This window comes from Sphingomonas sp. Leaf208 (genome assembly GCF_001421415.1).
Classification (GTDB): Bacteria; Pseudomonadota; Alphaproteobacteria; order Sphingomonadales; family Sphingomonadaceae; genus Sphingomonas.
This window is the reverse complement of sequence record NZ_LMKH01000012.1, coordinates 113,169-170,839: the sequence shown is the minus strand read 5'-3', so window position 1 is coordinate 170,839 and position 57,671 is coordinate 113,169. Positions and strand designations below refer to the sequence as shown.

Annotated in this window: 43 protein-coding genes and 1 pseudogene (2 of these 44 cut by a window edge); 23 read left to right on the top strand and 21 right to left on the bottom strand. The window is 65.9% G+C overall.

The genetic code is table 11. From position 1 onward, the window contains the following. The 3 genes from ASE69_RS06940 to ASE69_RS06930 all read right to left on the bottom strand — a co-directional run. Window positions 1-830, bottom strand: partial view of a glycoside hydrolase family 43 protein gene (locus tag ASE69_RS06940; protein ID WP_082452956.1) — the 5' portion only. The gene continues 307 nt to the left of window position 1, outside the view; only the first 830 of its 1,137 coding nucleotides appear in the window; the start codon lies at window positions 828-830; its stop codon lies beyond the left edge, outside the window. A 159-nt stretch (window positions 831-989) separates the two neighbouring features. After that, entirely contained in the window at window positions 990-2,633 is a 1,644-nt protein-coding gene (locus tag ASE69_RS06935; protein WP_056484680.1) for a glycoside hydrolase family 43 protein, read from the bottom strand. An 8-nt stretch (window positions 2,634-2,641) separates the two neighbouring features. After that, the gene (locus ASE69_RS06930; RefSeq protein ID WP_056484678.1) at window positions 2,642-5,203 is read right to left on the bottom strand and encodes a glycoside hydrolase family 9 protein; all 2,562 of its coding nucleotides are present in this window, start codon (window positions 5,201-5,203) and stop codon (window positions 2,642-2,644) included. Window positions 5,204-5,421: 218 nt separating this feature from the next. On the opposite strand from ASE69_RS06930, the gene ASE69_RS06925 reads away from it, so the two are divergent. From ASE69_RS06925 to ASE69_RS06890, 8 genes are all read left to right on the top strand, one after another. Beyond that, a complete protein-coding gene (locus ASE69_RS06925; protein WP_056484676.1) occupies window positions 5,422-7,077 on the top strand; it encodes a carboxylesterase/lipase family protein in 1,656 nt (551 codons plus the stop codon). Window positions 7,078-7,111: 34 nt separating this feature from the next. After that, window positions 7,112-8,032, top strand: coding sequence for an alpha/beta hydrolase (locus ASE69_RS06920; RefSeq protein ID WP_056484674.1), 921 nt, complete (start codon window positions 7,112-7,114; stop codon window positions 8,030-8,032). Between the two features lie 22 nt (window positions 8,033-8,054). Further along, window positions 8,055-8,774: a hypothetical protein gene (locus ASE69_RS06915; protein ID WP_056485240.1), complete on the top strand. Its 720-nt coding sequence runs from the start codon at window positions 8,055-8,057 to the stop codon at window positions 8,772-8,774. Between the two features lie 13 nt (window positions 8,775-8,787). Further along, complete coding sequence (locus ASE69_RS06910; RefSeq protein ID WP_200924136.1) at window positions 8,788-10,239, top strand: family 43 glycosylhydrolase; 1,452 nt, start codon at window positions 8,788-8,790, stop codon at window positions 10,237-10,239. 94 nt (window positions 10,240-10,333) lie between these two features. Then, window positions 10,334-11,950, top strand: a complete 1,617-nt coding sequence (locus ASE69_RS06905; protein ID WP_056485237.1) for an alpha-N-arabinofuranosidase — start codon at window positions 10,334-10,336, stop codon at window positions 11,948-11,950. Window positions 11,951-11,957: 7 nt separating this feature from the next. Beyond that, complete coding sequence (locus ASE69_RS06900; RefSeq protein ID WP_056484671.1) at window positions 11,958-14,312, top strand: glycosyl hydrolase family 95 catalytic domain-containing protein; 2,355 nt, start codon at window positions 11,958-11,960, stop codon at window positions 14,310-14,312. A gap of 56 nt (window positions 14,313-14,368) precedes the next feature. Beyond that, complete coding sequence (locus ASE69_RS06895) at window positions 14,369-15,391, top strand: alpha/beta hydrolase (protein ID WP_082452994.1); 1,023 nt, start codon at window positions 14,369-14,371, stop codon at window positions 15,389-15,391. Further along, entirely contained in the window at window positions 15,388-16,953 is a 1,566-nt protein-coding gene (locus tag ASE69_RS06890; RefSeq protein ID WP_056484666.1) for a glycoside hydrolase 43 family protein, read from the top strand. Before ASE69_RS06895 ends, ASE69_RS06890 begins: the two co-directional genes overlap by 4 nt. Before the next feature lie 164 nt (window positions 16,954-17,117). Here ASE69_RS06890 and ASE69_RS06885 read toward each other — a convergent pair whose 3' ends face one another. The 5 genes from ASE69_RS06885 to ASE69_RS06865 all read right to left on the bottom strand — a co-directional run bounded on the left by ASE69_RS06885 (window position 17,118) and on the right by ASE69_RS06865 (window position 28,326). Then, window positions 17,118-19,025: an NPCBM/NEW2 domain-containing protein gene (locus tag ASE69_RS06885; protein WP_321163569.1), complete on the bottom strand. Its 1,908-nt coding sequence runs from the start codon at window positions 19,023-19,025 to the stop codon at window positions 17,118-17,120. Beyond that, window positions 19,022-21,682 (bottom strand): glycoside hydrolase family 3 C-terminal domain-containing protein, encoded by a 2,661-nt coding sequence (locus ASE69_RS06880; RefSeq protein ID WP_235518241.1) that lies wholly within the window; start codon window positions 21,680-21,682, stop codon window positions 19,022-19,024. Before ASE69_RS06880 ends, ASE69_RS06885 begins: the two co-directional genes overlap by 4 nt. 76 nt (window positions 21,683-21,758) lie before the next feature. Continuing rightward, window positions 21,759-23,711: a sialate O-acetylesterase gene (locus tag ASE69_RS06875; protein ID WP_056484663.1), complete on the bottom strand. Its 1,953-nt coding sequence runs from the start codon at window positions 23,709-23,711 to the stop codon at window positions 21,759-21,761. A 16-nt stretch (window positions 23,712-23,727) separates the two neighbouring features. Next, window positions 23,728-25,269, bottom strand: coding sequence for a tryptophan halogenase family protein (locus ASE69_RS06870; RefSeq protein ID WP_056484660.1), 1,542 nt, complete (start codon window positions 25,267-25,269; stop codon window positions 23,728-23,730). A gap of 63 nt (window positions 25,270-25,332) precedes the next feature. Beyond that, window positions 25,333-28,326, bottom strand: coding sequence for a TonB-dependent receptor (locus ASE69_RS06865; protein ID WP_200924150.1), 2,994 nt, complete (start codon window positions 28,324-28,326; stop codon window positions 25,333-25,335). A 323-nt stretch (window positions 28,327-28,649) separates the two neighbouring features. On the opposite strand from ASE69_RS06865, the gene ASE69_RS06860 reads away from it, so the two are divergent. From ASE69_RS06860 to ASE69_RS21945, 5 genes are all read left to right on the top strand, one after another. Next, complete coding sequence (locus tag ASE69_RS06860) at window positions 28,650-29,333, top strand: SapC family protein (protein ID WP_056484657.1); 684 nt, start codon at window positions 28,650-28,652, stop codon at window positions 29,331-29,333. Then, the gene (locus ASE69_RS06855; protein WP_056484655.1) at window positions 29,333-30,346 is read left to right on the top strand and encodes a cupin-like domain-containing protein; all 1,014 of its coding nucleotides are present in this window, start codon (window positions 29,333-29,335) and stop codon (window positions 30,344-30,346) included. Before ASE69_RS06860 ends, ASE69_RS06855 begins: the two co-directional genes overlap by 1 nt. Window positions 30,347-30,650: 304 nt before the next feature. Continuing rightward, window positions 30,651-31,055, top strand: a complete 405-nt coding sequence (locus ASE69_RS22875; RefSeq protein ID WP_056484654.1) for a hypothetical protein — start codon at window positions 30,651-30,653, stop codon at window positions 31,053-31,055. Then, window positions 31,056-31,346 (top strand): type II toxin-antitoxin system RelE/ParE family toxin, encoded by a 291-nt coding sequence (locus tag ASE69_RS06845; RefSeq protein WP_056484652.1) that lies wholly within the window; start codon window positions 31,056-31,058, stop codon window positions 31,344-31,346. Next, the gene (locus tag ASE69_RS21945) at window positions 31,330-31,476 is read left to right on the top strand and encodes a hypothetical protein (protein WP_156362216.1); all 147 of its coding nucleotides are present in this window, start codon (window positions 31,330-31,332) and stop codon (window positions 31,474-31,476) included. The genes ASE69_RS06845 and ASE69_RS21945 overlap by 17 nt, the downstream gene beginning before the upstream one ends. A 34-nt stretch (window positions 31,477-31,510) precedes the next feature. Here ASE69_RS21945 and ASE69_RS21940 read toward each other — a convergent pair whose 3' ends face one another. The 5 genes from ASE69_RS21940 to ASE69_RS06830 form a co-directional block, all read right to left on the bottom strand. After that, window positions 31,511-31,651, bottom strand: coding sequence for a hypothetical protein (locus tag ASE69_RS21940; RefSeq protein WP_156362215.1), 141 nt, complete (start codon window positions 31,649-31,651; stop codon window positions 31,511-31,513). After that, on the bottom strand, window positions 31,648-31,776 hold the full coding sequence (locus ASE69_RS23205) for a hypothetical protein (RefSeq protein ID WP_268795484.1): 129 nt from the start codon (window positions 31,774-31,776) through the stop codon (window positions 31,648-31,650). The genes ASE69_RS21940 and ASE69_RS23205 overlap by 4 nt, the downstream gene beginning before the upstream one ends. Beyond that, a complete protein-coding gene (locus ASE69_RS06840; RefSeq protein WP_056484649.1) occupies window positions 31,777-32,601 on the bottom strand; it encodes an HAD family hydrolase in 825 nt (274 codons plus the stop codon). It abuts the gene before it with no gap. Next, window positions 32,598-33,650, bottom strand: coding sequence for a ribonucleotide-diphosphate reductase subunit beta (locus ASE69_RS06835; protein WP_056484648.1), 1,053 nt, complete (start codon window positions 33,648-33,650; stop codon window positions 32,598-32,600). The genes ASE69_RS06840 and ASE69_RS06835 overlap by 4 nt, the downstream gene beginning before the upstream one ends. 62 nt (window positions 33,651-33,712) lie before the next feature. Beyond that, the gene (locus ASE69_RS06830) at window positions 33,713-33,916 is read right to left on the bottom strand and encodes a hypothetical protein (RefSeq protein ID WP_056484646.1); all 204 of its coding nucleotides are present in this window, start codon (window positions 33,914-33,916) and stop codon (window positions 33,713-33,715) included. A 56-nt stretch (window positions 33,917-33,972) separates the two neighbouring features. On the opposite strand from ASE69_RS06830, the gene ASE69_RS06825 reads away from it, so the two are divergent. After that, complete coding sequence (locus ASE69_RS06825; RefSeq protein ID WP_056055125.1) at window positions 33,973-34,233, top strand: DUF2171 domain-containing protein; 261 nt, start codon at window positions 33,973-33,975, stop codon at window positions 34,231-34,233. Window positions 34,234-34,372: 139 nt separating this feature from the next. On the opposite strand, the gene ASE69_RS06820 is transcribed toward ASE69_RS06825, so the two are convergent. The 8 genes and pseudogenes from ASE69_RS06820 to ASE69_RS06790 all read right to left on the bottom strand — a co-directional run bounded on the left by ASE69_RS06820 (window position 34,373) and on the right by ASE69_RS06790 (window position 49,113). Next, window positions 34,373-36,292 (bottom strand): ribonucleoside-diphosphate reductase subunit alpha, encoded by a 1,920-nt coding sequence (locus ASE69_RS06820; protein WP_056484645.1) that lies wholly within the window; start codon window positions 36,290-36,292, stop codon window positions 34,373-34,375. A 715-nt stretch (window positions 36,293-37,007) separates the two neighbouring features. Beyond that, window positions 37,008-38,591, bottom strand: a complete 1,584-nt coding sequence (locus ASE69_RS21260) for an ATP-binding protein (protein WP_414882959.1) — start codon at window positions 38,589-38,591, stop codon at window positions 37,008-37,010. Window positions 38,592-38,648: 57 nt separating this feature from the next. Continuing rightward, window positions 38,649-38,951 (bottom strand): annotated as a pseudogene (locus ASE69_RS23405) (PAS domain-containing protein); the annotation flags it as partial. A gap of 267 nt (window positions 38,952-39,218) precedes the next feature. Then, a complete protein-coding gene (locus ASE69_RS06810; protein ID WP_056484644.1) occupies window positions 39,219-39,944 on the bottom strand; it encodes a haloacid dehalogenase type II in 726 nt (241 codons plus the stop codon). Between the two features lie 238 nt (window positions 39,945-40,182). Then, a complete protein-coding gene (locus ASE69_RS06805) occupies window positions 40,183-42,837 on the bottom strand; it encodes a putative bifunctional diguanylate cyclase/phosphodiesterase (protein ID WP_056484643.1) in 2,655 nt (884 codons plus the stop codon). A 133-nt stretch (window positions 42,838-42,970) separates the two neighbouring features. Then, the gene (locus ASE69_RS06800) at window positions 42,971-44,593 is read right to left on the bottom strand and encodes an efflux transporter outer membrane subunit (RefSeq protein WP_056484641.1); all 1,623 of its coding nucleotides are present in this window, start codon (window positions 44,591-44,593) and stop codon (window positions 42,971-42,973) included. After that, window positions 44,590-47,883 (bottom strand): multidrug efflux RND transporter permease subunit, encoded by a 3,294-nt coding sequence (locus tag ASE69_RS06795; protein ID WP_056484639.1) that lies wholly within the window; start codon window positions 47,881-47,883, stop codon window positions 44,590-44,592. The genes ASE69_RS06800 and ASE69_RS06795 overlap by 4 nt, the downstream gene beginning before the upstream one ends. A 6-nt stretch (window positions 47,884-47,889) precedes the next feature. Next, window positions 47,890-49,113 carry an efflux RND transporter periplasmic adaptor subunit gene (locus tag ASE69_RS06790; protein WP_414882958.1) on the bottom strand — a complete coding sequence of 408 codons (1,224 nt, stop codon included), beginning with the start codon at window positions 49,111-49,113 and terminating at the stop codon, window positions 47,890-47,892. Between the two features lie 513 nt (window positions 49,114-49,626). Between ASE69_RS06790 and rpiA the strand changes: the two genes are divergently transcribed. The 9 genes from rpiA to ASE69_RS06745 all read left to right on the top strand — a co-directional run. Further along, the gene (rpiA, locus tag ASE69_RS06785) at window positions 49,627-50,307 is read left to right on the top strand and encodes a ribose-5-phosphate isomerase RpiA (RefSeq protein WP_056484635.1); all 681 of its coding nucleotides are present in this window, start codon (window positions 49,627-49,629) and stop codon (window positions 50,305-50,307) included. A 69-nt stretch (window positions 50,308-50,376) separates the two neighbouring features. After that, a complete protein-coding gene (gene tkt, locus ASE69_RS06780) occupies window positions 50,377-52,467 on the top strand; it encodes a transketolase (protein ID WP_056484633.1) in 2,091 nt (696 codons plus the stop codon). Next, complete coding sequence (tal, locus tag ASE69_RS06775; RefSeq protein WP_056484631.1) at window positions 52,467-53,591, top strand: transaldolase; 1,125 nt, start codon at window positions 52,467-52,469, stop codon at window positions 53,589-53,591. Before tkt ends, tal begins: the two co-directional genes overlap by 1 nt. Before the next feature lie 126 nt (window positions 53,592-53,717). Further along, entirely contained in the window at window positions 53,718-54,701 is a 984-nt protein-coding gene (gnd, locus tag ASE69_RS06770) for a phosphogluconate dehydrogenase (NAD(+)-dependent, decarboxylating) (protein WP_056060803.1), read from the top strand. An 8-nt stretch (window positions 54,702-54,709) separates the two neighbouring features. After that, complete coding sequence (locus tag ASE69_RS06765) at window positions 54,710-55,522, top strand: Cof-type HAD-IIB family hydrolase (RefSeq protein ID WP_200924134.1); 813 nt, start codon at window positions 54,710-54,712, stop codon at window positions 55,520-55,522. Then, on the top strand, window positions 55,519-56,262 hold the full coding sequence (locus ASE69_RS06760; protein ID WP_056055166.1) for an HAD-IIB family hydrolase: 744 nt from the start codon (window positions 55,519-55,521) through the stop codon (window positions 56,260-56,262). Before ASE69_RS06765 ends, ASE69_RS06760 begins: the two co-directional genes overlap by 4 nt. Window positions 56,263-56,266: 4 nt before the next feature. Beyond that, entirely contained in the window at window positions 56,267-56,734 is a 468-nt protein-coding gene (locus ASE69_RS06755; protein WP_056484627.1) for a GreA/GreB family elongation factor, read from the top strand. Then, window positions 56,734-56,916 (top strand): hypothetical protein, encoded by a 183-nt coding sequence (locus tag ASE69_RS06750; RefSeq protein WP_055881387.1) that lies wholly within the window; start codon window positions 56,734-56,736, stop codon window positions 56,914-56,916. Before ASE69_RS06755 ends, ASE69_RS06750 begins: the two co-directional genes overlap by 1 nt. 518 nt (window positions 56,917-57,434) lie before the next feature. After that, a protein-coding gene (locus ASE69_RS06745) for an NAD(P)/FAD-dependent oxidoreductase (RefSeq protein ID WP_268795483.1) crosses the window boundary here: on the top strand, window positions 57,435-57,671 show its 5' end (the start). Its footprint extends 936 nt past the window's final position; 237 of the gene's 1,173 nt are visible here — the first part of the coding sequence; it begins with the start codon at window positions 57,435-57,437; its stop codon lies beyond the right edge, outside the window.

Sequence of the window (57,671 nt, the reverse complement as noted above, 5' to 3'; positions counted from 1 at the left end):
AAGAAGCGGCGCTCATGGTCGCCGCCGAGCACGGGCTTGCCGGCCTCGTCGAGGATCTGGACGTCGCGCGGGGTCTCGGCGAAGCTCTTCATGTCGGGATTGAGCTTGGCGATCTTGCCCGAGAGCGCGGGCTGGTCATCCTTGCCGAGATCGGTATCCGAGCCGTTGGCGTCGAACTTGCCGTCCTTCCAGCGCTGGAGCTGCCCGCCCCAGATGCCGCCGAAATACATGTAGCTCGCGCCGTTCGCGTCGGTGAACACCGCAGGGTCCATCGAGAAGCTGCCGGCGATCGGCTTGGGATCGGCCTTGAACGGACCGACCGGGCTCTTCGACGTGGCGACGCCGATGCGAAACGTGCCGAGGCCGTTCTTGTCGAGCTGCTTGTCGCGCGCCGGGAAGTACAGGTAATAGGTGCCGTTCTTGTAGGCGGCATCGGGGGCCCACATCTGCTGCGATGCCCAGGGCACGTCCTTCACGTCGAGCGCAACGCCGTTGACCTTCACCGGGCCGCCGATGCGGTCCATGCTCAGGACGCGGTAGTCGCGCATCGCATATTGGTTGCCGAGATCGTCGTCGCTGATCTTCACGTCGATGTCATGGCTCGGATAGACGTAGATCTTGCCGCCGAAGACGTGCGCCGACGGATCGGCAGTGTAGATGCTGGTGACGAGGGGCTGCGACAGATAGCGCTTGCCGTCCGGGCTCCGCGGCTCCTTGCCGGTGGAAGCGGTTTTCGTCTGGGTGTTCGCCCCATTGGTCTGGGCGAGGGCGATCGTCCCCGTTGCGGCGATTGCGGCAATGACGAGCGTGGGCGCGAGGCTGAGACGCATCGGTGCGTGATCCTTCCTAGAGTTCACCATCTGATGTGGTGTCGAGCATAGTTAACCTGCGGTAGCGCTACCGTAGGAAACATGTCAACACTTAGCACGCCGGGTGGACGACTGTCGACAACACCCACGCCGCATACGGCGTCTTTCGCCCCGGATGGCTCATTTCATCCACGCATAGGGGCCGACCAGCGTGCCGACGAAGCCGCCCGCAGTCTTGGTGCTAAGGAAGCGGGCATCGACGTCGCGCGCGAGGGTCTTCTTGCCGCCGGCACCGTCATAGTCGAACGCCATCGTGCCGCCGTTCGCGCGGATCGTCAGCGTGACGGGCCCCGACCCGGTGACGGGTGCGGAGGCGACCAGTTGTTCCTTGCCCTTGTCGGCAGTGTAGAGCGCGACGACGGGCTTGCCCTCAATCCGGGTGATGCCGAAGAACACATAGTTCGCGTCGCTCTGCATCGCGACGAGCCCGGCGCGATCGCCATCGGTGTCGGGGGTGAAGCGGACCGTCGTCGACATCGTCGCGACGGGATGCTGCTGGCGGCGTCCGACGAACGACGACACCTTGGAAAGATCGCCGATGCGTCCGCCGCCGTCGAGGATCAGGTCGCCGTGGTCAAGCCGGTAGAAGGGCGTCTTGGGCGTGCGTACGCCGACCCACTGCATCGCCAGCTTGCTGCCGTCGAAGCTGTCGACATAGCCGAAATCGCCGCTGGTCGGGATGCGGCTCGGCGGGCTCGCGGGCAGCCTGGGCTTGGTGCCGACGAACGGGACCGGCTGGCCCTTGGGCAGGATGATCGGCCAGCCGTCCTTCCATGTTACCGGTAACAAGAACGTCTCGCGGCCGATATTGTAATAGTCGCCCTCGTACGGACGGACGCCGAGGAAGGTCGCGTACCAGTCGCCGTTCTGAGTCTCGACGAGCTTGGCGTGGCCGGTCGAGGTGACCGGGTTGGGCCGCGCTGGATCGAGATCGCGCTGAGTCAGGATCGGATTGCCTGCGAACGGGACATAGGGCCCGCGCAGCGACTTCGAGCGTAGTGCGACCTGCGAGTGGTTGACGCTGGTGCCGCCCTCGGCTGCGGTCAGGTAATAATAGCCGTCCTTGCGGAAGATGTGCGGTCCCTCGATCCACACCGGCTTCTTGGAGATGTCGACGCCGCCGTTGATCAGCTGCGTGCTGTCGCCGACCATTTTACCCGCGCGCCAGTCATATTCCTGGATCCAGATCGCGCGGTGGCCGTCGTAACGCGGTGGCTCGGCGGGGGCGCGGTTGTTGACGATATACGCCTTGTCGCCTTCCCAATAGATCGACGGATCGATGCCTTCGAACGGCAGCCAGATCGGGTTCGACCAAGGTCCCGCCGGGTCCTTCGCGGTGATGACGAAATTGCCTTTGCACTCGACGCACGTGTTGACGATGTAGAACACGCCGTCGTGATACGAGATGTCGGGCGCGAACACCGCCTGCGACGTGCGCATCCCGGTGAAGTCGAGCTGCTCCGGCCGGTCGATCGCATTGCCGATCTGCGTCCAGTTCACCAGATCCGTCGACGTGAAGATCGGCAGGCCGGGGTAGTGCGCGAACGAGGAGAGGACGAGGTAATAGTCGTCGCCGACGCGCGTCACCGACGGGTCGGGATAATAGCCCGACAGGATCGGATTGCGATATTGATTGGGCCCGACGCTGACCTTCTCCTGCGTGTGGCCGTCATAGCTGAAGCTGCTGAACCGCGGTGCGTCGCTGGCGAAGGCGGGTGTTCCGAGCGCGAGACCGGCGAGCAGCGCGAATTTCTGGATTTTCATGGCGGTTCTCACTTGGGTGCGCTGGCTGTCTGGGCTGGTTTCGTTGCAGGCGCTGCGGCAAGTTCCTGCGCGGCTTGTGCGAGTTCGATCCACATCGCGCCTTCGGGGATGACGTATTCGTTCTCGCCCCAGAAGAACGGCCAGTCCTCATGGTTCTCGGGGAAGTCCGGCTTGATGATCAGCACGCCCGGCACGACGCCCCCGGCGATGAACGAGAAGTCGGCGCGGTTGTTGCCGTAGGCGACCTCCTTCGAGACGGTGCCGACCGCGGAGACGAACGACACGTCGGACGCGGGGTGGTTGCCGACCAGGAACTCGAGCCCGCGGAACACGGCGTCGGCTGGCATGATCTCCGGGAACGCCTTGTGCAGCGTGTACGCGTTCATCGCATAGCCGAGCACGGTGCCGCTGCCCGCCCAGCCGCCGGTGGTGATCGGCACGCCGAACGGATTGGCCTTGGCCGCGGTCTCGGCGGCGGCGGCATAGGCGCGCACCGCCGGGATCATGGCTGCGCGGTACGCTGGCGGCATGAAGGGGATCGCCGCCACCGCATCGCGCAGGGTGAAGGTGAACGTCTTTTCCGTCGCCGGCCACATCGACTGGACCGCGGCGGCATAGCGCGGATCGCGCGTCGTGCGGAGCAGCTCGACCGCGGCGGAGAAGCGTTCCGCGTCGACCGGCCCGCCGGTGGTGTTGCCGTGCTGGTACAGATCGGGCGCGTGCGACTGTTCCTCCGCCCAGGTCCGCGTTGCGATCCCGAGCGCCTTCTTCGACAGCGCCGGATCGACCTCGGCGAGCGCGCGCGATGCGGCCGCGAGGCCGGCGATCGAGCCGTAGTTCAGCGCGGAAACCTTGGTCGTGAACGCCCAGCGATCGTCGGGCGTCCCGCTGCGGCCGCTCTTCTCCTCGCCGAGCTTCAGCGCCGGATCGTAGACCAGCCCGTCGGTCTTGGTCGAGGCGTCGCCGAGGTGCGTGTATTGCGCGACGTCGGGCTCGACGATGCCGTGGATCGCGTGGCCGACCGCATCGAACTGCGCGACGAGCTGCAACGTGCCGTGGCGGATCTGCTGGACGAGATCCGGCATGCCGTCGGGAACGTGGATCTCGGTCTTGCGCCGCGTCCAGTCGATCGCGGTGGTATCCCGCATCGGGTGCCAGCGCTCCCAGCTGTCGACCAGCGAGCGGATCACCTGATATTGCGACTGGGTGCGGATGTCATAGTCGCCCGCGTCGAACCATCCGCCGATCGCGAGGCCGGGGATGTGCTCGCCCGACTTGAACTTGGTGTCGGTGGTCGGCCCCTGTGCGTAGAGATCGATATGCTCGTGGCCGGTCGGCGCCTGTCGCGCGTCGTCGCGGTGCGCGTCGCCGTGCCAGACGCGGTAGCCTTCGTTGACGAACATATGGTCCATTGCGACCGGGAAATAGACGTCGAGCGTCGGGTGCCATGCGCCGGCATAGGCGTCGGCGGCGATCCGGAACGGTGCGGTGCGCGTCGTGCCGTAGTCGAGCACATAGGTGCCGGGCTGGCGGACCGCGCTGAAATCGAGTTGCAGATAGCTGTAGCGGAGATACTCACCCCAGTGCTTGGCGGGCGCGGTCGGCACCGGCGTCATGCTGCCGTCCTCACCGACGCGGAGCAGGCGCGCGGGCAGCAGGCGGCGATCGTTGCGATCGAGCTCGATCGTCGCGACCTTCCGCGCGTCGGGCGTGTAGCCGAGTTGCGAATGCGCGATCACCGGGGGCCGGAGCCAGCCCGGCACGCTGTTGGGCTGGATCATCCATTCGAGCACGGTGCCGGTGCGCCCGGCCGGAAGAAGCGAGCGGAGCACGAACCAGCCATTCTGCGCCTGGTTGCGGCCGTCGAACAATTGCACCTCAGCAGTCGATCGGATCGTCACGCGGCGTGCCGGATCCTCGGGCGCGAGCACGAAGCGACTGCCCCTGGCGATCGCTGTCGGTTCCGCGCCGGGACCTTCCGCGCGACCGCTCGCCGCGTTGCGCTGCGGCGTCTGGATCATTGCATCGGCCGGATAGACCGGGAAGGCACCGCTCACCCCGTCGGCCATATAGCTGTGGTGGAAATAGGCGGCGGGGAGGAATTCGAGGTTGAACCCGGCCTTGCCCGCGAGTGCAGCCGGCACAGGCTGGTCGAGGATCACCGAGACCGCGACCGCGCCGCCGCGCTTTTCCGAGCGCACGCGGTAGCGCCACTTATAGTCGGGATATTCGAGCGTGACGGTGATCGCGCCGGTCGCGGCGTCGATCTTGCGGTCGACCAGGCGTCCGATCGCGTCCCATTGGCCGGGCGTGGAAGACAGGCGGACATCGCCGTTGGTGGCGATCCGTTCGCCCTGCTGGATGATCTCGACGCCGCTGATCTTCGAATCGGCGAACAGGCCATCATACCAGTTGGAGAATACGAGGACGTTTGCGGCCGGCGCTTCGTAATAGCCGGCGGCGTTGAGCGTGAGGTCGGTCGACGCGACGCGCGGGCTTGTCTGAGCGATCGCGGGCGCGGCGCTCGCGAGCAGGGTCGCGATCAGGCAGATTGCGGATTTGGCCGCCATGGTTTTTCCTCTCCGGTATCGTCATGCGGCGTTGGATTCGCCTGCTATTCCCAGGACTATAGCGCTAACAATCGCATACGCCACCCGCTGATGCTGTTTCCGTATGGACAGGGTAGCGGTATCACTCTAATACTCATACAAGGTTGCAAAGGGCACGCGACGGTTCCGATTTCGGGACGTCGGAGAACAGCCTGCACGCAACCGATAGGAAGAAGAGGATGACCGGGCCAACCGTCGATCGTCGTCGTGCGATGCTTGCATCGATTGCCACCGGGGCGGGGCTGATGCTGCCCGCAATCGGTCGCGCGCGTGCTGCGCCCGGATCGTCCGCATCGCGCACCGGCACCTGCTCGACGCCGCAATCGGCGATCGCACGGACGCAATACGGTCCGGTCCGCGGCTATGTCTCGGACGGCGTCTACACCTTCAAGGGCGTGCCTTATGGCGCAGATACCGGCGGCGAGAACCGCTGGCTGCCCGCCAAGCCGCCGCAGCGCTGGACCGAAACGCGCGACACGCTGTCCTACGGCGCGAACTGCCCGCAGACGCTCCACGACTTTAGTGCCGTAGAGCACACGTTCCTCCAGCAATGGACCGACGGGTTCATTGGCGAGGACATGCTGAAGCTGAACGTCTGGACGCCGTCGCTGTCGGGCAAGCGGCCGGTGATGGTGTATTTCCACGGCGGCGGGTTCGCGTTCGGATCGTCGTACGAACTCGCCTCGCATGACGGCGCGCAGATGGCGCGGCATCACGACGTGGTGCAGGTATCGATCAACCACCGGCTGAACGTACTCGGGTTCCTCGACCTGACCGAGGTCGGCGGCGGCGCGTACGACACGTCGGTCAACGTCAGCATGACCGATTGCGTTGCTGCGCTGCGCTGGGTGCAGGAGAACATCGCGCGGTTCGGCGGCGATCCCGATACGGTAATGATCTACGGCCAGTCGGGCGGCGGATCGAAGGTGACGACGTTGCTCGGCATGGCGACCGGCAAGGGCCTGATCCACCGTGCCGCGGTGCAGTCGGGTGGCGGCGGGTCGCTGCCGATCGCGGAACAGTCGCGCGATTTCTCGCGGCGCGTGCTGCGTGAACTGAACATCGGACCGAAGGATATCGGCGCGCTTCAGCGGATCGCGTGGAAGCCGCTGTTCGACGCCGGCAACAAGGTCGCGACCGAGATCAATGGTCCACGCGGGCCGATGGGGCCTTCGCTGACACCGCGCGTGGGCTGGAACCCGACGCTCGATGGCAAGGTGATCGACGTCCGCTCATACTCGGACATCGCGCCCGAGGTGTCGCGCGACGTGCCGGTGATGATCGGCAACGTCAGCGAGGAGGGGATGCGCTGGGGCTACAACCCGAGCGAGGCGCAGTGGCGGACCGATCTCACCGCGCAGATGGGCGCCGACAAGGCGGGTCGGCTGATCGCGGCGATGAAGCAGGCGCATCCGGAAAAGGCGGTGCGGACCCTGGCGTACGGCGTGCAGGGCTTGCAGAACCGCAACCGCGTGCAGGACATGGTACGGCTGAAACACGCGCAGCGTGGCGCGCCGGTGTACCAATATCTGTTCCAGTGGCAGTCGCCGCAACTCGGCGGCGTCGCGGGCGCATGGCACACCGCCGACCTCGCCTTCTGCTTCGACAACACCGCGCTCTGTGACCAGGGCACCGGCAATACGCCCGAGGCGCAGCACGTCGCGCGGACCATGTCGACCGCTTGGGCGAACTTCGCGCGGACCGGCAATCCGAGCCAGCCGGGGCTGGCCTGGGCGCCGACCGATCCGCAGCGCTGCCAGACGATGGTGTTCGATACGACGAGCCGCATGGTCGACGATCCCGAGGGCGCCGCGCGGCGTATCCTGTTGTCGTGAGCGTCGTGTGACGGACACTCTGGGGGAGAAGACGATGCGTTGGTCGATCGGATTTGGGCTGTTTGCTAGCGCGCTGGCGCTGGCGTCGCCGGTGCTGGCGCAGGACGCGAAGATGACCGCGACGGCGGCGCCGGCCGAGCCGGCCGCGATTCCGCTCAACACCGGCGGCGTGAAGGGGCAGGCTGCACCCGAAGCGTGGTTCAGCCAGTACGGCGTAGCGATGACGCGCAACGTCACGTCCGCGACGCTGACGCCGTTCCTGCCCGATCCGGCCGAGGCGACCGGATCGGCGGTGATCGTCGCGCCGGGCGGCGGTTTCCTGATGCTGTCGATGGAGAACGAGGGCTGGCGCGTGGCGAAGGCGCTCGCCGACCGGGGCATCGCGGCGTTCGTGCTGAAATACCGCCTGAAGCCGACGCCGGCGGACATGGGCGGGTTCGAGCAATCGGTCACGGCGATGTTCGCGGGCGCCGCGCAACCGCATCGGCGGATGAGTCCGGACGAGGCGATCGCCGGGCTAAGCGACCAGATCGCCGATGCGCGAGCCGCGGTTGCTTTGGTGAGGACGCGCGCGACCGAGTGGAAGGTCGACCCCACCCGCGTCGGCATGGTCGGCTTTTCGGCGGGGGCGATGACGACGATGGCGACCGCGCTGGCCGCGCCCGACACGCATCTGGCCTTCATCGCGCCGATCTATGGATCGATGGAGGCGGTGAAGGTGCCGGCCGACGCCCCGCCGCTGTTCGCGGTGCTCGCCGCCAACGACCCGCTGTTCGCCAACAAGGGATTCGGCCTGATCGAATCCTGGCAGAAGGCGGGGAAGCCGGTCGAGTTCCATCTTTACCAGGCAGGCGGGCACGGCTTCGGGCTGGGCAAGAAAGGCACGACCAGCACCGGCTGGTTCGAGGATTTCATGCACTGGCTCGACGCCAACGGCATGCTCGTACGGCGATGACAAGATGCAGGGGGAGACGGATATGACGCGCTTCACGAAGGTTCGGGCGATCGGGCTGCGTGCCGTTCCGCTGCTGGCGTTGGGTGCGCTGGCCGGGATGTCGTCCGGCGCGAACGGGCAGGATGCGGCGCCGGCACCGGGGCTCGCGCCGTATTTCCAGCCGGTGACGCAAGGGCCCACGACGCCCGACAGCGACGGGTTCCTGCGTCGCTGGCTGTTGCTCGAGCCGATCGACAAGCCCAACCGCAGCAATACGGGCTTCACCGCCACCTATGTCCGGCAGGCGCTGACCACGCCGTATTTCCCCGGCCAGTTCACCGCGATCCCGCGCGACGGCCAAGTCGTGAAAGCGGCCCAACCGCTACGTTGGCACGCACTCGATTCAGGCGCGTTCGACGTCAAGCTTTTCAGTTTCGCCAAGGGCCTCGGCAAGCCGACCTACGGCGTGATCTTCTGGGCGGTGACGATCGTCGACAGCCCGCGCGAGATGCGCGACGTGCGGCTGGCGGTCGGGTCGAACTCGGCGTCGATCTGGTGGTTGAACGGCAAGGAGACGGCCGGGCTGTTCAACGATCGCCGGATGGTGATGGACGACGTGCTGTCGGATCGCGTGACGCTGCGCAAGGGCCGCAACGTCCTGCGCGGCGCGGTGATCAACGGTCCCGGCCTGAGCGACTTCTGCGTCCGCTTCGTCGACGAGACCGGCCGGCCGATCACCGACCTCAAGACCGATGTCCGCTAGCATGGAGACCCTCATGACGCGTCTTGCCGCCGCCGCTCTCGGGCTGTCCGCAATCCTCGCCGCCGGCGCGCCGCCCGCCGCCGCGCAGTTGCAGGGGGAGACGTTCATCCACGATCCGTCGACGGTCACCGAGTCCGACGGCAAATACTACACGTTCGGCACGCGCGGCGGCGGGCTGGTCTCCGACGACGGCTGGACGTGGCGCAGCGGCCCCAAGCGTCCCGGCGGCGGCGTCGCGCCCGACGTGATCAAGATCGGCGACCGCTATTACGTCGCCTATGCGGTCGGTGGCGGCGGCATGTCCGGCGGGCATGCGAGCCAGGTCAAGATCATGTGGACGCTGTCGCTCGATCCGAAATCGCCGCGGTTCGAATATCACGATGTCGGCGTGGTCGCGTCGAGCGACGGGGTGGAGACCGCCGACGCGATCGACCCCGCATTCCTGTACGTCGATGGCCGTCTGTGGCTGACCTACGGCACCTATTTCGGGCCGATCCGCATCATCGAACTTGATCCAAAGACGGGCTTACGCGTCGCAGGCAATCAGCCAGTCGACGTCGCGATCGACATGGAAGCCACCGCGATGATGCACCGCGACGGCTGGTATTATTTGCTCGGGACGCACGGGACGTGCTGCGACGGGCCCAATTCGACCTATCACATCCGCGTCGGCCGATCGCGCAGTCCGCTCGGGCCGTATGTCGATCACATGGGGACGCCGCTGCTGCGCGGCGGCGGCAAGCTGATCGTCAGCGCGCGTGGTCGCAATATCGGCCCCGGTCATTTCGGGCTGATCGAACTCGACGGCGGCGTCGAAAAATTCTCGATGCATTACGAGGCGGACATGGATCGCAGCGGCCGCAGCGTGCTGGGGATCGAACCGCTCCGCTGGACCGACGGCTGGCCGGTCGCGGGGGAGAACGTCGTCCCCGGCACCTATGAAGTCGCGTCCGAACGCAGCGGCTACGCGCTCGGCCTCGCGACCGATGTCGTCAGGATCGCGTTCGACCCGCGCCGCGCCTTCATGGCCAAGCCGACCGATCCGGTCAGCCCTATCCCCGATCAGACATTGGCGCAGGACTCGGCGGGTTGGCCGCAGGGCCGCATCCGCGTCGACCTCGCCGACTATATGAACCGCCCGCACCAATTGTGGACGATCGCGCCGGCGGCGGGTGGCGGGGGGTATTTCGGTGCGCCCTATTACACGATCACGATCGCCGGGACCGCGCGTGTCCTCGCGGCGACCGCGCAGGGCGAGGTAGAGACGGTGCCAGCGTTCACGGGCGCGACCGAGCAATTGTGGCGGATCGACCAGCTGACCGATGGCACCTACCGCATCATGCCGAAGTCCGTACCGGGTGGTCGCGCAAACCTGGCGCTCGTCGCGATCGGCGCCAGCACGCCGACGCTCGCCAAGTTCGATCCGGCCAGCCCCGCCGGGCGCTGGACCTTCAAGCGGCCGTAGTCGATCCCAGCCGACGTTGACGCCGGCCGAGATTGAACTACTCCTACAAGTATCGAAAAGATGGGGCTGCCTCATGGTGGCCGAAAGGGAGAGTATGGACCTGTTGACGCAACGCACTTCACAGTCGGGTTCCGGCCAGACGCGCGGGTTCAAGCGCGCGATCGCCGCACTGTTGCTCGCGGGGGCTGGCTTCGCGACGTCGGCGGTGGCGCAGGACGCCGCGGCACCTACCGTGACGGCGACGTTGCAGGCGGACAAGCCGGGTGCGGTCATCCACCGCGACGTGTTCGGACAGTTCGCCGAGCATCTCGGACACGGCATCTATGGCGGGATCTGGGTGGGCAAGGGCTCGCGTATCCCGAACGACGGCGGCTATCGTCGCGACGTGCTGGACGCGCTGAAGGCGATCAACGTGCCGATGGTGCGCTGGCCCGGCGGGTGTTTTGGCGACGAATATCATTGGCGTGACGGGATCGGTGCGACCAAGTCGCGCCCGACCAAGGTCAACACCAACTGGGGCGGCGTCAACGAGGACAACGCGTTCGGCACGCACGAATATTTCGGGTTGATGGACCGCCTTGGCGCCAGCACCTACGTCTCCGCCAACGTCGGCAGCGCACCGCCGTCCGAGACCGCGCAATGGGTCGAGTACATGACCGCCGCGAAAGGCACGACCGTGCTGGCCAAGGAGCGCGAGCGCAACGGTCATGCGGCACCGTGGAAGATCCAGTATCTCGGCATCGGCAACGAGCTGTGGGGCTGCGGTGGCAACATGCGCGCCGAATATGCCGCCGACCTGACCAACCGCTATGCGCAGTTCGCCAAGTCTGCGAACGGCCCGATGCTCAAGATCGCGAGCGGCCCGAGCGACTCGAACTACGAGTGGACCGAGGCGATGATGCGGATCGCCGGCAAGAACATCGATGGGCTGGGGCTGCATTACTACACGCGGCCGCGCGACAAGGACTGGAAGGACAAGGGCGCCGCGATCGGCTTTCCCGAGCGCGAATGGGCGTCCACCATGTCGCACACGCTGGAGATGGAGGAGTTCATCACCAAGCATTCGGCGATCATGGACAAATACGATCCGGCCAAGCGCGTGATGCTCGCGGTCGACGAATGGGGCACGTGGTACGATCCGACGCCGGGCAGCAATCCCGGGTTCCTCGAGCAGCAGAATTCGTTGCGCGATGCGGTGGTCGCCGGGCTCAACCTCAACATCTTCGCGCATCATGCCGACCGGGTCCGGATGGCGGCGATCGCGCAGATGGTCAACGTGTTGCAGGCGATGCTGCTCACCGACGGCGCGAAGATGGTGAAGACGCCGACCTATTGGGTGTTCGACCTCTACAAGCCGTGGCAGGGCGCGACGTCGCTGCCGATCGAGGTGACCTCGCCCTGGTACCACAAGGATGAGGTGGCGGTACCGGCCGTCAGCGCGTCTGCGGTCCGCGACACGGCGGGGCAGGTGCATGTCGCGCTGGTCAACCTCGATCCGAACCGCGCGATGCCGGTGTCGGTCGCACTCGCCGGATTGCAGGCGACGCAGGCGAGCGGGCGGATCATCACCGGCACCGCGATGGACGCGCATAACAGCTTCGACGCGCCGGATACGGTCGTGCCGCAGCCGTTCACGGGCGCGCAGGTAGCAGGCGGCAATCTGACGCTCACGGCGCCGGCGAAGTCTGTCCTGGTGCTCGACCTGCGCTGATCGGGCGATGACCGTCGAACCCACGCGTCGCGACATGCTGGAAGGCGCAGCGGCGGTCGCCGTCGCTGCGCTTGCCGGACCCGGTGCCGGACCGTGTCAGGCTTGGGCGGCGGCTCCCGCCGATGGTCCGCGGCTCTGGTATCGGCAGCCGGCGGTCGCCTGGACCGAGGCGTTGCCGATCGGCAATGGCCGGCTCGGCGCGATGGTGTTCGGTGGGACCGCCAGCGAGCGGTTGCAGCTGAACGAGGACACGCTGTGGACCGGGGGGCCGTATGATCCGGTCAACCCGGCGGCGCACGCGGCGCTGCCCGAGGTGCGGCGGTTGATCGACGCGGGCAAGTTCGCCGAGGCGCAGGCGCTCGCCAATGCACAGGTCATGGGATTGCCCAAGACGCAGATGGCGTACCAGCCAGTGGGTGATCTGCTGCTGGAGATGCCCGGCGTGGCGGGGGCGGTCGGCGACTATGTCCGGCAGCTCGATCTCGATGCGGCGGTCGCGACCACCAGTTTTACGATGGGCGGCACGCGGTTTCGTCGGGACGTGTTCGCGTCGCCCGGGGATCAGGTGATTGCGGTTCACCTGGTCGGCGATCGGCCGTTCGACCTGCTGGTGGGGCTCCAGTCGCCGCAGCTTGGCGCCAGCGTCTCGATCGACGGTGCGACGGTGACGCTGGCCGGGCATAACGGCGAGCGGGCTGGGATTGCGGGCCGGTTGCGGTTCGCGGCGCGGGCGCGAGTTTCGACGGTGGGCGGTGCCGTCTCGAAGGATGGCGGCCGGGTTCGCATCACGGGAGCGCGTGCGGTCACGGTGCTGGTGGCGATGGCGACCAGCTATCGCCGGTTCGACGATGTGAGCGGAAACCCGGAAGCCGCGACGCTCGCCACGCTCGATCGTGCCAGTCGGCGCGGTATCGAGCGGATCCGGGCCGAGACGAGCGCCGCGCATCGTGCGCTGTTCCATCGCGTGACGCTCGACCTGGGGCGCACGGCGGCGGCGGACAAGCCGACCGACGAGCGCGTGCGCGCCAATCGCGCAGGCGACGATCCGGCACTGGCGACGTTGTATTTCGACTATGGCCGGTATCTGCTGATCGCGTCGTCGCGACCGGGGACGCAGCCGGCGAACTTGCAGGGTATCTGGAACGACACGATCAAGCCGCCGTGGGAGTCCAAATACACCGTCAATATCAACACCGAGATGAACTATTGGCCGGCGGAGGCGACCGCGCTGGCCGAGTGTACCGCGCCACTGGTGCAGATGGTCCGCGAACTGGCCATCACGGGTGAGCGCACCGCGCGGACGATGTACGGTGCGCGCGGGTGGGTGTGTCATCACAACACCGATCTGTGGCGCGCGACGGCGCCGATCGACGGGGCGCAATGGGGGCTGTGGCCGACCGGTGGCGCGTGGTTGTGCACGCATTTGTGGGATCGCTACGATTACGGACGCGACCTAGATTATCTGCGCTCGGTCTATCCGCTGATGCGTGGCGCGGCGTTGTTCTTCCTCGATACGCTGCAGACCGATCCGGCGACCGGCACGCTGGTGACCAATCCGTCGCTGTCGCCCGAGAACATCCATCCGGCGGGCGCATCGATCTGCGCGGGGCCGGCGATGGACATGCAGATCCTGCGCGACCTGTTTGATCAGATCGGACAGGCGGCGGCGTTGCTGAAGATCGATGCACCGTTTGCGGCCGAAGTCGCGGCGGCGCGCGCGCGTTTGGCGCCCGATCATATCGGTGCACAGGGCCAGCTTCAGGAATGGCAGCGCGACTGGGACGCAGCGGCGCCCGAGCCGCACCACCGCCATGTCTCGCATCTCTACGGGCTGTTCCCGAGCGACCAGATCGATCTCGACCGTACGCCTGCACTGGCACAGGCGGCGCGGCGGTCGCTCGAACTGCGCGGCGATGAATCGACCGGATGGGCGACCGCGTGGCGTGCGAACCTGTGGGCGCGGCTGCGCGACGGCGATCACGCGCACCGAATCCTCGCCTTCCTGCTCGGCCCCGAGCGGACCTATCCCAATCTGTTCGACGCGCATCCGCCGTTCCAGATCGACGGCAATTTCGGGGGTACGCGGGCGATTGCCGAGATGCTGATGCAGAGCCGGGGCGACGAGATTTTAGTGTTGCCCGCGCTGCCGAGCGCTTGGCCGACCGGGTCCGTCACAGGGTTGCGCGCGCGCGGACGGTGTTCGGTCGATCTGCGCTGGCGGGAGGGCGAACTGGTCGAGGCGGTGGTCCGTGGCGAGATATCGGGGCGTCGCGTGATCCGCCTCGGCACGCGGCGGGTCGAGGTGACGATGACGCCGGGCAAGGCCGTGCGGCTTCGCGGTAACGGCCTCGTGCGCGCGTGAACAAGCAAAAGGGGATTTCCGTGAAAGCGCTTCTCGTTGCACTCGGCACTGCGTTGATGCTGTCGACCGGCCCCGCTTCGGCGCAGGTCAAGACGCCCGGACCGCCGCTCGTTGCCGGTGCGAAGCCGGTGACGATCGAGCGGATCACCGTCCACTCGCCCGCGATCGAGGGCAATCTGGAAGGCGAGAGCCCCGACCGCGCGGTGCTGGTGGTCCTGCCGCCGAGCTATCGCGCCAACCCGACGCGGCGCTATCCCGTTGTGTACGCACTTCACGGTTATTCGATCGGCGCGGAGCAGTGGATCGGCGAGATCCATGTGCCGCAGACGATCGAGGGTGCGTTCGCCAAGGGCGCGCGCGAGATGATCGTCGTGATCCCCGACAGCAAGACCGCGCATAACGGGTCCTTCTATTCGAGTTCGGTAACAGTCGGCGATTTCGAGACGTTCGTCGCGCGCGACCTGGTCAGCTATGTCGATGGCCATTACCGGACGATCGCGGACCGCCGCAGCCGCGGGCTCGCGGGGCATTCGATGGGTGGCTACGGCACCGCGCGGATCGGCATGAAGCATCCGGAAACGTTCGGCGCGCTCTACATGATGAGCCCGTGTTGCCTGTCGACGCGTGCGCTCGGCACGCCCGATGCGGCGACCGAGACGGCGATCCGCGCGCTGCGGTCGCCCGCGGATAGCGCTACGCTCTCTTGGGGACAGCGCGCGCAACTCGCGACCGCCGCGGCATGGTCGCCCAATCCCAAGGCGCCGCCGCTGTACCTCGACCTGCCGGTCAAGGACGGCGTGGCGCAACCCGACGTGCTGGCGCGCTGGGCCGCCAATGCGCCGCTGGCGATGCTCGACCAATATGTCGGCAATCTGCGGCGTTATGCGGCGATCGGGATCGACGTCGGCGACCGCGACGGACTGAAGGACGATGCCGGCAAGCTCCACGCCGCGCTCGACAGCTACGGGATCGCGAACAGCTTCGAGGTGTATCCGGGCGGTCATACCAGCGGCGTCGCCGGCCGCGTGCAGGACACGATGATGCCGTTCTTCTCGCGCGCGCTGGCGTTCGGCAAATGAGGATTGCGGTGGCGGTCGCGCTGGGGCTGCTGGCGACCGCCGCGTCGGCGCAGGTGTGGCGGTCGGACCAGGGCGACGGGAGTTTCCGCAATCCGGTGCTGTTCGCGGATTATCCCGATCCCGACATCATCCGCGTCGGCAGTGATTATTATTTCGCGACGACGACGTTCGCGAACACGCCCGGCATCACGATCCTGCACAGCCGCGATCTGGTCAACTGGACGCTTGCCTCGCACCTCGTCGATCGGCTGGAGGGCAAGCCCGAATACGACCTGAAGGGAGGCAACGCGTACCGGCACGGGCTCTATGCCTCGTCCTTGCGCTATCACGCCGGCACCTATTATCTCGCCAATACGCCGGTCGGGCAGAAGACGCGGATCTGGTACGCGAAGGACGTGCGCGGGCCGTGGCGTTATCACGAACTGGAGCGCGAGGCGTTCGATCCGGGGCTGTTCATCGAGCCGGACGGGCGCGCGTACCTGGCGACCGCGAGCACCGCGGACGGGACGATCACGCTGCTGACGCTCGACAAGGACCTGGCGCACGTCACCGCGTCGCAGAAAGTCCATTATATCAAGGGCGCGGAGGGGTCGAAGATCATCCGGCGCGGTGCGTATTACTACCTCTTCAACGCGCTGCCGCCGCGGCTGGCGCTGACCGTGTCGCGGTCGCGCAGCCTGTTCGGGCCGTGGGAAACGCGCGACCAGATCGACGACAAGACCGGCGGGCATCAGGGTGCGCTGGTCGACCTGCCAGATGGCCGCTGGTTCGGCTTCGTGATGGAGGATAGCGGCGCGATCGGGCGGATGACGAACCTCAGCCCGGTGTTCTGGCAGGACGACTGGCCGGTATGGGGCACGCGCGAGGCACCCGGTCGCGTGCCGCGGCGTGCCGCCAAACCGATCCTGGGTGGGGCCTTCGCGGAGCCGGCGACGTCGGACGATTTCGGTAAACCGACGCTCGGGTTGCAGTGGCAGTGGAACCACAATCCGGAGCCTTCGCGCTGGTCCTTGTCCGAGCGGCCGGGTTGGTTGCGGCTGAAGCCGACGGTCGCGACCGGGTTCTGGCGCGCGCGCAATACGCTCGTGCAGAAGGGGCAGGGGCCGGCGAGCCGGGCCGAGGTGAAGCTCGACATCCGCCATCTGGCACCGGGCGATCGCTGCGGGTTCGGGACGTTAGGGCAGTTCAGCGGGAATATCACGGTGCAGGGCGCGGCGGGCGGCAAGGTGACGCTGGCGATGGAGGTGACCGAGGACACGGTCGCCGGTGCCCGGACCGAGGTTCGCGCCACCGTGCCGTTGCCGCGGACCGAGGCGCTGTGGTTGCGGACCGACATGGACTTCACGACCGACCGGGCGCGCGTGGCGTATAGCGTGGATGGGCGGCGCTGGACCGGGCTGGGCGGCGACTTCCCGCTCGCGTTCGCGTGGCGGACGGGGACGTTCCAGGGCGAGCAGATTGCGCTGTTCTGCTATGCGCCGACGGGGAGTCGCGGGTGGCTGGACGTCGACCGGTTCACGCTGTCGGCGTTGCCGCCGGGCAAGCCGGAGCGGGTGCGTTAGGACTAAGTGACCAACGTAGCGACCACGCCCAACCTTCCGTCATCCTGACGAAAGTCAGGATCCAGAGTAACGGACGGCGAACTCGTGGCTCTGGATCCTGACTTTCGTCAGGATGACGGGTTCAGCTTGGTTCGGATTCAAGACCTGAACCCGAAGACGGTCGCCTATTTAAGTAACGCAGCGTCCGCCCAAATCGCAGGTTGCGGCGTCCCGGCATTTACCACCGCCCCGCTCCCCCGCGCCACCAGTTCGACGATCCGTACACCCGTCACTTTCGCCTCCAGCGGTATCGCAGCCTCGCCGAACCCAATCGGCCGGGACTTGGCGAGCAGGCGACCATCGCCCCATACCTCGAACACCGTCTTACCCGACCGCGGTTGGCCGGAATCGTTGATGCCGACCTTGGCGGCGAACCGCGCGTAACCCTGGTTGCGGACTTCGAGGCGGGAGTTTGCGAGCACGCCGATCCCCGTGTCGAAGTCAGTGCCGGCAACGCGCAACAGCTTACCGTATGGCGCGCGGTCGGCTTCGGCGCCGCCCCAGCCGCCATATTGCGGGTGCTCGCCACCGCCGCGGGTGCCCGTCCACGGCGTGATCGACTGGTAGATCGTCGGATCGGGCTGCGGCACGACCACGCCATCGGTCGCCGGATTGACGCTGCCGGTCTGCTCCGAAAGGTATAGCCCGCCCGGCAAACGCCGCGTGCCGGTCGCGCGGAAGATCAGCGTCTCGTGCGGCGCCAGCGTCACCGCAATCTCCTTGCGGAAGCTCTGCTCCTTCTTGGTCCAGAGGTCCTTCAGGCGCACGTCGGCGGTCGGCAGCATCTTGAGCTGCTCGGCGGTCAGCACGGCCTTGGCGGGCGAGGCGGTACGGTTGAACAGTGCCACACCCTTGCTACCGTCCGCGAGCGTCTTGACGAAGGTCTGCACCTCCGACGAGTCGTAGGCGAGCACCGCCTGGTTGCCCGCCGAATCCTGGTTCAGCGCGACGATATCCGCGTTGCCGAAGATCGCGAGCAGGTCCGGCGTAAGCTTGCGCAAGTCGTAGCCGATGATCAGCGGCGCGTTGAGCATCGCCCACAATGCGAAGTGCGAGCGTGCCTCCGCGCTGTGCGCCGCGTCGAAATCGCCGGTGCCGACGAACAGCATGTCGGGGTCGTTCCACGATCCCGGATGCGCGTAGAGCGCACGGTGCGTGACGGTGTCGAGGTTGGTCAGCATCCGCGGCCAGACCGGCTGGATGTCATCGCTGGTGCGCGATGTGTTGCCGACGTCCTTGCCCCACGCGCGCACGTCGCCCGCGCCCCACAGGCACAGCGAATAGACGTACGCGCGGTCGCCGGCGTGCGTGTGCAGCGCGGCGTGAACCTGTTCGTAGAGGCGGCGGATACCGGCGATGTCCGTTCCACCAAGCGACTGCATGTCGACGAGTGGCGTGAGTGCGCGGTACAGGCCGGACTTCACGCGCGGTGCGTCCACGGGCAGGCCGCGTGCGCCGCAGCCGTCGACCTTCAGGAAATCGAAGTTCCATTCGGCGAAGAACAACCGGATGTCCTGGTCGACATGGCCGTACAGCCCGACCTCGCGCTCGGCGACATTGCCCTCGGGCTGGTTCTTGAAATCGGGGGTGTAGATCTGGCCGCAGCTGTTGCGGCCAATGTCCGAATAGATGCCGACCTTGAGGCCCATCGCGTGGAGCCGATCGGTGAACGGGCGGAAGCTGGTGTCCGCACCGGTCGCAGCGGACGGGAAGTGGCTGGTGCGGATCAGCAGCCGGCCGTCGGGTTGGCGACGCTTCAGCCACCAGCCATCGTCGATATTGACGTAGCGATAGCCGATGTCGCGCAATTTGGTGTCGATCAGCGCCTGCGCCGAGGCGAGCACCTTCTCCTCGTCGACGTCGCTGTTGAAGGCATTCCACGAACTCCACCCCATCGGCGGCACGGCTGCTGAGCCATCGGTGTTGGCGCTCCATTTGCCAGTCGGGGTCAGCGGATCCGCCAGTGCCGCGATCGGCGTGCAGAGCGCAACCAGCGCGGTGCCGAGCGTCGCGAGTGTCCGGACGCGGCTCACTTAGGCAGCTCCGCCGACTGGCGCGCCGTGAAGCTGGCGGTCTGCCCGGCGACGCCCGTGCCGGGCTGCCCCGCGCCCACCGTCACGCGGTAGGTGCCGGCGGCCACCGAGCGCGCTCCGTCGAGCGCGACCGAGCTGAGATCTCGCGGCGACAGGTCGAAGGTGACGCTGCGTGCTTCGCCGGGGCGGAGTGCGACGCGCTGGAACCCGCGCAACGCGATCCGCGGCGTGCCGGGCCGGTCGGGGAAGTCGAGATAGAGTTGCGCGACCTCCTCGCCGGGTCGATCGCCCTGGTTGGTCAGCCGCGTGGTGACGCGCAGGCCGTTCTCGGCGCCGCCGCGGGCGGGCGTGACGGTCAGCGGCGCATAGCCGAACTTCGTGTAGCTGAGCCCGTGGCCGAACGGATAGACCGGCGTGCCCGCGAAATAGCGATAGGTGCGGCCCTTCATCGCGTAATCGCCGAACGACGGAAGGTCGCCGACGCTGCGATAGAAGGTGAGCGGCAGGCGGCCCGACGGGTTGGTGCGTCCGGTCAGGATGTTGGCCGCAGCGGTGCCGCCGGTCTCGCCCGGATACCACGCCTCCAGCACGGCGGCGGCGTTGTCCTTTGCCCAGGCGAGATTGATCGGGCTGCCGTTCATCGTGACGAGCACGATCGGCTTGCCGGTGGCCTTGGCCTGTTCGAGCATTGCGATCTGGTCTGCTGGCAGGTCGAGCGTGGTCTTGTCGCCGCCCGAGAAGCCCGGCACCGTCACGCCGGTTTCCTCGGCTTCGAGGTCGGAGGTGAGGCCGACCACCGCGACCAGCACGTCGGCGGCAGCGGCCGCGCGACGAAGCTCGGCGGACGGCGCATCCGACACGCGCTTCCACACCAGGTCGATCCCGCTGCCCTCGGCGCGGATCGCATAACGCCTGCCGCCCTCGAGTTTCAGCGTCGTCATGCCGGGCAGGTCGTTCCAGCGCGCCTTGCGCCGGTCCGAAATCATCTTGCCGTCGAGCGTCAACGTACCGCCCGATCCCGACAGGCCAACGCGGTAGGTGCCGCTTTCGGGGGCCACCAGGAAGCCGGTCCATTCGGTGCGGTGGACGTCGGTGACACGCGCGAGATCGAGGTTGCGATCGCCGACGTCCGGCTCGATCCGCGTCACTACCGGCTGCGTCTGGTACTTGGCCGCGGCAACAAGCTTCTCGCGCGTGCCGCGGGCGTATTGCGCGGGCATCGGCGTGGTCGGATTATAGTAGCGCGCGAGCAGGCCGGGCTTGCCGTCGGGCGTGAGCAGCGCGGACGTCGGCACGCGGTCGCCGTCCGTGACGGATTCCCCGAACGGTACGAGCGTGACCTGGCTTGCACCGAGCGCGGTCTTCAGCCCCTCCAGCACCGATACCGGCGCGCCCGAAAGCGGCGACGAATAATTGCCGCGCAGCACGCGCGTGGCATCGCCGAGCGGGCCGATGACGGCTAGCTTCACGCCCGGCTTGAGCGGCAGGATTCCGTCGTTCTTCAGCAGCACCATCGACCGTTCGGCCGCAGCCAGCGCCAGACGGCGATGCTCGGGGGCACCGACCACGCTGGTCGGCAACGCCTTGGGGGCGCCGGCCAATCCGGGCAGGTCACCGTTACGATACCGCGCAGTGAACAGGCGAACGAGGCTTTGATCGACGTCCGCCTCGGTGATCAGGTCGCGGCTGAGCGCCTCGCGGTACCGGGTCTCCAGGCCCGCGGTATCGCCCAGCGTCTCGCCATTGCATTCGTTGTCGACGCCCGCGCGCATCGCGGCGGCGACCGCGGCGGCGCTGTCGGGGGCGTATTTATGGTTGTCGGCGATGTCCTTCACCGCGTCGCAATCGGACACTACATAGCCCTTGAAGCCCCACGCGCCGCGCAAATGCTCCTTGAGCAACAGGTCGCTGGCGCAGGCCGGCTGGCCGTCGATGCGGTTGTACGCGCACATCACCGAGCCTGCGTGCCCGTCGACGAGAGCCGCGCGGAAGGCGGGGAGGTAGGTGTCCTCCAGGTCGTGCGCGGAGATGTAGACGTTGGCTTGATGACGCGTGCCCTCGGGCCCGCTGTGCACCGCGAAATGCTTGGGCGTGGCGATCACCTGCGGGCGATCGGGGTTGGGGCCCTGCATCCCGGTCACGAACGCGACGCCCATCGTCGCGGTCAGGAACGGATCCTCGCCATAGGTCTCCTGCCCGCGGCCCCAGCGCGGATCGCGGAAGATGTTGATGTTGGGCGACCAGGTGTCGAGCCCGGTGCCGATATGCCCGTTCCTGCCGGTCTCGCGACCGAGCGTATGCAGCCCGCGCACCTCCTGGCTGATTGCGCCCGCGACGTCGTGGACGATCGGCGCGTCGAAGCTTGCGGCGAGGCCGATCGGCTCGGGGAAGTTGGTGGTCGCAAGCGGCCCGAGCGCGCCGTGCAGCGATTCCGTCCACCAATTATACGCGGGCACGCCGAGCCGCGGGATGGCAGGCGCGACGTTGAGCAACTGTGGCAGTTTCTCGTCGAGCGTCATCCGCGACACCATCGTCCGCGCCATCTGCTCCGCGGGATCGGCCGCGGTCCGCTGGCTCGGCGCGGCGGCGGGCTCGCGCGCGATCGCCGGGGAGAATGCGAGCGCGAGCCCGGCCGTCGCCAGGGCTTTCGCCCTCATGGTCATGCGCATCGTCAGTCTCTCCCGTTGCGGCGCGCTGTGGCGGCCGTTCTTGTTCTTCGCACTCGTTCGGGGCTTATCGCGCCGGCAGGACCGGCACTTCGAACGTGCCGACGGGCAGCGGTGCGTCGTCGGCTAGGTTGGTCGCCGGGGCGTCGGCCCAGGCGTAGCGGACGCGTGTGACGGGTTGGCCATCGCCGCGCAGCGTCACCTCGGACCCCGCGACCTTGCCCGGAGCGTAGCGGCAGGTACCGACCGCGGCGCCGCACAGTTCGAAGCCGATCGCCTGCGTGGCACTGCGGGCATGCAGCGCGCCCGTCACGCCGCTGAACCGCACCGTGACGCCGCCATCCGCCGTGCGCCGCGCATCGGCGACGGCAGGGCCGGACGGCGCGATTTTCTCGCCGTACACCGCGGCGCGCATCACGCGGGCGAGCCTTTGCCCGACCTCGTGCTTCTCGCCGGGATGGATGTCGAGCGCATCGCCGAGGTCTAGCGCGACGGCGATGCCGGCATGCGGGTCCGCCGCCGCCACGCGCCGCTGCGCATCGCGGACGTCGCCCCAGCCGCTCTCGCTTGGCGCGATCGCCGGGCTGCCGTAATTGGCGAGTTGGACGATGCCGAAGCCGGTCTCGGGTGTGCCGAAGCGGCGGCGCCAGTCGGCGATCAACGCGGTCATCCGGCGGTCGTACCCGGGGATGCCGGTGTCGGACTCGCCCTGGTACCAGGCCATGCCGGCGAACTTCGTAGCACCAAGCGGCGCGATCATCGCGTTGTAGAGCGTGCCCGCGCCGTTGATGTCGTCCCACGGCACGCGCGGTGCCGCGCCTGCGAGGCGCTTGGCGATCGCATAGCGCCAGCCAGTGCCGAGCGGTACGCTGGTCCCGTCGGCAAACGACAACCGCATCGAATCCGCCGGGCCGGTCATCCCGCCATAGGCATAGACGTCGTCGTCGTTGACGGTGATGACGTTGCGCCCGACCTTCAGGCTGCCCGCGGGCAGCGCGTAGACCCGCGATTGCGACGCGAGGCTGCTGCCACCGACACCCACGCCGTTGACCCAGGTACGGTCCGCGTCGTCGACCATGCCCAGCACCAGCGTCGCCGGGCCGCGTGCCTGTTCGGCGGTCAGCTGGACCTCGTGCTGGTACCAGATCATGCCGTTATAGTCCGAGAGTGCGGGCACGCCCCAGGTCTCGAAATTGGTCATCGCGGGCACCGGATTCCAGTCGAGCGCGGCATCCGGCTGCCACGGTTCGCGGCCGGCAGCGTCGCCCGAGCCGTCGCGCCACCAGCTTTCCCAGATCGTCGATGCCTGCCGGTTGGCGGCGGCGGGATCGCGGGCATAGAGCGCGAGCAGGTCGGCGGGGGCGCCGAGCCCGGCCTGCCGCAGCGCAGGATCGCTCATCCACGCGCTGATCCGCGACCCGCCCCAGCTCGAATGCACCGCGCCGATCGGCACGCCCGACGTCCGGCGCAGCGCCTGGACCATGTAGAAACACGCGGCCGAGAAGCTGGGTGCCGTGGTCGGGCCGGACACCGTCCAGCGCGGCTGTTCGGCAAACCGCGCGACCGGTGCGGCGGCGGAGACCTTGGCGATCGTCAGCAGGCGGAGCTTGTCGTCGACTTCCGGGTGCGCGTCCGGAAACAGGCCCTGTCCCTGCTCGACGCGCAGTTCCATGTTGCTCTGGCCCGAACACAGGAACACGTCGCCGACCAGGATATCGCGCAGGACCGCCGCACCGCTGGGAGCGGCGATCGTCAGGTCGTACGGCCCGCCGGCGGGGAGGGCGGGCAGGCTCGCCGAAAAGCTGCCGTCGCGCGCAGCCTTGGCGGTGACGCTGCGCCCGGCCAGCGTGATCATCACGGTTTCGCCGGCTGCGGCCTGTCCGGTCAGGACGATCGGCTGCCCGCGCTGGATCACCGCGTGATCGCCCATCACGCCGTCGAGGCGCGGGGCCGCCGACGCGGCGGTCGCGCCGATGGTTAGGATCGCGCCGATGGCCAGGCACGCTGTGACGGTCCGCATACTATTCCCCTGTCGGCTAGATCGGCTGGAGGCCGTGGCGCTTGATACGGTCGATGAGATCGCGGTGGCCGGGCAGGCTGCTCACCAGCCGCTGCGTCTGCACCTGATTGTCGTGCCGCGCGCGCCGAGCCAGCGCGACATCGTCGTCGATCGACCCCGGCATCACCGCGGTCCGCGCGCCCATGCCGTACAGCACATATTGATAGCTCGCCGACGGGAAGACCTCCTCGGCGCGATCGAATTCGTCATAGACCCAAGGCGACTGGAACCGCCACAGCTCTATCAGGCCCGAAAGCCGATCGGGGATCGACTCCGGCCGGACATTGTCGCGCCAGAACGCGGTGTCGGTCCGCTTGGTCAGCGCATAATGCAGCTTGAGGAAGTCGATGATCCGGCCCCAGCGATAATGCGCCGTGTCGTTGAAGCGGTGCGCGACGACGTCCATCACTTCGCGACAGGCGGGCATCTGCTCGGCGATCATCTTCGCCGACAGCTCGATCAGGACGATCGCGGAGGCCTCCAGCGGTTCGAGGAAGCCCGCGGCGAGCCCGACCGCGACGCAGTTGCGCACCCAGAATTGCTCGCGGTGGCCGGCACGGATCGTCAGCCGGCGCGCGGTCAGGTCGCGCGCGGCGGGGCCGATATAGTCGCGCAATTCCTGCTCGGCGGCGTCCGCGCTGATGTGGCTGCTGGAGAAGACATGGCCGACTCCGCGCCGCGTCGGCAGGCCGATGTCCCAGATCCAGCCGGCCGACTGCGCGGTCGAGATCGTGTGGCTCGCAATCGGCGCGTCGGGCACGTCATAGGGCACCTGCATCGCCAGCGCGGTGTCGCAGAACAATATGTCGGTGCAACTGCGGAACGGCACCTTCATCGCGCCACCGATCAGCAGTGCGGCAAACCCGGTGCAGTCGATGAACAGGTCGCCCGCGATCGAAACGCCCTGTTCGGTATCGAGGCTGGCGATGTCGCCGCTCTCGTCGAGATGCACCTCGGTAACGTCGGCCTTCACATGGCGGACGCCGAGCGTGTCGCAGCAATGCCGCTGGAGGAAATGCGAGAATTTGCCCGCGTCGAGGTGATAGGCGTAGTTCGCGTGGCCGTCATATTCGGGCGTCGCGATCGTCTTAGGGCCGAGCCCTTCGTCGCAGATCCGGCCCTGCGGTGTGACCGTGTCGCAGAACGTCGCGCTGCCCTCGTCCGCTAGCCAATGCGGTGCGAGGTTCACCTGCCCGAAATGCTGCGGCAGCATCAGCGGGTGGTAATAGCCGTCGTCCGGCGCACCGGTGGTCCAGCGATTGAACCGGGCGCCCTGCTTGAACGACGCGTCGCATTGCCGGAACAGCTCGGTCTCCGACACGCCCATCTTCTTGAGCGTCGAACGCAGCGTAGGCCACGTCCCTTCGCCAACACCGATCGTCGGCACGTTGGGCGACTCGACCAAAGTGACGGTGAAGCCGTGCTGGCGCCGCGCCTGGTGCTTGGCCGCGATCACGCCCGCGGTCAGCCACCCTGCGGTGCCGCCGCCGACGATAACGATGTTCTGAATTTCGTGCATGGTGCAGCGTAATCGAAAAAAGGCGGAGCACGAACAGGTCGTGCTCCGCCAGTGGGAGGGGGATCAGAAGTGGAAGCGGACGCCTGCGGTGTAGCGGCGGCCGTAATCGAACACGTCGAGCAACTGATTGTCGAAGCGCCCGTGCGTGCTCTGCTGGTTGTTGTTGACGTTCAACGCTTCGGCAAAGACGCTGAACTGCTTGTTGACGTCGTAGCTCGTCGACAGATCGACCTGGAAGCTCTGGTCGACGAAGGTCGGCTCCGACCCGAAGGCGCCGGTGTTCTGGTTCTGGCCGAACTGAAGCAGATACTTGTCGCGCCAGTTGAGAGCGGTGCGGAACTGGAACCCACCCTTGTCATAGAAGCCGACGAAGTTCGCCGAATTTGCCAGGCCGGTGACCGCGAAGCCGGTCTGCGAGATGTTCTTGTCGTCGTAGGGCCGGTTGGTGTTGACGAAGGTTGCGTTGGCCTGGAACCCGAAGCCCGAGTTGCCGAACACCTGCTGCCACGCCAGTTCGACACCGCGGACGGTCGCGTTGGGTCCGTTGACCTGCTGCGATACGGCGAAGCTCGCCAGAATGCCCGTCGTCGGATCGATCAGCCCGTTGATCGACTGCCGCGTCACGCCGCCGATGATGAAGTTGCTGACGTTCTTCAGGAAGAAGTCGACCGACAAATACGAGTTGCGCTGATAATACCATTCGGCGGCGATGTCGAAATTGTCCGCCAGGTACGGTTTCAAATTCGGGTTGCCGCCGCTGGCCGTCAGGGCGCCGACGCGCTGGCCGTTGCCGACGTTCAGCACCGGGTTGAGCACGCTGAGGCTCGGACGGGTCAGCGTACGTGACGCGTCGAAGCGCACCAGCAGCGTGTTGGTGATTTCCAGCTTCGCATCAAGGCTGGGCAACAGGTAGGAATACGAGCTGTTGGTCGTGTTCGGCACGATCGCGGTGTAGGTCGGGATGCCGAGCAACGACGGATCGGCGGTGCTCGTCGTGATCGAGGTCGGCAGGCGACCTTGGCCAGTCGCGCGCAGGTTCGTCGTTTCGTTGCGGACGCCTGCGTTCATCGTGAACGGCATGCCGCCGACGTCCGCCTTGAAGTTCGCGCTGAAGTAGAGCGACCAGGTCCGCTCGCGCACGTTCAGCACGCTGCCCGGATCGACCGCTTCGTCGAAATTCCCGCGGAAGCCTAGTAGTCCATCGCCGCTCGTCGGGCTCGGATAATTGAAGCCCGGGATGTTCTTCGCGTACGGGTTGCCCAGGCTCGTCAGGTAGTTCTGATATGCGGTCGGGCTGAACACGAACACCGACGGCGGCAGGCTGCCGTTGAAACCGGGAATGAAGTTGTCGAGGCTGACCGAGCCCTGGTAGATGTTCGCGGGCACTGGCGAGATGCCCGTCGCCCGCCCCGATGGGCCGCCATAACCGGCATAGGCCTGCCAGAAGTTGTTGGTGAACGTGCTCTGGTTGCGGAAGTTGAACGTGTCCTGATAATATTGGCCACCGGCCTTGAGCGTCAAATTGTCCTGCTTCCAGGTGGCGTTGCCGCGGAACTGGGCGAGTTCATCGGTATTGTGCTGCGTCTGGTTGACCGTGACGTGCGTACCGATCACCGACTGATCGGCCCAGCGTGCGCCATCGCCCGCAGGACCGAAGTTGCTGATCGTCGGGAAGGCGTCGCTGCTCTTGCCGTCGACCTTGAAGCGCAGAACGTTACCCAGAGCATTGCCGTACCCGATGTCGCCATTCTTGCTACCGATGACGTTGCCGGGATTGAGCCAGCTTTTCGCATACGAGCCGTCAGCTTCGAACGTCAGATGTTCGGTAGCGTCGTACTTGACGTTCAGGCCGGTCTGGTTGGTCTGCAGGATCTGCTTGTTTTCCGCCGCCGTGAAATCGGTCGGGCTGCCGGCCTGCGTGAAGTCGACCGCGGTGCCGTTCTTGTCGACCGTGACGTTGCGCAGATCGCCCTGGCTGAACCACACGCCGAACGCGTAATTGTCCTGGTTGATGGTCTGGCGCGAGAAGTTGTTGTCCAGCGTGACCATCAGGTCGTCGGTCGGATGATATTGGAATGCGACGCGTGCATCGACGCGCTCATCCTTCACGCGCTGTTGCTCGGCGCCATATTGCTGCGGGAACCAGCCGGGCAGGTTCTGGCGGTTGTTGGGATTGGCGTAGTTTGCCGACTTCGGATCGCTGGTTGGCGCACAGTTTGCGGCCCCGGCGTTACCGGTCAGCTGGCACGGCGCGAAATTGCCGCCCGGCCAACCCGATACGTAGACGCGATTGGTCTCGGTATCGCGGCGCGTGTAGATCGCGTCGGCCAGTACGCCGAACGTCTCGTCATTGTTCGTGCTGCTGATGAGCAGGCCGGCGGTCGGCACGATCTTGCCTGCACGGTCCTGGATCGCTCCCGATCCGGTGGCGGCAAGGCGGAAACCGGGATGGTCGAACGGCTTGGGGAACGCGATATCCACAGTCGCGCCGATCGAACTCGATGCGACCGTCACGTCCGGCGTCTTGAAAACGCTCAACTGGCCGATGAAATCGACGCCGACGGTGCTGAAGTCGATCTGGCGGTTGCCGGTTGCGGTCGAGATGCGGCGGCCATCATACAGCGTCGTGTTGAAATCGCCGCCGAAGCCGCGGACCGTGATGCCGGTCGGTTCGCCGCGCGAACCCGAACGTTGGATCGATACGCCTGGCAGGCGCTGCAGCGACGCCGCCACGTTGGAATCCGGGAACTTGCCGATGTCCTCGGCCGAGATGACATCGACGACGCCCGACGACGTGCGCTTCAGGTCGAGGTTGCGCTGGAGCGATCCGCGCAGGCCGGTGACGATGATGTCGTCGCTCTGCGCTGTACCGCCCTGCACCGTGTTACCCTGCGACACGTCTGGCGCGGTCGCTGCGTCCTGCGGCTGTCCGGCTTCCGACGCGGTCGTGGTGTTCGCGGTCGTCGGCACGGCTGGCTGCGGCGCGGCCGGCTGCGTGGTCGTGCTGTTCTGAAGATTGCCCTGATCCTGCGCCATTGCCGGGATCGACCACATCATCGCCAATACGCTGGTCGCGCAGGCGAGTGCGCTCGATGGGTGGGCCAGTCCTCGAAAGCCGAAAGCGCGCGTAGTGGTGGTCACGGTCAAACATCCCCTCATGCGGCGCCGCACCGCCCTTCTTGTGAGAGGCGTTCACGACAAAGTTACTTGGATGATCGAATCATACGCGTTTCCGCACCGTCTCGATCATCTACGGTAGCGCTCACAATAGTCAGGCTAACAATCAATGCAAGCTTTTGTATGAGTGGTCGCGGCGAGGCTTTGCAACCGGGGCGCCATGTGCGATCTCTCGGGCAAGAAGACTGTACGGAGAGAGACGGATGCCGATCTGGGAGATGCTGAGCCATGCGCAGCACGCGGCGTTGCGCGTATCGCGCGCGCATGACGGAGAGCGGCAATTCGCGCAGATCGTCGCAGACGAATTTCTCCAGGCCGCTCCGTATTATGCGATTTTGTTCACGAAACACCCGGAAACCGGCGCCTTCTATGCAGGCGTCGTGATGGGCCTGGAGCCGGGCCGCAACCTGATGGCGGTCAAGGGGGCGTTGCCCGACTACCGACCCGCCGACCTCGAACGCCAGGGCTTCTACATCACCGACGGGCAACTGGTCGTCGACCGCGAACACGGTGTCTTTGCGGCGCCAGACGGCCAGCTTTTGTTCGACATGAACGCTGAGGCAGCGCTACCACTCAAGCGCATCCAGCAGGCGCTGCACGTCCTTCAGTCGGGCATCCCCGAGACCGACGCGCTGATCGAGCGTTTCCTCGCGCATCGCCTGCTCGAGCCGATCGACGTGACGATGAGCTTCGACGACGGCGAACATTTGACGCTCGAAGGGCTCTACACGATCAGCCTCGACGCGCTGCACGCATTGCCCGATGCCGCGGTGCTCGACCTGTTTCGCCGCGGCGACCTGCAACTCGCCTATGCGCAGGCCGGGTCGATCCGCCATCTGCGGACGCTCGGCCGGATCCGCAACAACCGGCTGGCGGACATCGGCTGATGCTGCACGAGCCGCCCGCCGACGCGTTGCGCGACCCGGACACTTTCCAGGCCGAGGTGATGGCGCGCTGCGAGCCCGCGGTGCTGCGCGGTGCGGCGCGGGATTGGCCGATGCTGTCGGGCGCGACGACGCCGGGTGCGGCGCTGGACGGCGTGGTGGCGCAGCTTCGCCGCTTCGATAGCGGCAAGCTCGCGGAGGTGTTCGTCGGCAAGCCCGAGATCGGCGCGCGGTATAATTACGACGCGACGCTCGCCGGGTTCAATTTCGAACGCAGTTCGGTGCCGTTCGGCGAGGCGCTGACGCGAATCCTAGACAGCGCGGCGGACCCCGGCCGGACCAGCATGTACATGGGGTCGATGACCGCGGAGACGTATTTCCCCGGTATCGAGGAGGCCACTCGCCTGCCGTTCGTACCGCCCGCGGTGCGCCCCCGGTTCTGGGTCGGCCACGCCTCGACGGTCGCCTGCCATTACGACACGATGGACAATGTCGCGTGCGTCGCGGCGGGCCGGCGGCGCTTCACGCTGTTCCCGCCCGACGCGATCCGCGACCTGTATGTCGGACCGATCGACCACACGCTCGCCGGCCAGCCGATCAGCCTCGCGGTCGGCAGCGAGCCCGGCGACCCGCGCTTCCCCCGCTTCGAGAACGCCCGCGACCGCGCACTGGTGGTCGAGCTGGAGCCCGGCGACGCGCTCTACGTGCCCAAACTCTGGTGGCATCAGGTCGAGGCTGTCGGCGACGTCAACGTCCTGGTCAATTTCTGGTGGGACGGGTTCAGCGCAGGCCCGGACCAGCCCTACACCGCGATGCTGCTATCGCTGCTGACGATCGCCGAACGCCCGCCGGCCGAGCGCGCAGCGTGGCGCGCGTGGTTCGATCATTACGTGTTCCGCCCCGACGGCCACCCGCTCGCATTCCTCCCGCCCGAACGCCACGGCGTGCTCGGCGCGTCGAAGGAGACTTACGGGCGTATCCGAACGCTGGTGATGCGCCTGCTGCGCGGCGGTTGAGAGTGCGGGCGGATGTGCGGTCGTGTGGAGTTCGTACGTGAGATCGGCGACGAACTGTCAGCCGCGGCAAGTGTTGCCAGTGCGGCGTCCACAGTTGCGACCGCCTCCGCACTGTCGGGCGGCAAGGCGGCCTCCGCACGGTTCACGATCTGCGGCCACGCCAAGCGGATCGACTGCATGGTCGACGGAGACACGGCCCGGATGGCGGGCACCAAGATCCACATCGCCGACATCGACACGCCGGAAACCCACCCACCCCCGCTGCGCTCGCCAAGCCCGCCGGGGGCAGGCGGCGACGCTGAAGATGCAGGCACTGCTCAACGCCGACCCCTTCACACTGACCCCGATCAAGCGCGACTGCAACCGCTACGGCCGCAAACTTCGCATCGTCGAGCGCGACGGGGTGTCACTGGGGGCGGTACTCGTCCGCCACGCCTCGCGCGCCGTTATGGTGGCGGCAAGCGCTCGCCTTGGTGATAGCGGGCACGAGTTGCCACTGGTCGTGATTGCAATCGAGGTGTATCCCTCAAGGATGGCCCGCGATGATGCCCTGTTCGATATGAGCGATCCCGCTGCGGAGGCTGAGGCCGACGCGCGTGCAGATGCAGCCGTGCATAGCGGACGGTTGATCAGTCACGACGCGGTCAAGGGCTGGCTATCGTCATGGGGTTCGACCGAACCTCTACCCCGACCTCGCGTCGGCGATTAGTTGCGCATCGTCTGGACGGACGATGCCGTCGCCAATCTAGAGGCGATCGTTACCTATGTCTCGGCGTTCAATCCCGTCGCTGCCAATGCATTGGGCGCGCGGCTTATCGCGGTGGCAGACAACCTCGCGAGTTTTCCAGATCAAGGTCGCGACGTAGGCGACGGACGGCGTGAGCGGACGACGGTATGGCCGTATATTCTTCGCTATCGCGTGGTCGGCGACTGCGTGATCATTTTGCGGGTCAGGCATGGGGCGCGGGACGAGGAGGCAGAAGATGATCGGACCGAATGAATCAGAGCAACCGGCTCAGTGCGACTATGATGCTTGGAAGCGGGCCAAGATCGAGCGCGGGATGACGCAAGCGCGCGACCGATCGATGATGATCCCGATCGAACAGGTATTGCGCGAACTGACCGTTTGAACATGGCGAAACGCTGCGATTTGCGACGCAGTTTTTACTCCGCTTTTGCGGTTAGTTCGAGGTCGAGATCCTTGAGCTTTTGGATGACCGAGTCGAGCGCGATATCAAGCCGGGGCTTGGGCGGGTCGGCGCTACCGCGGGCCTTCGCTACGTCGGACAGCGGAGCGGTGATCAACGCTGGGTTGCCGTCCTTGAAGCCGCTTCGAGATAGGCGAGGATCGCGGCGTCGCTGTCGAGGTGGTCGGTGGCGTTCCATCCAGTTGTTTCGATGTTCAGCACCTGCGATCCCCGGTAAATCATCTATGGACGATACCCAGCGTTGCGCGCCATGCGGCCCAACACGCCTTTTACAGTAATATCTAGCTGTGACTTATCTCTGTAATCTGCCGGACAAACATGGTCGGCCCTATCTTCCGCGATCAGATTGTAGACCTTATCGGAATCTGGCCCTTGAAAGCGATCTGGATCAAAAACAGCGATCGGCACACCATGTTGGTGGCGGAGCATCTTCATGGCGGGAATATCGGTATCGCCATCACCGATGAAAATCATTCGTTCAAAGGGTATCGGGCGTTCGTTCATTGGTATCCAACGATTGACGGCTTTGTCGTCCGACTGGTTTAGAACTCCCTTATTTATACGGAAAAGATATTGAGTTTTCCCGGTATAATTTACGGCAGCTGCCGGCCAAAGGGGTTTGCCATCCCGATAAGCATATTTCGACGCAAAAATATGCTTGAAGTACTTCCTTATCGTCGTTCCCTCGATAATTTCCTCAAGGCCAGAGCTTATAATGTAATGCTCTACTTCAAGGCCTCTTGTTTTCCCGTACTCGCTAATACGGGGGAACCAGTCGTCTACTCCCGCAAAATACGGCAAACAGGCACCATGAGAAGCAAGGCGCTCCTTTGACATATGGTCACCTTCTTTTTGTTGAAGAAGGTGCATGTATGTCAAAATTTCGTCACCATCGATCTCTCGGTTGAGCGCCTTCACTTCTTGCCAGAAGATGTTCGCGTCGGCGTATCCCATTTCCGGCAACAGGTTGTGTTGCTGCATCGAGCCTGGCGACAGTGTGCCATCAAAATCGTACACGATTGCGGTTCGATGCAGCAGGTCGGTCATTCAGCCGCGACCGAGTCGCTGAACATGTCCCGAACCTCGCTCAGGTCCACGTTCGCGATCGGCCCCTTCTTCGCGGTCTGGCGCTTGTCGAAGGAGTCCCAGACGTCGTTCCACTGGCCCTTGGTCGCGGCCTTCGAATACTCGGTCGCGCGCTGTTCGAAGAAGTTGGCGTGCTCGACGCCGTTGAGCATCGGGGCGAGCCAGGGCAGCGGGTGCTCGTCGATCATGTAGATCGGCTTCAGGCCGAGCTGCGTCATGCGCCAGTCGGCGATGAAGCGGATGTACTTCTTGATCTCCTTGGGGGTCATGCCGTTGACCGGGCCCATCTCGAAGGCGAGGTCGATGAAATTATCCTCGAGGCGGATCGTCGTCTGGCAGACGTCGGCGATGTCGTCCTTCACCGCCTTGGTCAGGCACTGGCGCTCCTGACAGAAGGTGTGGAACATCTTGATGATGCCCTCGCAGTGCAGGCTCTCGTCGCGGATCGACCAGGTGACGATCTGGCCCATGCCCTTCATCTTGTTGAAGCGCGGGAAGTTCATCAGCATCGCGAACGACGCGAACAGCTGGACGCCCTCGGTGAAGCCGCCGAACATGGCCAAAGTGCGCGCAATGTCCTCGTCGTTGTCGACGGTGAACTGCTGCATGTAGTCATGCTTTTCCTTCATCTCGGCATATTCGAGGAAGGCGCCGTACTCGCTCTCGGGCATGCCGATGGTGTCGAGCAGATGGCTGTAGGCGGCGATGTGGACCGTCTCCATGTTGCTGAACGAGGTCAGCATCATCTTGATCTCGGTCGGCTTGAACACGCGGCCGTACTTCTCGTGGTAGCAATCCTGCACCTCGACATCGGCCTGCGTGAAGAAGCGGAAGATCTGCGTGAGCAGGTTGCGCTCGTGATCGCTGAGCTTCTGCGCCCAGTCGCGGCAATCCTCGCCCAGGGGCACTTCCTCGGGGAGCCAGTGGAGCTGCTGCTGGCGCTTCCAGAACTCGAACGCCCAAGGGTATTCGAACGGCTTGTACTGCTTGGAGGCGTGAAGGAGGGACATGGGGTAAGCCTTTCGGAAGATTGGTTTTATATCGAGAAACTGGGGGGGTCAGGTCGCGTGTTTCATGTCTCGGTGCTCCATTGCCACATCGCGGCGGCGGACATCGCGAGAACGATCGCGGCGGAGGTGAGCATGATGCCGATCATGCGGAACGCGTAGGTCTGTTGCTCGGTGATGCTCGGGCTGCGCAACCGGAGCAGCATCGCGGTGCCGACGATTCCGAGCACGCCTGCGACCACGAACATGATAGCTGAACCATACGTCATGCGACCAACTCGCCCGGCGCGCGTTCAGCACCCGAACTCAACACAGGAGAACGACCATGGTCGATGCAACCAAGATCCAGGAACATGCCGAAGTCATCGGCGCGGACGGCGTCCATGTCGGCACCGTCGACAAGGTCGAAGGCAACCGCATCAAGCTGACCAAGAAGGACTCTGGCGCGCAGGTCGTCGAGGGTACGGGCAGCCATGAAGGGCATCATCACTTCATCTCGCTCGGGCTGGTCGCGGATATCGAGGACGGCAAGGTCCGGCTTTCCGCCAACGCCGACGTGGCGGTGACGTTCGAAGAAGAGGCCTGACGCGAACGCGGTGCGTTCGACACGCGCCGCATAGCCTGCCCGAACCCCGGTCCGCTTCGCGCGGACCGGGGTTTTTTGCGTCAGGCGCTTCCCGGTCCGCGTGTCACGGGCCGGGGTCACGCTTGAACGCCTAGAGACCTTACTGGCAGGCAAGGCACTCATCGTAATCCTTCGACTCGACGTCGATCTGGCGCAGGTCGATCGTGTTGTCCGCCTCGACACCACCGGCGAAGCCCGCGCGCTGGACCGACTTCGAGCGGAGGTAATAGAGCGACTTGATGCCGAGCTCCCATGCGCGGAAGTGGAGCATCAGCAGGTCCCACTTCTCGACATCCGCCGGGATGAACAGGTTCAGCGACTGCGCCTGGTCGATGTAGGGCGTGCGATCGGCGGCGAGTTCGAGCAGCCAGCGCTGGTCGATCTCGAACGACGTCTTGTAGCAGTCCTTTTCCTCGACCGAGAGGAAGTCGAGATGCTGGACCGAGCCGCCCTGTTCGAGGATCGAGTTCCACACAGCGTCCGAGTTCTTCGACTTCTCGCTCAGCATCTTTTCGAGATACGGGTTCTTGATCGAGAAGCTGCCCGACAGCGTCTTGTGCGTGTAGATGTTCGCCGGGATCGGCTCGATGCAGGCCGACGTGCCGCCGCAGATGATCGAGATCGACGCGGTCGGGGCGATCGCCATCTTGCAGCTGAAGCGCTCCATCGCGCCGACGTCGGCGGCATCGGGGCAGGGGCCGCGCTCGATCGCGAGCTGCATCGAGGCTTCGTTGGCCTGGCTGCTGATGTGCTTGAACATGCGGAGATTCCACGACTTCGCCATCGCGCCCTCGAACGGGATGCCGCGTGCCTGGAGAAACGAGTGGAAGCCCATCACGCCGAGCCCGACCGAGCGCTCGCGGCCCGCCGAGTAGGCGGCGCGCTCCATGCCGGGTTCGTGGCGATCGATGTAATCCTGCAGCACGTTGTCGAGGAAGCGCATGACGTCCTCGATCAGGCCCTTCTCGTCCTTCCACTGATCCCATGTCTCGAGGTTCAGTGACGACAGGCAGCACACGGCCGTACGCTCGTTGCCGAGGTGATCCTTGCCGGTCGGCAGCGTGATCTCGGAGCACAAGTTCGAGGTCGAGACCTTGAGGCCGAGCTCGCGGTGATGCTTGGGCATCGCCTTGTTCACGTGATCGGCGAAGACGATGTACGGCTCGCCGGTCTGGAGGCGGGTCTCGACGAGCTTCTGGAACAGCGAGCGCGCGTCGACGGTGGCGCGGATCGCCTGGTCCTTCGGCGAGCGGAGATGCCATTCCTCACCGTTGCGGACGGCTTCCATGAAGTCGTCGGTGATCAGCACGCCGTGGTGGAGGTTCAAAGCCTTGCGGTTGAAATCGCCCGAGGGTTTGCGGATTTCGAGGAATTCCTCGATCTCGGGGTGCGAGACGTCGAGATACACGGCGGCCGAACCGCGGCGCAGCGAGCCCTGGCTGATCGCGAGCGTCAGCGAATCCATGACGCGGACGAACGGGATGATGCCGCTGGTCTTGCCGTTGAGGCCGACCGGCTCGCCGATGCCGCGGACGTTGCCCCAATAGGTGCCGATGCCGCCGCCGCGCGAGGCGAGCCAGACATTCTCGTTCCAGGTGTCGACGATCCCGCCGAGGCTGTCGGGGACCGAGTTGAGATAGCATGAGATCGGCAGGCCGCGGCCGGTGCCGCCGTTCGACAGAACGGGGGTGGCGGGCATGAACCAGAGCTTCGAGATCGCGTCGTACAGGCGCTGCGCGTGGCCGGCGTCGTCTGCGTACGCGGAGGCGACACGGACGAACAGGTCCTGGTAGCTTTCGCCCGGGAGGAGGTAGCGATCCTTAAGCGTATCCTTGCCGAATTCGGTGAGGAGCGCGTCGCGGCTGTGATCGACCTCGACCGGGTAGATCTGCGCGCGCACGGAGTGGCTGTCCTGCGCCTGGCGCGGGGCCTTGGGTGCCTCGGCTTCGATAGTGGGGGCTGCTTGGTCGATCGTGTCTGTGGTCATGTCGCTATCCCGGCTGCTGTCTCTGAAATCCATCGAAACCGCTCCTAGTGTTCTGTATTCGTTCGAATCGGTCGCCTGTCGCCATGCTACCATCGGACGGCCCCTAACGGGAGAACAAAAAGTGACCATCGCGGCGGTGGAAGGCGCGCTTACGGTCATATCGCATATGGCTATGCGAGGGTTGTTCTACCAGCGATTGGGTCCGCCCCCGAACGCAACCCCAAGAGATTGTGCCATAGCGCGAAGAGACGCAAGGGGGTGTGCAGGGTTCAGGGGGCTCGGTTCGTCGCGTTCGGGTGCGGGTTGGTCGGCAGGGATATTCGCGACGCGTGGACTTCTGCGGGGTTCAAGATGTGCAAGGGGGCGAAGGGGGAACGAAAAATTATTTCGGGGTGGAAGATGGCAAATGTTGCTTCGGAGGGAGGGGGTGGGAGTATGCACTGGATATGGGGGTGACCACTCTAGTTCCCCCGCGAAGGCGGGGGCCCAGGAGCCACTAACGTCGTCCTGCTTGATTCCTGGACCCCCGCCTTCGCGGGGGAACGGGATGGGGCGTTCTTCCACTTCCAAAACGAGAGCATCGCCTCGCCAGGACTCACCACCCCGCCAAAACCTCACCACCCCGGCGGAGGCCGGGGCCCAGTTGGGGGACGGTGATAACTGAACGATGTGCGTCGTTACTGCGACCTTTCCACTTGGGCCCCGGCCTCCGCCGGGGTAGTGGCATTTGGACGGGGGGTGGCCTGCTCTACCCCTCGATCATAGTCCGGATTTGCGTCGCCAACGCCTCCATCGCGAAAGGCTTGGTGATCATCGACATCCCCGGCTCCAGGAAACCCGACGCCAGCGCGGCATTCTCCGCATAGCCCGTCATGAACAGTACGCGGAGCCCCGGACGCAGCGCACGACCTGCATCCGCGACCTGGCGACCGTTCAATCCGGGCAGGCCGATGTCCGTCACAAGCAAGTCGACGCGCTCCATCGTGCGCAGGCGCTCAAGCCCGGCGGGGCCGTCATGCGCCTCGATCGCCTGATAGCCCAATTCGCCCAGCACTTCGACGATCAGCGCGCGGACGACCGAATCGTCCTCGACCACCAGCACGATCTCGCCCGCATCGGTGACGTGGTCCTGCGTCAGCCCCGGCAGCGCCTCGTCCTGCTCCGCTTCGCCGTAGTGACGCGGCAAATACAGCTTGATCGTCGTGCCCTGGCCGAGCTCGCTATAGATTCTCGCATAGCCCTCGGACTGGCGCGCAAAACCGTAGATCATCGACAGGCCGAGCCCCGTACCCTGGCCGATCGGCTTGGTCGTGAAGAACGGCTCGAACGCCTTGGCGATCGTGTCCGCCGACATGCCGGTGCCGGTGTCGGACACGCAGATGCATACGTACTGGCCGGGCCGGACGTCGCGCTGGCTGGCGGTGAAATGGTCGTCGAGCTGCGCGTTGCACGTCTCGATCGTGAGCTTGCCCCCATGCGGCATCGCGTCGCGCGCGTTGATGACGAGGTTGAGCAGCGAGTTCTCAAGCTGGTTGGGATCGCACAATGTCATCCACAGGCCGGCGCCGAGCACCAACTCGAGTTCGATCTGCTCACCCGTGGTGCGGCGGAGCAGGTCTTCGAGCGACGCGACCAGCGGATTGACCTTGACCGGGCGCGGATCGAGCGGCTGGCGGCGGGAGAACGCCAGCAGGCGGTGGGTGAGCGACGCCGCACGGTTGGCAGCGGTGGTCGCACCGGTGATGAAGCGATCGAGTTCGCCGACACGCCCCTGCGCAACGCGGCGCTGGACGATCTCCAGGCTGCCGGTGATGCCTTGCAACAGATTGTTGAAGTCGTGCGCGATGCCACCGGTAAGCTGCCCGACCGCCTCCATCTTCTGCGCCTGACGGAGCGCCTCCTGCGCCTCGACCAACTCCTGCGTGCGATCGCGGACGCGTTGTTCGAGGTCGGCGTTGAGCGATTGCAGGTCGCGTTCGAGCCGCTTGCGGTCGGTGACGTCCGCGCCTTCGACGAAAATGCCCACGACCGCGCCGGTCGCGTCGCGGATCGGCTGGTAGACGAAATCGACGTAGCGGTCGTTGACCGAACCGCCGGGTTCAGCCTGAACCGCATAGAGCATGCCCACCGCCGTGAACGCTTCGCCTGTCGCATACACATCGTCGAGCAGGTCCAGAAACCCTTGTTCGACCGCATCGGGCAACGCCTCGGCAACGGTTCGACCCAGCATCTCTCGGTGGCCGACCAGCTTGTCGTAGCCGGGGTTGGTCAGCTCGAACCGGTGTTCGGGCCCGCGCAACATCGCCATGAAGGTCGGCGCCTGCGCGAACATCTGGTTCATCCGCTCGCGCTCGTCACGCAGCGCGCGTTCGGTCTGGACGCGCTCGGTGCTTTCGTAGGTCGAGCAGAACATGCCCGCGATCGCACCGCTTTCATCGCGGACGGGCGAATAGGAGAAGGTGAACCAGGCATGCTCGTCATAGCCCTTGCGGTCGGTGACGAGCGGCAGGTTTTCGAAAAACGACGCTTCGCCCGCCAGCGCCTTGTCGACCAGGGGGCTGATATCGTCCCAGACATCCGCCCACACGTTGGCGAACCGCTGGCCGAGCGCCTGCGGGTGCTTGTCGTGCATGATGCGCGCGTAATGGTCGTTGTAGAGGAAGCCGAGCTCCGGCCCCCAGGCGAGGCACATCGCGAATTCGGAGGCGAACATCAACGAGACGATCGATCGGAGCGACTGCGGCCAGTGCTCGATCGGCCCCAGCGGCGACGTCGACCAGTCGTGCGCGCGGATCATCGCGGCCATCTCGCCGCCACCGGTCAGGAAATCGGCCACGGCCGTTTGTGTGGTCATCTCAAATTCCTGCCGGGTCGCACGCCGGGCCGAATTTTACTCCGGTGCGCGTTCGATAAGGGGCCGCGTCGCGCGTTTCTACCGGTTCGCGGGCAGGTCGGCGGGTCATCGGCACAGTTCGTCGGCCAGGCGCGTCAGGACGTCGACGCTATGGTCCCAGTCCTGGACGGCATCCGCATCGGGCGCGGGGCGGCCGCCATATTCGTGCGGGCGGTCGACATAGGCGGTTTGCAGGCCAGCGGCGCGTGCCGCGGCGAGGTCGCTGTGGTGCGCGGCGACGAGGCAGAGTTCGCCCGGGGCAATGCCGAGAAACCGCGCGGTGGCGAGGTAGGATTCTGGAAGCGGCTTGTAGACTCTGCTGACTTCCGCCCCGAGGATCGCGTCCCAAGGCAGGCCACCGCGGCGCGCCATCTCCAGCATCAGTGCGATGTTGCCGTTGCTGAGCGTGACGACCGGGTAGCGGGTCTTGAGGCGGGTGAGGCCCTCGACCGAATCGGGCCAGGGATCGAGCCGGTGCCAGGCGTGAGTCAGGTCGGTGAGCGTATCTTCGTCCACCGCAGCGGGGTCGATGCCGTGGTGACGGAGAAGGTCTTCGAGTGCCTCGCGGTGGAGCGTGTCGAGAATGACGAACGGTCGCCGTCCGCTGCGGACCTCCTCGAGCGCCGGCTGATAGCGTTTGCGCCAGCCGTCGGCGAAGCGGTGCGGATCGATATCGGTGCGGCCGAGGCGCGCGAGCACGGGCGCGGCGTCGCGCGCGATGCCCGAGCGCCAGTCGACCACGGTCCCGAACACGTCGAACGCGAGGGCTTTGATCGGGGCGCGATGTACCATGAGGGTGAGACGGTGGGAGGCGGCGGTTGGTTCCCAGGAATGGGGGACTTCGAGGGCTTTGCGCACGCCGTCGTTGAGCGGGGAACTCGGTAACTTGCGCCTCAATGTCACCCACCCCGGCGGAGGCCGGGGCCCAGTTGGAAAGGTCGTAATAACGAAGGACGGCGTTCGCCAATCCACGTTTCCCAACTGGGCCCCGGCCTCCGCCGGGGTGGTGGACGTTTATTGTTCGTCCAACTCACCCAGTCCGGCGAAGACGCGCGGAGTGGCCCTGGTTCAGCCGTTCCAGGTTGAACGCCTCGTGGAACTCGATGCCCGCCTTGCCGGCGCGCGCCCAGCGGATGCGGGCGCCGAACATCTGGTCCTCGACCAGTTCGATCTGCATCTCGACGCCGTCGGGATTGCCGGCGATCCGCAGCCCGTCGAGCATCGCGCCCGAGGTCGAGATGTCGCGGATGCGGACGTCGCCGCGGACCCCGTCGATCGCGATCCGGGCGGAGCGCAGCATCTTGGTGCGCGGCGCGCGGCTGACTTTGAAGCCGCTTGCGGCGGCGGTGCCGTTTTCGACCCCCAATTGCCGCAAAGCCTCGTCCGCGCGGACCGGGCGGCCATAGACATAGCCTTGGATATGGCTGCACCCGAGGTCGCGGATCAGGTTGATCTCGTCCTGCACCTCGACCCCCTCGGCGGTCGTCTCCATGCCGAGCGTGTCGGCGAGCGTGACGATCGCCTTGATGATCGCGGCATTGCGGTTGCCGGGCTCGGCGGCGCCACGCACGAACGACTGGTCGATCTTGATCTTGTCGAACGGGGCGTTGCGCAGATAGCCGAGCGACGAATAACCGGTGCCGAAATCGTCCAACGCAAGCCGCACGCCGATCCCCTTCAGCGCCTTGAACATCTGTTCCGACGAGCGCGTCTCGTCGAGGAACACGCCTTCGGTGATCTCCAGTTCGAGGCGTCCCGCAGCAATTCCCGACTGCGCGAGCGCGCTGGTGACGAGCGCGGGCAAAGCGGGGTTGGCGAACTGGATCGGCGAGACGTTGACCGCGACGCGCACCGAGCCGGGCCAGCGCGCCGCCTCCAGGCACGCGGTCCGCAGCACCCATTCGCCGATCGCCTCGATCAGCCCGCATTCCTCCGCGACCGGAATGAAGTCGGCGGGCGAGACGAGTCCGCGCGTCGGATGATCCCAGCGGATCAGCGCTTCGTAGCCGACGATCTGCGCCGATTTCGTGCTGACGATCGGCTGGTAGCAGAGGTGGAACGCGCCGTCGGAGATCGCCGCGCGCAGATCGTCCTCGAGCAGTTTTCGCGTGCGCGCGCCGGTCAGCATGTCGTCCGAATAGAAGCGATGGACGCCGCGGCCATCGGCCTTGGCGGCGTACAAGGCGAGATCGGCGTTACGGACCAGCGTCTCGGCGTCGTCGCCATCGTCCGGAGCGATAGCGATGCCGATCGAGCAGCCGATCGTGACCGACGTCCCGCTGATGAAATACGGCTCCGACAGTGAGGCGATCACTTCGCGCGACAGCGCGGCGAGCGTATCGCGGTCGGCGATGCCGGGCAGCACGACCTGGAACTCGTCGCCGCCCAGCCGCCCGACCAGCCCCGCATCTGCGATGCCGCGCTGGAGCCGTTGCGCGACTTGTTTCAACAGCGTGTCGCCCGCCTGGTGGCCCAGCGTGTCGTTGACCGCCTTGAACCGATCGAGATCCATCAGGAACAGCGACGTCGCGCGGTACGGACCGGTCTTCTGCGCCAGCGTCTTGTCGAGCGACGAGCGCATCCGCTGGCGGTTCGCGAGCCCGGTGAGCCCGTCGAACAGCGCCAGCCGCGTGATCTCGGCTTCCGACTTGCGTTGTTCGGTCAGATCACGGCCCGAGCCGATGAAGCCCTGGAAGCGCCCGAGGTCGTCGACCACCGGCCGGCCCGAGATCGACCACCAGCGTTCGCAATCGGGCGAGGTCGCGGCGCACACCGAATAGTCCGAGAACGACGTGCGCGAGGCGATGTGGAAGGCGAGCGTCCGTTCGGTGCCGGGCGCGTCGTTGTCCATGCGGAACAGGTCGGTGAGCGGTTGCCCGACCGCGTCGTCGGCGAGGCCGAGTTCGTCGGTGACCTTGGCGGATAGGTAGGTCAGGCGGCCCTGGCGGTCGGCTTCCCAGAACCAGCCGGTACCCTGGTCCTCGAATTCGGCGACCATCCGGATCGCGAGCCGGCCTTCGTTCGCGTTCTCTGCACGGTTCAGTTCCTGCGCGACGTCGATCCGCGCGAGGCGGTGCGCGACGATCCCCAGACAGCCGAGGAAGACGATCGCGACCACCAGCGGCATACCGATCCCCGCGCATATCGCGAGCATCACGACGATCCCGACGCCGAGCCCGAGCGTCGCCGCGCGGACCGCATGGACGCTGACCGCGGTGACCGCGATCATCCCCAGCACCGCGACGCAGCAGGCGAGTTGCGGCGACCCCGACGGCGCGCGCGCAACGGCCCACAATAGTGACAGCGACAGCGCGGCGACTCCCGCGACGCCGACGGTAAGCGCGCGGTTGCGCTTATAGGCAGGCCATTCGCACAATCCCGGCAGGCGCAGCACGCCGAACACGCCTGCGGACAGCGCCGCCAGGATCGCGGCATGGATGCCGATCGACGGGACGATGGTGCCAAGACCGGCGGCAGGCGGTGCGATCAGCGCAAGCGCGACGAGGAGGGCACAGCCGACCATCTGCGTGGCGATCGCGATCGGCCAGGTTTCCGCGACCTGCGCGAGCTTGCGATCGAGGAGTTCGGCAACCTGTTCGCGCGCATCCTCGCCAAGCCCGAACACGGCGGGGGCTGGCGATCGATCGCGCGCGCGGCGATCCGCGACGGGGAGGGGGGCGTACATCCAACCGTTCTGACTGGAATATCTTGCTGATACGGTAAGATTGGCGGGACGCGAAAAAAACTTCGTCCGCTCAGTGCGTTATAGCGGCGGAGGGAACGGAGTTGCGTCTGGCTCTTCCGTTCCCTCCGACGTTTCAGTCCGTTTCCGGCCGCGGTGCGCCGCTCATGGTCACCGGTTGCGGTCCGCCGGCGGTGGCTTCGAGCGTCGAATCGCCGCCCAGCACCCGGTACAGCGTCACGCGGTTGCTCGCGCCGACGAGTTGCGTCGCGACGAGGTTGCGTTGCGCGGTGTAGAGCGAACGTTGCGCGTCGAGCGAGTTCAGGAACGTGTCGATCCCGCCGCGATAGCGCGCGTCGGACAGGCGGTATGTATCGAGGGCCGCTTCGGAGAAGTTCTGGTTCGCCTTCAGCTGGTCCGCGATCGTGCCTTGGCGTGCGAGCGCGTCGGCGGTTTCCTGGAACGCAGTCTGGATCGTCTTTTCGTAGGTCGCGAGCGCGGCGTCGCGTTGCGCCTTCGAATAGGCGACGCCGGCGATCCCGGCCCCCGCGCGGAAGATCGGGTAGCTGACCGAGGGTGCGACCGAATAGTTGAACGCGCCGCCGCTGAACAGCGAGGTCAGCGACGTGCTGGCGAACCCGAGGATGCCGGTCAGCGAGATCTTCGGGAACAGTTCCGCGCGGGCTGCGCCGATCTCGGCATTGGTGGCGCGGAGCTGGTATTCGGACTCGACGACGTCGGGGCGGCGCAGGAGGATGCTGCTGTCGAGCCCTGCGGGCAGCGTGGCGATGGTCGGCAGCGCCTGTTCGATCGAGGCGGGCAACAGGCTGGCATCGACCGGTGCGCCGACGAGCAGTTGCAGCGCGTTGACGTCCTGCGCGAGCGCGGTGCGTTGCTGTGCGAGGTCGGACTGCGCGGTGAACAGGATCTGCTGCGCCTGACGGAGATCGGTCCGCGGGGCGACGCCGCCGCGCAGCCGCGCATTGGTCAGCGTGACGCTGCGCTGCGAACTCGTCACCGTGTCCTGCGCGATCTTGAGCAGGCTCTGGTCCGACGCGTAGGTGAGCCACGCATCGGCGATGTCGCCGACGAGTGTCAGGCGGGTGGCGCGCGCGGCGGCTTCGGTCGCGAAATAGCGATCGAGCGCGGCGCTGGTGAGCGAACGGATGCGGCCGAACAGGTCGAGCTCGAACGCAGTGGTGCCGAGGTCGACCGAGAAGGCGCTGTTCGAGCTGGAAGAACTGACCACCGAGCCGGTGCCCGTGCCGCCCGTACCGACGCCGCCCGTACCTGTGCCGGTTCCAGTTCCAGTTCCAGTTCCAGTTCCAGTTCCAGTCCCGGTTCCAGTATTGCCGGTGCCCGTCCCAGTCCCGGTATTGCCGCCCGTTCCGCTCGTAACGGTGTTGCGGGTACCCCTGCCGCCGCCCGAATAACTGTAGCGGCCGCTGGCATCGACCTGCGGTAAAAGGTCGGCGCGCTGGATGCGGTATTGCGCGCGGGTCGACGCGATGTTGGCGGCGGCGACGCGGAGATCGCGGTTGTTGGCGAGCGCCTGAACGATGATCTGCTGGAGCCGCGGGTCCTTGAAGACGTCGCGGTAGGTGATCGCGGGAAGCGCCGCCTCGGACTGGCGGAGGTACGCGTCGCCGACCGGGAGCGAGGGCGGGACGGGGAGCTCGGTGCGCGCGTATTTCGGCGCTAGCGAGCAGCCGGCGAGTGCGGTCGAAGCGGCGAGGATCAGGACTAGCGAGCGCATCATGCGGGCTCCGGCCGGTGAGGGCCCTGTGGTTCGGGTGGTCCGAGCGGTTCGTTGTGATCGCCATCGGATCCATGGCCGTCAGGGCCGTGGCCGTCATGGCCTTGGAAGCCGGTCGGCTTGCCACGCAGCTTGGCGATGCCGTCACGCGCGCCGCGGCGGACGAGGACGAAGAACAGCGGGATGTAGAAGATCGCGAGGATCGTCGCGGTCAGCATGCCGCCGACCACTGCGGTCCCGATCGCGATACGGCTGTTCGCGCCCGCACCGGTCGACAGCGCCAGCGGCAACACGCCGAGGATGAACGCGAACGAGGTCATCAGGATCGGGCGCAATCGGATCTTCGCCGCGGACAGCGCCGCCTCGATGACGCGCTTGCCCTTCTTCTCCTCCTGCTCGGCGAACTCGATCATCAGGATCGCGTTCTTCGCGGCCAGACCCATCGTCGTCAGCAGGCCGATCTGGAGATAGACGTCGTTGATCAGCCCACGCAGCGTCACGGCGAGGATCGCTCCGACGAGGCCGAGCGGGATCACCAGCAGCACGGCGATCGGGATCGACCAGCTCTCGTACAGCGCGGCGAGGCACAGGAACACGACCAGCAGCGACAGCCCGTAGAGGATCGGTGCCTGACCCGAGGACAGGCGTTCCTGATACGACAGGCCGGACCATGCGACCGACGTGCCGGGGATCTGCCCAGCAAGCTCGGCGATCCGGTTCATCGCATCGCCCGAGCTAACGCCTGGCGCGCCCGAGCCCTGAATTTCGTACGAAGCAATGCCGTTGAACCGTGACAGCGTCGTCGGTGCCTGGCCCCAGCTGGTCTTCGCGAACGACGAGAACGGCGCCATCTGGCCGTTCGAACCGCGCACGAACCACTGGCTCAGGTCTGACGGCTGCGCACGGAACTGTGCGTCGCCCTGGACATAGACACGCTTCACACGGCCACGGTCGATGAAGTCGTTGACGTACTGGCCACCCCAGGCGGTCGATAGCGTCGAGTTGACGTTCGCCTGGGTGAGGCCGAGCGTGGACAGCTTCTGCTGGTCCGCATCGACGCGCAACGTGGCGACGTCGGGCAGTTCGGTCAGGCGGATCGCGGTCAGTGACGAGTCGGCGCGGGCGAGCGCGAGCAGCTTGTCGCGCGCCGCGTTGAACTCGACCTGGCTCAGCCCGCCGGCGTTCTGCAACTCCATCGTAAAGCCGTTCGACGAGCCGAGACCGCGGACGGCCGGTGGCACCAGCGAATAGACCTGCGCGTCACGGAAGCCGGCGAACGCCTTCGACGCGCGACCGGTGATCGCTTCGGCAGTGTTTTCCTTGCCCTTGCGGTCATCCCACGGTGCGAACGCGATGAAGCCCTGGCCCGTGTTCTGGCCGCTCGCGCCGCCACCGCCGCCGCCGCTGACGGTGAACATCGTGCGGACGTTGGCCTTCTCGTTGGTGTAGTAATATTGCTCGATCTGCTTCTGCAGCGCGAAGGTGCGGCCTTGCGTGGCGCCGGCGGGAAGCTGGAACTGGACGATGCCCGAGCCCTGGTCCTCGGTCGGCAGGAAGCCTGTCGGCAGCCGCAGGAACAGAACGGCCAGCACCGCGACGATCACCGCGTAGATCAGCAGGAACAGCCATTTGCGGTCGATCACCGACTGGACGGCACCGGTATATTTCTGCGTGCCCTTCTCGAACCCGCTGTTGAACTTGTCGCCGGCGCGCGTGAAGACATGCGCGACCTTCGGGAATTTGCGTTCGCCCCAGCTTTTCTCGTGATTGCCGTCGGCGTCCTTCTGCTTCTGCTTGAGCAGCGTCGCGGTGAGGGCGGGCGAGAGGATCAGCGCGACGAGCACCGACAGGACCATCGCCGACACCATCGTCAGCGAGAACTGGCGGTAGATCACGCCGGTCGAGCCGCCGAAGAACGCCATTGGCAGGAACACCGCCGACAGCACCAGCGCGATCGCGACCAGCGCGACGGTGATCTCGTTCATCGACTCGATCGTCGCCTCCCGAGGCGTCATCTCGGGATTTTCCTCCATCAGGCGCTCGACGTTTTCGACCACGACGATCGCGTCGTCGACCAGCAGGCCGATCGCGAGCACGAGCCCGAACAGCGTCAACGTGTTGATCGAGAAGCCGGCGAGATAGAACACGCCGAACGTGCCGAGCAGCACGACCGGCACCGCGATCGTCGGGATCAGTGTCGCGCGCCAGCTTTGCAGGAACACGAACATGACGATGACGACGAGGATGACGGCCTCGATCAGCGTCTTCACGACCTCGTCGATCGACAGCTTGATGAAGTCGGTGGTGTCGTTGGCGTAGGCAAATTTCAGGCCGGGCGGGAAGCTCTTGGCGGACTTGGCGACGAACGCCTTGACCAGTTCGGCGGTCTTGAGCGCGTCGGCGCCCGGCGCGAGCAGCACCGCGATACCGGCGCCGGGATGCGCGTTGACGCGGCTGCGCGCGTTGTAGTTCTCCGCGCCCAGTTCGATCCGGGCGACGTCGCGCAGCTTGACCACGGCGCTGTCGTTGGTGGTCTTCAGGATGATGTTCGCGAACTGCTCGGGCGTCTGGAGGCGCGACTGCGCGGTGACGGTCGCGTTGAGCATTTGCGTGTCGGGCTGGGGCTGGCCACCGAGTTCGCCGGCGGCGACTTCGGTGTTCTGCGCCTGGATCGCGGTCGTCACGTCGCTCGGGATCAGCTGGTAGCTGGCGAGCTTGTTGGGGTTCAGCCAGATCCGCATCGCGTACTGCGCGCCGAACACGTTGCTGTCGCCGATGCCCGGAATACGGCCGAGCGGGTCCTGGAGGTTCGAGACGAGATAGTCCGAGACGTCCTGGTTGGTCAGCTTGTCGGTCTCGTCATAGACGCCGACGATCAGCAAATTGTCCGGGTTCGATTTGCGGACGACGAGGCCCTGTTGCTGGACCTGTTGCGGCAGGCGGGAGAGCGTTTGCTGGACCTGGTTCTGGACCTGGACCTGCGCGATGTCGGGATCGGTGCCCTTCTCGAACGTCACCGTGATGTTCACCGAGCCGCGTGACGACGAGGACGAGCTGAAATAGATCAGCCCGTCGATACCCGTCAGCGACTGCTCGACGACCTGCGTGACGCTGTTCTGGATGGTCTGCGCGTTGGCACCCGGGAAGGACGCGCGGACGGTCACCTGCGGCGGCGCGACGTCGGGGTACTGCGCGATCGGCAGGCTCATGATCGCGCCGATGCCGCCAAGCATCACGATGATCGCGAGCACCCAGGCGAAGATCGGGCGATCGATGAAGACACGGGACAACATAAGGGCTTAGCCGGCCTTTTTCTGGCTGGACTGGCCCCCTGAGGAGTCGTCCTTGGGCGCTTCGATCTTTTGCGCGGTGTTTTCAGGCACCGGCTTCACGCCTTGGTTCGGCGCGATCTTCGACAACCCTTGCGTGATGATCTTGTCGCCTGGGTTGAGTCCGCTGGTAACCACCCAGAACGCGCCCTGCGTGCGATCCGCCTTGATCTTCTTCTGCACCGCCTTGTTGTTCGCATCGACGACATAGACCGTCGCATTGCCCTTCGCGTCGCGCGACACGCCAGCCTGCGGCACAAGGAACGCGCGCTGGTTGATCGCCTGCGCGAACTTGGCCTGGACGAACATGCCGGGGAGGAGCAGCCCCTGCGGATTGGGGAAGCGGGCGCGGAGCGTCACGGTGCCGGTCTCTGTGTTGACCAGCGCTTCGGCGAACTCGACCGTGCCGGTCGCGCCATATTCGCTACCGTCCTCGAGTGTGAGGCGGACTTCGGCGCGGGTCGCGACGATGCCGTTCTGGCCGAGCGAACGGCGCAGCGCGAGCAGGTCGCCGGAGGATTGCTGGATGTCGACGAACATCGGATCGAGTCGCTGGATCTGCGCGAGCGGATCGGTCTGCGTGGCGGACACGAGCGCACCGACGGTAAACAGCGAACGGCCGATGCGCCCGGTGATCGGCGCGGGGACGGTCGTGAACTTGAGGTTGATCTGCGCGGTCTCCAGCGCGGCGCGGGTCTGCGCGACCGAGGCGGTGGCCTGGCGCGAAGTGGCGACCGCGTTGGTGTAATCCTGCTTGCTGATCGCCTCCATCTCGGCGAGCGGCTTGTAGCGCTGTGCGAGGATGGTCTGCGCCTGCTGGTTGGCGCGCGCGCTCTGCAGGTTGGCCTGCGCCTCGTTGGCGGCGGCCCGATAGAGGCGCGGGTCGATCTCGTAGAGCGGCTGGCCCTTCTTGACGAGCGTACCCTCGGTGAAGAACCGCCGGCGGATGATCCCGGTGACCTGAGGGCGGACGTCCGAGCTCTCGAACGCGGTGGTACGGCCGCTGAGTTCGGTGGTCATCGCGACGCTGGTCGGCTGGACGACGACATAGCCGACGGTCGGCGTACCCTGGCCCGGCTGGCCACCGCGGCCGGCCTTGCCTTGAGCCTTGTCGCCGTCGCCGGAACAGGCGGCGAGCGCCAGTGCGGGCACCAGCAGGATGGCGCACTGCCGCGCAGAAAATCGTGTGGCTATCAAGTTTGGTATCCGCTCGCGATCGGTGGTGGCAGCTGTTGGTCGGCCTAAACCACGAGGATGTACCAGAAGTATGTCAGTTGAAAAGCGCGGGTGAGAAATAGGGAAGAAAGAGTAACCTGTTTGATTGGTTGGGGGCGTTTTGTGCAACGTAAGGCTCGCCAACGTCCCAAGAATTGTTTCCCCGCGAAGGCGGGGACCCAGACTGGGCTCCCGCCTTCGCGGGAGAACAAGGAAGAGTGCTCTCCCGCACTCACACTCACCACCATGCAGCCACCGCGATCGAGAACCACCGCATAGCTCTTGCGCTACTGCACCACCCCGGCGGAGGCCGGGGCCCAGTTGGGGGACGGTGCTAACGGAGCGCGGTCCGTCGTTACTGCGACCTTTCCAACTGGGCCCCGGCCTTCGCCGGGGTGGTGCTTGTTGTGCGGGTCCTCCAAACTAAATCCTCTGGGATGTGTTCAAGCGTGAATGCCGGAACGAGCCCGGCATGACGAATAGGGTGGGCTGATGGCTTCGATCGATGATGACAAGAAGGCGGCTGCCGTTGCGGCTGTGGCGGAAGTTCGGGACGGGATGCTGGTCGGACTCGGGACTGGCTCGACCGCGGCGTTCGCAATCCAGGCGCTCGGCGAACGAGTCGCGGAGGGCCTGCAGATGCACGCCGTCGTCACGTCCGAAGCCTCCGGCAAACTCGCCCGCGAACTCGGCATCGAGATTCTCGACTTCGCCACCATCGCCCACGTCGACCTAACCATAGACGGCGCGGACGAGATCGACTCGCGGTGTTTCGCCATCAAGGGCGCAGGTGGGGCGATGCTGCGCGAGAAGATCGTCGCCGCAGCCTCGGCACGGATGGTCGTGATCGCCGACGGCTCCAAGCGGGTCGACCGGATCGGTGCCGCCAAGCTGCCGGTCGAAGTACTCCCCTTCGCCATCGCCTACGTCATGCGCGTCCTCACGGACATGAAAGCCGCCCCAACGATCCGCGACAACTACCGGACGGACCAAGGCAATCTCGTCATCGACTGCCACTTCGCCAACCTCGACGACCCCCGCGCGACCGCCGCCACCCTTGCCGCGATCCCCGGTATTCTCGGCCACGGCCTGTTCCTCGACGAGGTCGATGCCGCGTATATTGCAACGAACGGCGTCGTTACGCGACTGGAACGGATGGGTGCATCCGACTAAAGGCATCCTATGTTGGCAACCAGATCGGATGCGCGGCGTTCGGTCACCGTCTAGAGCGAGGCTTCTTCCATGACCGATACCGCAACCGCCCCCACCAAGGCGGACCCTATGCTGCACGAGGACGGCTCCCCCGAGCGTCTGGCGATCGATACCATCCGCACGCTGTCGATGGACGCGGTGCAGAAGGCCAATTCGGGCCATCCCGGCACCCCCATGGCGCTCGCGCCGGTCGGCTACACGCTTTGGTCGAAGTTCCTGCGCTATGATCCCAAACACGCCGACTGGCCCAACCGCGATCGCTTCGTGCTGTCGGTCGGCCATGCGTCCATGCTGCTCTATTCGCTGATCCACCTCGCCAAGATCGAAGAGATCGACGCTGACGGTAATAAGACCGGCAAGGAGGCCGTCAGCCTCGAGGATATCGAGCAGTTCCGCCAGCTGTCGTCGAAGACGCCGGGTCACCCCGAATATCGCCACACCACCGGCGTCGAGACCACGACGGGTCCGCTCGGCCAGGGTTGCGGCAATTCGGTCGGCATGGCGATCGCCGAGCGCTGGCTTGCGGCGCGCTACAACAAGGATGGCTTCACGCTGTTCGACCATGACGTCTACACGATCTGTGGCGACGGCGACATGATGGAGGGCGTCTCGGCCGAGGCGGCGAGCCTTGCCGGCCACCTCAAGCTCAGCAACCTCTGCTGGATCTACGACAGCAACCATATCTCGATCGAGGGCGCGACCGATCTCGCGTTCGACGAGGATGTCGGCCTGCGCTTCGACGCCTATGGCTGGAACGTCATCCATATCGACGACGCGAACGACACCGCCGCGCTGAGCCGCGCGATCGAGACGTTCAAGGCGACCAATGACAAGCCGACCTTCATCGTCGTGCATTCGGTCATCGGCTACGGCAGCCCCAAGGCAGGCAGCGAGAAGGCGCACGGCGAGCCGCTCGGCGAGGAGAATATCCGCATCACGAAGAAGGCTTATGGCTGGCCCGAGGACAAGTCGTTCTACGTGCCCGACGGCGTGATCGAGCATTTCAACGGTGCGATCGCGGAGCGTGGCGCCAAGCTGCGCGACGAGTGGGTCGCGCTGACCGACAAGTATCGTGGTGCCTATCCCGAGCTGTCCGCAGAGCTCGATCTGTTGCTCAAGGACGAGCTGCCCGAGGGCTGGGATGCCGACATCCCGACGTTCGAGGCGGATGCCAAGGGCGTCGCCAGCCGCGATTCGGGTGGCAAGGTGCTCAACGCGATCGCCGCCAAGGTGCCGTGGCTGATCGGCGGTTCGGCCGATCTCGCGCCGTCGACCAAGACCGACATCAAGGGCCAGCCCTCGTTCGAGGCGGAGAACTACGCCGGCCGGAACTTCCATTTCGGCATCCGCGAACACGGCATGGGCGCAATCGTCAACGGCATGGCGCTGTCGCATCTGCGTTCGTACGGCTCCACCTTCCTGGTGTTCGCGGACTACATGCGCGCGCCGGTGCGCCTGTCCGCAATCATGGAAGTCGGCGCGATCTGGGTGTTCACGCACGACTCGATCGGTGTCGGCGAGGACGGCCCGACGCACCAGCCGATCGAGCATCTCGCCACGCTGCGCGCGATCCCCGGTCTCGACACGATCCGCCCGAGCGACGCGAACGAAGTCGTCGCGGCGTGGAAGGCGGTCCTGAAGGACGCCAGCACGCCAGCGGCGCTGATCATGTCGCGCCAGGCTCTCCCGACGCTCGACCGCACCAAATATGCGAGCGCAGACGGGCTCGAAAAGGGCGGCTATGTCCTCGCGGATAGTGACGGCACGCCCGACGTGATCCTGATCGCGACCGGCAGCGAAGTGTCGCTGGTCGTCGAGGCGCACGAGAAGCTGACGGCGGACGGCGTGAAGAGCCGGGTCGTGTCGATGCCGAGCTGGTATCGCTACGAACTGCAGGACGCCGCGTACAAGGAAAGCGTGTTGCCGCGCGAAGTGCGGGCGCGCGTTGCGGTCGAGATGGCTGGGTCGATCGGTTGGGACCGTTATGTCGGCCTCGACGGCGCGACCGTGACGATGTCGACCTTCGGGGCTTCGGCACCGCTCGCCAAGCTGCAGGACAAGTTCGGGTTCACCGTCGACAATGTCGTCAAGGTCGCCCGCCAAGTGATGGAGACCAAGTGATGGGTGCGCTCAACGATCTCGAAGGCTTCGGCCAGGCGGTATGGCTCGATTTCGTCGACCGGAAGTTCCTGGAGGCCGGTGGTCTCCAGAAGCTGGTCGACGAGGATGGCCTGACCGGCGTCACTTCGAATCCGTCGATCTTCGAAAAGGCGATGGGTCACGGCGATGCCTATGACTCGACGCTGGCCGAGTACGACAAGCAGCATGCCGGCGCGGCGACGATCGACCGCTACGAGCATCTGGCGATCCAGGATATCAAGGCGGCGGCGGAGACGTTGAAGCCGGTCTATGACAAGCTCGACGCGAAGGACGGCTATGTCAGTCTTGAGGTGTCGCCGTACATTTCGGACGATACCGACGCGACGATCGCCGAGGCGAAGAAGCTGTGGGGGATGGTCGATCGGCCGAACTTGATGATCAAGATCCCGGGGACGCTCGCGGGCGGTCCGGCGATCTCGTCAACGATCGCGAGCGGTATCAACGTCAACGTCACGCTGCTGTTCGCACTGGACGCGTATATTCGCGTTGCGGAGGCGTATGCGGCGGGTCTCGAGGAGCGCGTCAAGCAGGGGCAGCCGATCGACAAGATCGCCAGCGTTGCCAGTTTCTTCGTCAGCCGGATCGATTCGTCGATCGACAAGGAGATCGATGCACGTCTTGAGAAGGGCGATGCCGATGCCGAGGCGCTGAAGGCGGTGCGCGGCAAGGTCGCGATCGCCAATGCGAAGATGGCGTATCAATGGTATCTCGACTTCCTGAAGTCGGACCGCTGGCAGGCGCTTGCCGCCAAGGGTGCGCAGCCGCAGCGTCTGCTGTGGGCGTCGACCGGCGTGAAGGATCCGAGCTATCCCGATACGCTCTACATCGACACGCTGATCGGCAAGGATACGGTCAACACGATGCCGCCCAAGACGATGGACGCGTTCCGCGACCACGGCACCGCAGCGGAGACGATCACGCAGGACGTCGAGGGCGCCAAGCACACGCTGGCCGAAGCCGAGCGGCTGGGTCTCGACCTCAACGGCGTGACCGGCAAGCTGGTCGAGGAGGGCGTCGCTTCGTTCGTGAAGGCGTTCGACGACCTGCTCGGCTCGATCGCCAAGAAGCAGCCCGCGACGGCGTAACTTCTGCCCCCTCTCCCCTCCAGGGAGAGGGCCGGGGTGAGGGGCGCCGCGAGCGCTGCCCTCCCCAACTGCCCGTCACCCCAACCCTCTCCCCGGCGGGGAGAGGGGGTAAGCAAGGAATTCCCCATGAAGATCGGACTGATCGGCCTCGGCCGGATGGGCGGCAACATCGCGCGCCGGCTGATGAAGAACGGCCACGAAGTCGTCGCGTTCGACCGCGATGCCGAAGCCGTGAAGAAGCTCGCTGCCGACGGCGCGATCGGTGCGGACTCGCTTGACGACATGCACGCCAAGCTCGACACCCCGGCGATCTGGTGGGTCATGGTCCCCGCAGGCGAGCCGACCGAGAGCACCGTCCAGGCGATCGCCGCGAAGTCGAATTCGGGCGATATCATCATCGACGGCGGCAACAGCTTCTACAAGGACGACGTCCGCCGCGCGAAGGAACTGGCCGAGAAGGGCATCCACTATGTCGACGTCGGCACGTCGGGCGGCGTGTGGGGTCTCGAGCGCGGCTATTGCATGATGATCGGCGGCGACAAGGAAACGGTCGACCTGCTCGATCCGATCTTCGAGACGCTCGCGCCGGGCATGGGGACGATCGTCCGCACGCCGGGCCGCGTCGAAGGCCAGGCCGATCCGCGCGCCGAGAAGGGCTATATCCATGCAGGCCCCTCGGGTGCCGGGCACTTCGTCAAGATGGTCCATAACGGCATCGAATACGGCCTGATGCAGGCCTATGCCGAGGGCTTCGACATCCTCAAGGGCAAATCCGGCGAGCACGTCGTCGAGGAGGAGCGCTTCGACATCAACCTGACCGACGTCGCCGAAGTCTGGCGTCGCGGCAGCGTGATCTCGTCGTGGCTGCTCGACCTGTCGGCGATCGCGCTGGCGAAGGACGGCACGCTCGAAGGGTTCAGCGGCAGCGTCGCGGACTCGGGCGAGGGCCAGTGGACGATCGACGCGGCGATGGAGGAGAAGGTGCCCGCCAACGTGCTGAGCGCCGCGCTGTATGCGCGCTATCGTAGCCGCGTGGACCATACGTTCGGCGACAAGCTGTTGTCGGCGATGCGCTATGGCTTTGGCGGTCACGTCGAGATGCCCCAGTGAGCGGTGGCATGAGCGATATCAAGCTCCTCGTTTCCGATGTCGACGGTACGCTCGTCGACAAGGAGAAGAAGGTTACGCCCGCCACCGTCGACGCGGTCAAGCGACTGAAGGCGGCCGGCCTCGGCTTCACGATCATCAGCGCGCGGCCGCGCTCGGGGATGATGCCGATCGCGGAGTTGCTCGGCATCGACGAGCCGATGGGCGCGTTCAACGGCGGGATCGTCTTCAAGCGCGACGGCACCGTGATCGAGCACCACATGATCGACGTCGACGTCGTCCGCGGTGCGATGGATATCATCGGTGACGCGCCGGTCGATACGTGGTTCTTCGCGGACGACGTCTGGTACGCCAGCACCGAAAAGGGCGGCCATGTCGGCAGCGAGAAGAAGGCCTCCGCGCAGGATCCGGTGATCGTCTCCGACTTCACCGCTCTGCTCGCCAAGGCGGACAAGGTCACGTTCGTCAGCGACGACGAGGACCTGTTGCGCGACCTGCATGCCAAGGTTGCCGCGAAGTTCGATTCGCAGGCCACGATCGTCCAGTCGCAGACCTATTATCTCGACATCACGCCGGTGGCCGGCAACAAGGGCAGTGGGATCGAGGAACTGGCGGACGCGTTCGGGATCTCGCTGACCGAGACCGCGGCGATCGGCGATCAGGCCAACGACATCGCGATGCTCAAGCGCGCCAAGCTGGCGATCGCGATGGGAAATGCACCGCAAGCCGTCCGCGACGTCGCGCACGAGATTACCAGCGCGAACGATGCCGACGGCGTCGCGCACGCGATCGACACCTTTATCCTGACCGGAGTTTCCGCATGAAAGACCTCGTTGCCTTCGACCTCGACGGAACGCTGGCCGAGAGCAAGCAGCCCTTGCAGGAGCCGATGGGCGAGGCGTTGGCGAACCTGCTCGACGTCGCGCATGTCGCGGTGATCTCGGGCGGCGACTGGCCGCAGTTCGAAAAGCAGGTCGCGTCGCGCCTGCCCGAGCGAGCCGATCGCACCAAGCTGTGGCTGATGCCGACGACGGGCACGAAGCTGTACCGGTTCGATGGCGAATGGCGCGCGGTGTATGCCGAGCTGTTCGAGGACGACGAGAAGCAGAAGATCCTTAAGGCGTTCGACGAGTCGTTGGAAGCCACCGGGTTCGTGCCGGAAAAGACCTGGGGCGAGCGGATCGAGGATCGTGGCAGCCAGATCACGTTCTCCGCGCTCGGTCAGGAAGCGCCGATCGATGCCAAGCACAGCTGGGATCCCGACTTCGCCAAGCGCAAGGTGATCCAGGCCGATCTGCAGAAGCGCCTGCCGGGGCTGTCGATCAACATGGGCGGCGCGACCTCGATCGACATCACGCGCGAGGGTGTCGACAAGGCGTATGGGCTGAAGAAGCTCAACGAGGCGAGCGGCATCGCGCTCGACAAGATGATGTTCATCGGCGACGCGATCTTCCCGGGCGGGAATGATTATCCGGCGGAGCAGCTTGGGCTCGACGTCGTGAAGGTGAAGAACGTCGATGGCACGCTGGCGGCGATCGCCGGGATCGTCGCGTGCCTGAAGTAAGGGCATGAGCGTCGCGTTTCGTCGCGAGAGTGACGAGGAACATCTCGAACCCAAGTTCGAGCAGCCGATCGCGCCGGGGCCTAATCTGGTCACGGCGCGGGGGTTGCGGCTACTCGGCGAGCGGGTGACGGAGATCGAGGCGGCGGTTGCGGCTGAAACCGACGAGGAGGCGCGCAAGCTGCTGCTGCGCGACCTGCGCTATTGGCATACGCGGCAGACGACCGCCGCACTCGCGCCTTCGCCCGAGGATGATGAAGTCGGAATCGGTTCGCGGGTTCGGGTTCGGATGAACGGGATGGAACGCGTGATCGCGATCGTCGGTGGTGACGAGGCTGAGCCTGGCGAGGACCGGCTGGCGTTCTCGGCACCGTTGGCGCGCGCGCTGATGGGGGCTGCGGTTGGCGAGACGGTTGCGTTTGCGGACAAGCCGGACGCGATCGAGGTTCTGGCGATCGACAAGGATGATGGCTGATGGCTGAGGCGAAATTCGAACGGCATCGTCAGGCTTGGACGCAGGACGAGATCCAGAAGCTGCATACGCTGGCGAAGAAGGGCATGGCGCTGAAGGCGATCGCCAAGGCGCTTACCCGGAGCGAGGAGTCGGTGAAGGTTCGGGCGAAGGAAGACTCGCTGAATATCGCCAAGCTGCGGTAATTTGTGGGTCCTGAGCCCTCTCCCCTCCGGGGAGAGGGTTGGGTGAGGGGCTGTTCCGAGCGGCGCACTGCTTGGCTACCCCTCACCCCGACCCTCTCCCCGGAGGGGAGAGGGAGCAGAAGGGGCGTTAGCGTGCTCCACTAACCTTCGGAGGCCGTGGCTTCTCCATTTGGCGCCATTCCGAATGGCACCACCGGGGGAGACACCACCCCGCCCAAATTGCACCACCCCGGCGGAGGCCGGGGCCCAGTCGGAAAGGTGGCTGTAACGAGGCGCAACTTGCGCCACTGCCGGCCCCCAACTGGGCCCCGGCCTTCGCCGGGGAGGTGCAGCGTCCGTGCGCGGCATTTTAGTGGACTCGGGAACAGTTCACTACCTTTGTGGCCACTCCCGAACACGCTACAGCGACCATCCCTTCTTGTTCTCCCGCGAAGGCGGGAGCCCAGTCTGGATCCCCGCCTTCGCGGGGAAACACTGTTAATTAGCGGCTCGCCCAACCAAGCCGCACGGAGCGACCCTTGTCCGACTACGACGCGATAATCCTTGGCGCAGGCGCAGCCGGTCTCATGTGCGCCGCGGTCGCAGGCCAGCGCGGGCGGAAAATCCTGCTCGTCGATCACGCCGACCAGGCGGGCAAGAAAATCCTGATCTCCGGGGGCGGGCGGTGCAATTTCACCAACGTCCACACCGCCGCCGACCGCTACATCTCCGCCAACCCGCATTTCGCCAAATCCGCGCTCGGCCGGTATTCCGCA

Bases quoted from the DNA above. Each gene is read 5' to 3' on its own strand.
- ASE69_RS06750 (WP_055881387.1), top strand. From the start codon at position 56,734: ATGGCTGAGGCGAAATTCGAACGGCATCGTCAGGCTTGGACGCAGGAC.
- tal (WP_056484631.1), top strand. From the start codon at position 52,467: ATGGGTGCGCTCAACGATCTCGAAGGCTTCGGCCAGGCGGTATGGCTC.
- ASE69_RS21945 (WP_156362216.1), top strand. From the start codon at position 31,330: ATGATCGGACCGAATGAATCAGAGCAACCGGCTCAGTGCGACTATGAT.
- ASE69_RS06870 (WP_056484660.1), bottom strand. From the start codon at position 25,269: ATGCACGAAATTCAGAACATCGTTATCGTCGGCGGCGGCACCGCAGGG.
- ASE69_RS06925 (WP_056484676.1), top strand. From the start codon at position 5,422: ATGACCGGGCCAACCGTCGATCGTCGTCGTGCGATGCTTGCATCGATT.
- ASE69_RS06860 (WP_056484657.1), top strand. From the start codon at position 28,650: ATGCCGATCTGGGAGATGCTGAGCCATGCGCAGCACGCGGCGTTGCGC.
- ASE69_RS06755 (WP_056484627.1), top strand. From the start codon at position 56,267: ATGAGCGTCGCGTTTCGTCGCGAGAGTGACGAGGAACATCTCGAACCC.
- ASE69_RS06905 (WP_056485237.1), top strand. From the start codon at position 10,334: ATGGACCTGTTGACGCAACGCACTTCACAGTCGGGTTCCGGCCAGACG.
- ASE69_RS06820 (WP_056484645.1), bottom strand. From the start codon at position 36,292: ATGGATTTCAGAGACAGCAGCCGGGATAGCGACATGACCACAGACACG.
- ASE69_RS06920 (WP_056484674.1), top strand. From the start codon at position 7,112: ATGCGTTGGTCGATCGGATTTGGGCTGTTTGCTAGCGCGCTGGCGCTG.
- ASE69_RS22875 (WP_056484654.1), top strand. From the start codon at position 30,651: ATGCAGGCACTGCTCAACGCCGACCCCTTCACACTGACCCCGATCAAG.
- gnd (WP_056060803.1), top strand. From the start codon at position 53,718: ATGAAGATCGGACTGATCGGCCTCGGCCGGATGGGCGGCAACATCGCG.
- ASE69_RS06805 (WP_056484643.1), bottom strand. From the start codon at position 42,837: ATGTACGCCCCCCTCCCCGTCGCGGATCGCCGCGCGCGCGATCGATCG.
- ASE69_RS06840 (WP_056484649.1), bottom strand. From the start codon at position 32,601: ATGACCGACCTGCTGCATCGAACCGCAATCGTGTACGATTTTGATGGC.
- tkt (WP_056484633.1), top strand. From the start codon at position 50,377: ATGACCGATACCGCAACCGCCCCCACCAAGGCGGACCCTATGCTGCAC.
- ASE69_RS06935 (WP_056484680.1), bottom strand. From the start codon at position 2,633: ATGAAAATCCAGAAATTCGCGCTGCTCGCCGGTCTCGCGCTCGGAACA.
- ASE69_RS23205 (WP_268795484.1), bottom strand. From the start codon at position 31,776: ATGATTTACCGGGGATCGCAGGTGCTGAACATCGAAACAACTGGATGG.
- ASE69_RS06865 (WP_200924150.1), bottom strand. From the start codon at position 28,326: ATGATGTGGTCGATCCCGGCAATGGCGCAGGATCAGGGCAATCTTCAG.
- ASE69_RS06930 (WP_056484678.1), bottom strand. From the start codon at position 5,203: ATGGCGGCCAAATCCGCAATCTGCCTGATCGCGACCCTGCTCGCGAGC.
- ASE69_RS06830 (WP_056484646.1), bottom strand. From the start codon at position 33,916: ATGACGTATGGTTCAGCTATCATGTTCGTGGTCGCAGGCGTGCTCGGA.
- ASE69_RS06835 (WP_056484648.1), bottom strand. From the start codon at position 33,650: ATGTCCCTCCTTCACGCCTCCAAGCAGTACAAGCCGTTCGAATACCCT.
- ASE69_RS06765 (WP_200924134.1), top strand. From the start codon at position 54,710: ATGAGCGATATCAAGCTCCTCGTTTCCGATGTCGACGGTACGCTCGTC.
- ASE69_RS06895 (WP_082452994.1), top strand. From the start codon at position 14,369: ATGCTGTCGACCGGCCCCGCTTCGGCGCAGGTCAAGACGCCCGGACCG.
- ASE69_RS06825 (WP_056055125.1), top strand. From the start codon at position 33,973: ATGGTCGATGCAACCAAGATCCAGGAACATGCCGAAGTCATCGGCGCG.
- ASE69_RS06890 (WP_056484666.1), top strand. From the start codon at position 15,388: ATGAGGATTGCGGTGGCGGTCGCGCTGGGGCTGCTGGCGACCGCCGCG.
- ASE69_RS06800 (WP_056484641.1), bottom strand. From the start codon at position 44,593: ATGATGCGCTCGCTAGTCCTGATCCTCGCCGCTTCGACCGCACTCGCC.
- ASE69_RS06915 (WP_056485240.1), top strand. From the start codon at position 8,055: ATGACGCGCTTCACGAAGGTTCGGGCGATCGGGCTGCGTGCCGTTCCG.
- ASE69_RS21260 (WP_414882959.1), bottom strand. From the start codon at position 38,591: ATGTTCGCGCAGGCGCCGACCTTCATGGCGATGTTGCGCGGGCCCGAA.
- ASE69_RS06760 (WP_056055166.1), top strand. From the start codon at position 55,519: ATGAAAGACCTCGTTGCCTTCGACCTCGACGGAACGCTGGCCGAGAGC.
- ASE69_RS06910 (WP_200924136.1), top strand. From the start codon at position 8,788: ATGACGCGTCTTGCCGCCGCCGCTCTCGGGCTGTCCGCAATCCTCGCC.
- ASE69_RS06900 (WP_056484671.1), top strand. From the start codon at position 11,958: ATGACCGTCGAACCCACGCGTCGCGACATGCTGGAAGGCGCAGCGGCG.
- ASE69_RS06795 (WP_056484639.1), bottom strand. From the start codon at position 47,883: ATGTTGTCCCGTGTCTTCATCGATCGCCCGATCTTCGCCTGGGTGCTC.
- ASE69_RS06810 (WP_056484644.1), bottom strand. From the start codon at position 39,944: ATGGTACATCGCGCCCCGATCAAAGCCCTCGCGTTCGACGTGTTCGGG.
- ASE69_RS06855 (WP_056484655.1), top strand. From the start codon at position 29,333: ATGCTGCACGAGCCGCCCGCCGACGCGTTGCGCGACCCGGACACTTTC.
- ASE69_RS06880 (WP_235518241.1), bottom strand. From the start codon at position 21,682: ATGAGGGCGAAAGCCCTGGCGACGGCCGGGCTCGCGCTCGCATTCTCC.
- rpiA (WP_056484635.1), top strand. From the start codon at position 49,627: ATGGCTTCGATCGATGATGACAAGAAGGCGGCTGCCGTTGCGGCTGTG.
- ASE69_RS06875 (WP_056484663.1), bottom strand. From the start codon at position 23,711: ATGCGGACCGTCACAGCGTGCCTGGCCATCGGCGCGATCCTAACCATC.